This is a genomic window from Pseudokordiimonas caeni (genome assembly GCF_026719705.1).
Taxonomy (GTDB): domain Bacteria; phylum Pseudomonadota; class Alphaproteobacteria; order Sphingomonadales; family Kordiimonadaceae; genus Gimibacter; species Gimibacter caeni.
This window is the reverse complement of sequence record NZ_JAPPRR010000003.1, coordinates 285,303-342,973: the sequence shown is the minus strand read 5'-3', so window position 1 is coordinate 342,973 and position 57,671 is coordinate 285,303. Positions and strand designations below refer to the sequence as shown.

At 61.4% G+C, this 57,671-nt stretch carries 46 protein-coding genes and 1 tRNA gene (1 of these 47 only partly in view); 33 read left to right on the top strand and 14 right to left on the bottom strand.

What is annotated here, in order from left to right:
• The 9 genes from kduI to OU694_RS14755 all read left to right on the top strand — a co-directional run.
• On the top strand, positions 1–71 hold the 3' portion of the coding sequence (gene kduI, locus OU694_RS14795; protein WP_308911784.1) for a 5-dehydro-4-deoxy-D-glucuronate isomerase. The gene continues 763 nt to the left of window position 1, outside the view; only the last 71 of its 834 coding nucleotides appear in the window; its start codon lies beyond the left edge, outside the window; it ends in the stop codon at positions 69–71.
• Positions 72–75: 4 nt separating this feature from the next.
• Positions 76–831: a 2-dehydro-3-deoxy-D-gluconate 5-dehydrogenase KduD gene (kduD, locus tag OU694_RS14790; RefSeq protein ID WP_308911783.1), complete on the top strand. Its 756-nt coding sequence runs from the start codon at positions 76–78 to the stop codon at positions 829–831.
• Positions 832–843: 12 nt separating this feature from the next.
• A complete protein-coding gene (locus OU694_RS14785) occupies positions 844–1,854 on the top strand; it encodes a sugar kinase (protein ID WP_308911782.1) in 1,011 nt (336 codons plus the stop codon).
• Positions 1,841–3,427, top strand: coding sequence for a carboxylesterase/lipase family protein (locus OU694_RS14780; RefSeq protein WP_308911781.1), 1,587 nt, complete (start codon positions 1,841–1,843; stop codon positions 3,425–3,427). Before OU694_RS14785 ends, OU694_RS14780 begins: the two co-directional genes overlap by 14 nt.
• A 293-nt stretch (positions 3,428–3,720) precedes the next feature.
• Positions 3,721–6,447: a TonB-dependent receptor gene (locus OU694_RS14775; protein WP_308911780.1), complete on the top strand. Its 2,727-nt coding sequence runs from the start codon at positions 3,721–3,723 to the stop codon at positions 6,445–6,447.
• Between the two features lie 133 nt (positions 6,448–6,580).
• A complete protein-coding gene (locus OU694_RS14770; RefSeq protein ID WP_308911779.1) occupies positions 6,581–8,251 on the top strand; it encodes a family 43 glycosylhydrolase in 1,671 nt (556 codons plus the stop codon).
• The gene (locus OU694_RS14765) at positions 8,241–9,257 is read left to right on the top strand and encodes an alpha/beta hydrolase (RefSeq protein WP_308911778.1); all 1,017 of its coding nucleotides are present in this window, start codon (positions 8,241–8,243) and stop codon (positions 9,255–9,257) included. Before OU694_RS14770 ends, OU694_RS14765 begins: the two co-directional genes overlap by 11 nt.
• Before the next feature lie 107 nt (positions 9,258–9,364).
• Positions 9,365–12,202, top strand: coding sequence for a TonB-dependent receptor (locus OU694_RS14760; RefSeq protein ID WP_308911777.1), 2,838 nt, complete (start codon positions 9,365–9,367; stop codon positions 12,200–12,202).
• 79 nt (positions 12,203–12,281) lie between these two features.
• Positions 12,282–13,382: a phytase gene (locus OU694_RS14755; protein WP_308911776.1), complete on the top strand. Its 1,101-nt coding sequence runs from the start codon at positions 12,282–12,284 to the stop codon at positions 13,380–13,382.
• Between the two features lie 63 nt (positions 13,383–13,445).
• On the opposite strand, the gene OU694_RS14750 is transcribed toward OU694_RS14755, so the two are convergent.
• Genes OU694_RS14750 through OU694_RS14735 form a run of 4 tightly spaced genes read right to left on the bottom strand, consistent with a single transcriptional unit; the run spans position 13,446 to position 18,216 of the window.
• The gene (locus OU694_RS14750) at positions 13,446–14,528 is read right to left on the bottom strand and encodes an MBL fold metallo-hydrolase (RefSeq protein WP_308911775.1); all 1,083 of its coding nucleotides are present in this window, start codon (positions 14,526–14,528) and stop codon (positions 13,446–13,448) included.
• Positions 14,525–15,850 (bottom strand): DsbA family protein, encoded by a 1,326-nt coding sequence (locus tag OU694_RS14745; RefSeq protein ID WP_308911774.1) that lies wholly within the window; start codon positions 15,848–15,850, stop codon positions 14,525–14,527. Before OU694_RS14745 ends, OU694_RS14750 begins: the two co-directional genes overlap by 4 nt.
• 1 nt (position 15,851) lies before the next feature.
• Positions 15,852–17,498, bottom strand: coding sequence for a sulfatase-like hydrolase/transferase (locus OU694_RS14740; RefSeq protein ID WP_308911773.1), 1,647 nt, complete (start codon positions 17,496–17,498; stop codon positions 15,852–15,854).
• 4 nt (positions 17,499–17,502) lie between these two features.
• Positions 17,503–18,216 carry a glutathione S-transferase family protein gene (locus OU694_RS14735; RefSeq protein WP_289503501.1) on the bottom strand — a complete coding sequence of 238 codons (714 nt, stop codon included), beginning with the start codon at positions 18,214–18,216 and terminating at the stop codon, positions 17,503–17,505.
• A 151-nt stretch (positions 18,217–18,367) separates the two neighbouring features.
• Here OU694_RS14735 and OU694_RS14730 point away from each other — a divergent pair, with 151 nt between their 5' ends.
• Positions 18,368–19,006: a TetR/AcrR family transcriptional regulator gene (locus OU694_RS14730; protein WP_308911772.1), complete on the top strand. Its 639-nt coding sequence runs from the start codon at positions 18,368–18,370 to the stop codon at positions 19,004–19,006.
• Positions 19,007–19,018: 12 nt separating this feature from the next.
• Entirely contained in the window at positions 19,019–20,176 is a 1,158-nt protein-coding gene (locus OU694_RS14725) for a glutathione S-transferase N-terminal domain-containing protein (protein WP_308911771.1), read from the top strand.
• Between the two features lie 26 nt (positions 20,177–20,202).
• Here the strand turns inward: OU694_RS14725 and OU694_RS14720 are convergent, their stop codons facing one another.
• Complete coding sequence (locus OU694_RS14720; RefSeq protein ID WP_308911770.1) at positions 20,203–21,960, bottom strand: arylsulfatase; 1,758 nt, start codon at positions 21,958–21,960, stop codon at positions 20,203–20,205.
• Between the two features lie 188 nt (positions 21,961–22,148).
• On the opposite strand from OU694_RS14720, the gene OU694_RS14715 reads away from it, so the two are divergent.
• A complete protein-coding gene (locus OU694_RS14715) occupies positions 22,149–23,411 on the top strand; it encodes a spinster family MFS transporter (RefSeq protein ID WP_308911769.1) in 1,263 nt (420 codons plus the stop codon).
• 6 nt (positions 23,412–23,417) lie between these two features.
• Here the strand turns inward: OU694_RS14715 and OU694_RS14710 are convergent, their stop codons facing one another.
• A complete protein-coding gene (locus tag OU694_RS14710) occupies positions 23,418–24,032 on the bottom strand; it encodes a TetR/AcrR family transcriptional regulator (RefSeq protein ID WP_308911768.1) in 615 nt (204 codons plus the stop codon).
• 189 nt (positions 24,033–24,221) lie between these two features.
• On the opposite strand from OU694_RS14710, the gene OU694_RS14705 reads away from it, so the two are divergent.
• Positions 24,222–26,738 carry a TonB-dependent receptor gene (locus OU694_RS14705; RefSeq protein WP_373460416.1) on the top strand — a complete coding sequence of 839 codons (2,517 nt, stop codon included), beginning with the start codon at positions 24,222–24,224 and terminating at the stop codon, positions 26,736–26,738.
• Positions 26,739–26,828: 90 nt separating this feature from the next.
• On the opposite strand, the gene asnB is transcribed toward OU694_RS14705, so the two are convergent.
• The 4 genes from asnB to OU694_RS14685 all read right to left on the bottom strand — a co-directional run bounded on the left by asnB (position 26,829) and on the right by OU694_RS14685 (position 31,946).
• Positions 26,829–28,859: an asparagine synthase (glutamine-hydrolyzing) gene (asnB, locus tag OU694_RS14700; protein ID WP_308911766.1), complete on the bottom strand. Its 2,031-nt coding sequence runs from the start codon at positions 28,857–28,859 to the stop codon at positions 26,829–26,831.
• A 51-nt stretch (positions 28,860–28,910) separates the two neighbouring features.
• A complete protein-coding gene (locus OU694_RS14695; protein WP_308911765.1) occupies positions 28,911–30,002 on the bottom strand; it encodes an aspartate/ornithine carbamoyltransferase family protein in 1,092 nt (363 codons plus the stop codon).
• Between the two features lie 109 nt (positions 30,003–30,111).
• Positions 30,112–31,554: a sodium:solute symporter family protein gene (locus OU694_RS14690; protein ID WP_308911764.1), complete on the bottom strand. Its 1,443-nt coding sequence runs from the start codon at positions 31,552–31,554 to the stop codon at positions 30,112–30,114.
• On the bottom strand, positions 31,551–31,946 hold the full coding sequence (locus OU694_RS14685; protein WP_308911763.1) for a hypothetical protein: 396 nt from the start codon (positions 31,944–31,946) through the stop codon (positions 31,551–31,553). The genes OU694_RS14690 and OU694_RS14685 overlap by 4 nt, the downstream gene beginning before the upstream one ends.
• A gap of 217 nt (positions 31,947–32,163) precedes the next feature.
• On the opposite strand from OU694_RS14685, the gene OU694_RS14680 reads away from it, so the two are divergent.
• Both OU694_RS14680 and OU694_RS14675 read left to right on the top strand, forming a co-directional pair.
• Entirely contained in the window at positions 32,164–33,408 is a 1,245-nt protein-coding gene (locus OU694_RS14680) for a Zn-dependent hydrolase (RefSeq protein ID WP_308911762.1), read from the top strand.
• A gap of 43 nt (positions 33,409–33,451) precedes the next feature.
• Positions 33,452–33,931, top strand: a complete 480-nt coding sequence (locus OU694_RS14675; protein WP_308911761.1) for a MarR family winged helix-turn-helix transcriptional regulator — start codon at positions 33,452–33,454, stop codon at positions 33,929–33,931.
• Between the two features lie 86 nt (positions 33,932–34,017).
• Here the strand turns inward: OU694_RS14675 and OU694_RS14670 are convergent, their stop codons facing one another.
• Positions 34,018–38,562, bottom strand: a complete 4,545-nt coding sequence (locus tag OU694_RS14670) for a M10 family metallopeptidase C-terminal domain-containing protein (RefSeq protein ID WP_308911760.1) — start codon at positions 38,560–38,562, stop codon at positions 34,018–34,020.
• 280 nt (positions 38,563–38,842) lie between these two features.
• Positions 38,843–38,932: transfer RNA gene (locus OU694_RS14665), tRNA-Ser, on the bottom strand.
• A gap of 175 nt (positions 38,933–39,107) precedes the next feature.
• Here OU694_RS14665 and OU694_RS14660 point away from each other — a divergent pair.
• Positions 39,108–39,746, top strand: coding sequence for a LysE family translocator (locus OU694_RS14660; protein ID WP_308911759.1), 639 nt, complete (start codon positions 39,108–39,110; stop codon positions 39,744–39,746).
• 8 nt (positions 39,747–39,754) lie between these two features.
• Here OU694_RS14660 and OU694_RS14655 read toward each other — a convergent pair whose 3' ends face one another.
• Positions 39,755–40,225, bottom strand: coding sequence for an Lrp/AsnC family transcriptional regulator (locus OU694_RS14655; protein WP_308911758.1), 471 nt, complete (start codon positions 40,223–40,225; stop codon positions 39,755–39,757).
• 171 nt (positions 40,226–40,396) lie between these two features.
• Here OU694_RS14655 and OU694_RS14650 point away from each other — a divergent pair, with 171 nt between their 5' ends.
• From OU694_RS14650 to OU694_RS14570, 17 genes are all read left to right on the top strand, one after another.
• Positions 40,397–40,672, top strand: coding sequence for an ACT-like domain-containing protein (locus OU694_RS14650; protein ID WP_308911757.1), 276 nt, complete (start codon positions 40,397–40,399; stop codon positions 40,670–40,672).
• A 139-nt stretch (positions 40,673–40,811) separates the two neighbouring features.
• Complete coding sequence (locus OU694_RS14645; protein WP_308911756.1) at positions 40,812–41,774, top strand: NAD(P)H-dependent flavin oxidoreductase; 963 nt, start codon at positions 40,812–40,814, stop codon at positions 41,772–41,774.
• Between the two features lie 166 nt (positions 41,775–41,940).
• Entirely contained in the window at positions 41,941–43,467 is a 1,527-nt protein-coding gene (locus OU694_RS14640) for a calcium-binding protein (protein ID WP_308911755.1), read from the top strand.
• A 151-nt stretch (positions 43,468–43,618) separates the two neighbouring features.
• Complete coding sequence (locus tag OU694_RS14635) at positions 43,619–44,059, top strand: hypothetical protein (RefSeq protein WP_308911754.1); 441 nt, start codon at positions 43,619–43,621, stop codon at positions 44,057–44,059.
• A gap of 216 nt (positions 44,060–44,275) precedes the next feature.
• On the top strand, positions 44,276–44,635 hold the full coding sequence (rplU, locus tag OU694_RS14630; protein ID WP_308911753.1) for a 50S ribosomal protein L21: 360 nt from the start codon (positions 44,276–44,278) through the stop codon (positions 44,633–44,635).
• 26 nt (positions 44,636–44,661) lie between these two features.
• Positions 44,662–44,922: a 50S ribosomal protein L27 gene (rpmA, locus tag OU694_RS14625; protein ID WP_308911752.1), complete on the top strand. Its 261-nt coding sequence runs from the start codon at positions 44,662–44,664 to the stop codon at positions 44,920–44,922.
• Positions 44,923–45,034: 112 nt separating this feature from the next.
• Positions 45,035–46,123: a GTPase ObgE gene (obgE, locus tag OU694_RS14620; protein ID WP_308911751.1), complete on the top strand. Its 1,089-nt coding sequence runs from the start codon at positions 45,035–45,037 to the stop codon at positions 46,121–46,123.
• A gap of 39 nt (positions 46,124–46,162) precedes the next feature.
• A complete protein-coding gene (gene proB, locus OU694_RS14615; protein WP_308911750.1) occupies positions 46,163–47,290 on the top strand; it encodes a glutamate 5-kinase in 1,128 nt (375 codons plus the stop codon).
• Between the two features lie 22 nt (positions 47,291–47,312).
• On the top strand, positions 47,313–48,575 hold the full coding sequence (locus tag OU694_RS14610) for a glutamate-5-semialdehyde dehydrogenase (protein ID WP_308911749.1): 1,263 nt from the start codon (positions 47,313–47,315) through the stop codon (positions 48,573–48,575).
• A complete protein-coding gene (locus OU694_RS14605) occupies positions 48,572–49,201 on the top strand; it encodes a nicotinate-nucleotide adenylyltransferase (RefSeq protein ID WP_308911748.1) in 630 nt (209 codons plus the stop codon). Before OU694_RS14610 ends, OU694_RS14605 begins: the two co-directional genes overlap by 4 nt.
• 12 nt (positions 49,202–49,213) lie before the next feature.
• Positions 49,214–49,606 (top strand): ribosome silencing factor, encoded by a 393-nt coding sequence (gene rsfS, locus OU694_RS14600; protein WP_373460409.1) that lies wholly within the window; start codon positions 49,214–49,216, stop codon positions 49,604–49,606.
• Between the two features lie 82 nt (positions 49,607–49,688).
• Positions 49,689–50,150, top strand: a complete 462-nt coding sequence (gene rlmH / locus OU694_RS14595; RefSeq protein ID WP_308911747.1) for a 23S rRNA (pseudouridine(1915)-N(3))-methyltransferase RlmH — start codon at positions 49,689–49,691, stop codon at positions 50,148–50,150.
• Between the two features lie 53 nt (positions 50,151–50,203).
• Positions 50,204–51,754 (top strand): 2,3-bisphosphoglycerate-independent phosphoglycerate mutase, encoded by a 1,551-nt coding sequence (gpmI, locus tag OU694_RS14590; protein ID WP_373460407.1) that lies wholly within the window; start codon positions 50,204–50,206, stop codon positions 51,752–51,754.
• A gap of 2 nt (positions 51,755–51,756) precedes the next feature.
• Complete coding sequence (locus OU694_RS14585; RefSeq protein WP_308911745.1) at positions 51,757–52,995, top strand: murein hydrolase activator EnvC family protein; 1,239 nt, start codon at positions 51,757–51,759, stop codon at positions 52,993–52,995.
• Positions 52,996–53,042: 47 nt separating this feature from the next.
• Positions 53,043–54,428 carry a S41 family peptidase gene (locus OU694_RS14580; protein WP_308911744.1) on the top strand — a complete coding sequence of 462 codons (1,386 nt, stop codon included), beginning with the start codon at positions 53,043–53,045 and terminating at the stop codon, positions 54,426–54,428.
• Between the two features lie 42 nt (positions 54,429–54,470).
• Positions 54,471–55,535: a divergent polysaccharide deacetylase family protein gene (locus OU694_RS14575; RefSeq protein ID WP_308911743.1), complete on the top strand. Its 1,065-nt coding sequence runs from the start codon at positions 54,471–54,473 to the stop codon at positions 55,533–55,535.
• A gap of 10 nt (positions 55,536–55,545) precedes the next feature.
• A complete protein-coding gene (locus OU694_RS14570) occupies positions 55,546–56,013 on the top strand; it encodes an RNA pyrophosphohydrolase (protein WP_308911742.1) in 468 nt (155 codons plus the stop codon).
• A gap of 93 nt (positions 56,014–56,106) precedes the next feature.
• Here the strand turns inward: OU694_RS14570 and OU694_RS14565 are convergent, their stop codons facing one another.
• Positions 56,107–57,303: a type III PLP-dependent enzyme gene (locus OU694_RS14565; protein ID WP_308911741.1), complete on the bottom strand. Its 1,197-nt coding sequence runs from the start codon at positions 57,301–57,303 to the stop codon at positions 56,107–56,109.
• Positions 57,304–57,671 lie beyond the last annotated feature (368 nt).

The following is a 57,671-nucleotide window of genomic DNA, read 5'->3' as shown; positions in this document are numbered from 1 at the left end:
TCTGGGCGATGGGCGGGGAGAACCTCGACTATACCGACATGAATGTCCTCGATATCTGTCAGCTGAAGTGATCCGATGAGCCATCCGTTTGATCTGGCCGGCAAAGTTGCCGTCATCACGGGCGCCAACACCGGCATCGGTCAGGGCATCGCCCTGGCCCTTGCCGCAGCTGGCGCCGACATCGCCGCTGTCGGGCGCACGCCCGCCACCGAAACCGTCGAGAAAGCCCGTGCCCTTGGTCGCCGCGCCGAAGTCATCTCGGCCGATCTTTCAACCATCGACCCCGTGGGCCGCGTGGTGGACGAGACGATCGAAAAGCTCGGCGGGCTCGATATCCTTGTCAACAATGCCGGGATCATCCGCCGCAACGATTCGCTCGATTTCACGGAAGAAGACTGGGACGCGGTGATGGACACCAACCTGAAGTCCGTCTTCTTCCTAGCCCAAGCAGCGGCGCGCCATATGGTCGCGCATGGTGGCGGCAAGATCATCAACATCGCCTCGATGCTGACCTTCCAGGGCGGTATCCGGGTGCCGAGCTATACGGCCTCCAAATCCGGGATCGGCGGGTTGACGAAACTTCTGGCGAACGAGTGGGCATCGAAGGGCATCAATGTGAATGCCATCGCGCCCGGCTATATCGCCACCAACAACACGGCGGCCCTTCAGGCAGACGAAAGCCGCAACCGCCAGATCATGGAGCGCATCCCATCCGGCCGTTGGGGCAGTCCTGACGACATGGGCGGGGCCGCCGTGTTCCTGGCCTCCCGCGCGTCGGACTATGTGCAGGGCCATATCCTTGCCGTCGACGGCGGCTGGCTCGCACGCTAGGGTAAGGGCATCATGGCTGAAAAGACCGCCTTTTTCGGGGAGCTGCTGTTGCGGCTCACCACACCGGGAAACGAGCTTCTGCTGCAATCCCCTTCCCTTTCCGTCCATGTGGGCGGGGCGGAAGCGAATGTTGCCGTCGGGCTCGCCTCGCTCGGCCATGATACCCGCATGATAAGCCGCGTGGCGGATAACCCGCTCGGCCGCGCCGCCCGTGGCGAAATCCGCAAACATGGGGTGGATTGTTCCACCGTCAGTGCCGCTGACGGCCGCATGGGACTGTATTTTCTGACGGTCGGCGCTGGCTGGCGCGCCTCTGAAGTCGTTTACGACCGCGCGGGCTCCGCCTTCGCAGCCGCCGATCCCGCAAGCTGGAACTGGGACAGCCTTCTTGACGGCTGCGCCCGCCTGCATCTTTCGGGCATCACGCCGGCCCTCGGGCACGGCCCGGCAGCGGCGGCCATCGCGGCGGCAGAGGCGGCCACGGCAAAGGGCCTGACCGTTTCGTTCGATGGCAATTACCGCGCCCGCCTATGGGAAGCGTGGGACAGCAAACCGCGCGAGATCCTGACGAAGCTCGTCAGCCTCACCGACATCCTGTTCGGCAACCACCGGGATATTTCGCTGCTTCTGGACGAGCCCTTCTCGGGCGACGGCCCGGCGCGGCGGCGCGAAGCAGCCGAGGCTGCCTTCGGTGCCTTCCCGCGTCTCAAATATATCGCCTCCACCGCCCGGCAGGCGGACGGCGCCGACAGCAACCGGATTGCCGCCCGGATCGACACACCCGACACGTTCGAACAAACCGACGAGATCGAGATTTCGGGCATTGTCGACAGGATCGGCGCGGGCGATGCCTTCGCCGCCGGCGTGCTGCACGGGCTACTTGACGGCCAGCCGCTTGAACAGACAGTTCAGGCAGGCCTCGCACTCACCGCGCTGAAACACAGCCTGCCGGGCGATGCCAGCCTCTTCACCCGTGCCGACCTTGCCGCTTTCGAAGTGGGTGGACTCGATGTCCGGCGCTAGGTTCCCGATAAGCCGCCGTCACCTGCTGGCGGGCGCCGCTGCCCTGCCCTTTGTGGCCGCACGCGGCCGCGCGTTCGCCGCCGGCGACCCGGAAGTCGATACCGCCGAAGGGCGCGTCCGGGGCATCCGCGAAAATGGCGTGCTCGCCTTCAAGGGCATCCGCTACGGCGAAGACACAGCGCGCTATCGCTTCCGCGCACCCGTTGCGGCAAAGCCCTGGAATAGTGTCCAGAGTGCACAGGCCTTCGCACCGATCTGCCCACAGCGCCGGGCGGGCAGTGAGCCGACTAGCGAAGATTGCCTGTTCCTGAATGTGTGGACGCCAGAAGCCCACCCGCGCGCCAAGCGCCCTGTCTTGGTTTATTTCCACGGCGGAGCCTATTCGAACGGCACAGTGACCGATCCCCTGACCCACGGCCAGCATCTGGCAGCGGGCGGCGATGTGGTGGTGGTGACCATCAACCACCGGCTCAATGCACTGGGTTACCTTTATCTCGCCGAGTTCGACAAACGCTTTGCCGACAGCGGCAACCTCGGCCAGTTTGACCTGATCCTTGGCCTTCAGTGGGTCCGGCGTAATATCGCGGCCTTCGGGGGCGACCCCACGCGCGTTATGGTTTTCGGCCAGTCAGGCGGCGGCGCCAAGATCGCCACCCTGATGGGCATGCCCGCCGCGAAGGGGCTGTTCCACACAGCCGCGACCATGAGCGGCCAGCAGGTGACAGCTTCTGGCCCCGGCAATGCGGTAGCCCGCACGCGCGCCTATCTCTCGACCCTTGGCCTTTCGGACGAGCAGTTCGCGAGCCTTCTGGACATCCCGATCGAGAAACTGGTCGAGGGGCTGCAGGCCCATGACCCGATCCTTGGCGGCAGCCTCTATTTCGGACCGGTTCTCGATATGAAATGGCTGACCCGTCATCCTTTCTGGCCGGACGCGAACCCGCAATCGACCGATATCCCGATGATCCTTGGCAACACACGCGAGGAAACCCGCGCCTTCATCGACCCGCGCGGCGACAAGCTCAAAGGGCTCGATTGGGGTAATATCGCCGCACGGATGCGGCCCGAATTGAAGATCGATCTCGATCCCGACTGGATCGTCAAATCCTACCGCGGGGAATTCCCCGACTGGGGCCCGGTGGAGCTTTTCTACCGGGCGACGACCGCCGGGCGCAGCTGGCCGGGTCAGGTGATCGAGGCAGACGCCCGCGCCTCCGCTGGCGCCAAACGCACCTGGGTTTACCAGCTGGACCATGATTCGCCGGTCGATCCCTTGCGCAAGGCAGCCCACACCGACGATATTCCGTTCGTGTTCGGTACGCTGGCGGCCGAGGGATCCTATTCCGGCACCGGGGAAGCCCAGTGGAAACTGAGCGACCGGATGATGGGCGCCTTTGTGGCACTGGCCCGCTCCGGTGACCCCAATCACGCCGGACTGCCTGAGTGGCCTCATTACGAATTGCCCGAACGGGCGACCATGCGTTTCGGCCTCGACACCCGTGCCGAGAACGATCCACGCCGCTTCGAACGGGAGCTTTTCGCCCGTGCGCCCTATATCCAGCCGGGCAGTTGAGGCGGTTTCAAACGAGTTTGCGTTAGGGACTTGACAGATTGGTCTTATGGTAGCAAGCTAACAATGACACCGGTTACCATACGGGACAGACGGCTGAGGGGCCAGACATCCGCGATACCGGTTGTTGGGGAGAGTGGCCCGATTGGGCAATGTGTGAAATCTCGAGCGGCATAGAATCGGCCTGCCAGCCAAGCTGGAGGCCTCGTTTGAATGCCGCATTATTTTGCGCCACTAGGTAACCGGTGGCATAAACAGGGAGTACCGCCGGGGAGGCGGTTGGAAGGGGAGACACCATGGAAAAGATTTCCGGCAGTGCAGCCGTTCATTTGCGCATGACGAAGCTGCTTGCAGCAGCGTCCTTGATCAGCGTTGCCATCAGCGGCGCCGCAATGGCCCAGGACACGGCAGGCGCAGCAGAAGAAGAGCTTGATGTTCTCGACGAGATCGTCGTGACCGGTTTCCGCCAGTCGCTGACAGCTGCCATCAATGTGAAGAAAAACTCGACCTCGGCAGTGGATGCCATCGTGGCCGAGGATATCGCCAAATTCCCGGATCAGAACCTTGCCGAATCGCTGCAGCGCGTACCGGGCATCTCGATCCAGCGTGACGCAGGCGAAGGCCGTTCGATCACGGTTCGCGGCCTTGGCGCGCAGTTCACCCGCGTTCGCCTGAACGGGATGGAGACGATCACGACCTCCACCGATGGCGCATCGGCCAACCGCGATCGCGCCTTTGACTTCAACGTGTTCGCGTCTGAACTGTTCAACTCGATCGTCGTTCGCAAAACCGCTGAAGCCTCCCTTGATGAAGGCTCGCTCGGCGCTGTTGTCGATCTGAACACGGGCAATCCGCTTTCCTACAAGGAAGGCACGACGCTCGTGGCTTCGGCCAAGGCCCAATACAATGACCTCAGCGAAGACCTTTCGCCCCGCATCGCCGCTCTCGGCGCCTGGGTGAATGACGAGAAAACCTTCGGCATTTCCGCGTCGCTCGCCTTCTCGGACTATGAAACCCTTGAGATGGGCAACAACAGCGTACGCTGGCAGCAAGCCCGCTTCCGTTCGGTCGGCGGCGAATCCTGCGCAGAAGCAAGTGCGGCTTGCGACGAGGTTGCCGAGGCCTTCCACCCGCGTATTCCGCGCTATGGTGAAGTCGGCCATGACCGTCAGCGTCTCGGCGCCACCGCGTCGATCCAGTTCGCACCTTCGGAAGCCACCCAAATCTCGATCGATGGCCTTTACTCGAAGTTCAAAGAGACCCGGACCGAGAAATGGGGCGAAGTGCTGTTCCGTGGCAACGAAGGCACCATGGACATCCGCGACTATGTGATCGAAGGCACCAACATGATTGCCGCCACGGTCGACAACGCATGGGTGCGGATCGAAGATTACCGCCGCGACAGCTCGACCGAGTTTCATCAGCTTTCGGCCAAGCTGGAGCAGGACATTACCGATACGTTCCGCATCGAGCTTCTCGGCGGCTTCTCGCAGTCGGACGCCGATATCCCGCTTGAAACCACGATCATCTTCGATGACCGCGACACCACGGGTTACAGCTACGACTATTCGAACATGAAGACCCCGGTCCTCTCGTTCGGTCCTGGCATCGACGATCCGACCGCCTTCCAGTTCGCTGAATTCCGCGATCGTCCGTCCTTCTTGACGAACAAGTTCCGCAACCTCGCGCTCGATGCCGAATGGGACGTGAACGACAATATCCAGCTTGTCGGTGGCGCCATGTACCGCCGCTTCAGCTTCGATACCGTCGGCTATCGCCGCGATAGCACCTATTGCTCGGCCTTCACCTGCGCCGATGGCACCTACGGCGCTCCGGTCACCGCTGACCTCGCTGACACGTTCGAGCTTGGCGATGCTGGTCAGCCTTCGGGCAACACCAACAGCTGGGTTGTGCCGAACATGGCAGCGGCCGCTGACCTGATCGATCTTTACGGCCGCGAGGCAGTCCTGCGTCAGGCGGAAGATCGCGGTGTGATCGAAACTGTGAAGGGCGGCTTCCTGCAAGCCAACCTGACCGGCGAAATGGGCGAAATGGCCATTTCGGCAAATGCCGGCATGCGCTACGCCCACACCAAGCAGTCGTCGACCGGCTTCAATAACGGCACCGAAGTGACAGTGGAACGCACCTATGACGACTGGCTGCCCTCGGCAAACATCGCCATCTTCCCGACGCCGGAATTTGCGATCCGTGCCGCTGTAGCCAAGGTGATCACCCGCCCGACCCTCGGCAGCCTTACCCCTGGCGGTTCGGTTGACGGCTTCAACTACCGCGTCACCTCGGGCAACCCGTTCCTGACGCCTTACCGCGCCACGAACTATGACCTGGCGTTCGAATGGTACTTCATGGACGACGCGATCGCTTCGGTCGCCCTCTTCAAGAAGGACATCAAGAGCTTCCCGATCAGCACCACGACAACCGGCACCTATGCCTCGACCGGCCTGCCGCTGTCGCTGATCGATCCGGGCTCACCGGCTGCTGCCAACCCGGAAGGTCGTCCGTGGGAAATCCGTTCGACCGGCGATGGCCCCGGCGCCAACGTGAAAGGTGTCGAATTCTCGGTTCAGACCCCCTTCACCTTCCTGCCGGGTGTCTGGTCGAACTTCGGCACGATCCTCAACCTGACCCTCGTGGACAGCGACGTGGATTACGAGATCGGCGGCAACATCTATACCGAGCCGCTGCTCGGCCTGTCGAAGAAGGCAGCCAACGGTACGCTCTATTATGAAGACGACAAGTTCTCGGCCCGTGTCTCGGTCGCCTACCGTAGCGGCTATCTTGATGGCACCAGCGCCACGAATAACATCTTCGAGGGCTACAACAGCTCGATGAATGTCGACGCCTCGATCCGCTACGAGATCATGGACGGCCTCGAGGTCTCGCTTGAGGGTATCAACCTCACCGACGACTATCGCGACCGCTACACCGACCTCTATGAGCAGCGGAACTACGAATACAACCACTATGGTCGCGTGTTCATGCTTGGCGTCCGTTACAAACTGTAACCCAGATCCCTCCCCCCTCAGGTTTTTCCCTCCAGAGGGGCCACGGCCGGGGTGCAACGCACGGTGCACCCCGGCCTTCTTTTTTCTGGCCAACCGGCCATAGAATGGAACCGGAAAGGAGTGTTTCCCCGTCATGTCGATCGAACGCCGGACTTTGCTGAAATTCCTGATGGGCGGCACCGCCCTCGCACTGATGCCCGCCAGCCTGATGGGCGGCACTGCCTTCGCGCAGGGCTCGCGCGCCATATCGTCGCTGGACCCGTACGCGGACATGCGCTGGGGCAAAGGTTTCGAAGGGCAGCGCAAGGCCGACCTCGGCAACGGCACCTTCCTGAATCCCGTCTTTGCGGGCGACCATCCCGATCCCGCGATCCTGAAGGACGGCGAGGATTATTATCTGACCTTCTCCAGCTTCGACAGCTATCCCGGCATCCTGATCTGGCACAGCCGCGACCTTGTGAACTGGACGCCGCTGACGGCCGCGCTCACCAAGCCCATCGGATCTGTATGGGCGCCGGACCTGATCAAGCATGACGGCCGCTATTACTGCTATATCCCGGCGCGTTTCCCCGATTACCGTTCGATCTATGTGATCCATGCCGACAGTATCGAAGGCCCGTGGTCGGACCCCATCGACCTGAAACTGCACAAGCATATCGATCCCGGCCATGCGGTTGCCGAAGACGGCACACGCTACCTGTTCCTGTCCGGCGGCGACCGCGTGAAGCTCACCCCCGATGGCCTCGCCACCGTCGGCGAGGTTGAACATGTTTACGAGCCCTGGCGCTATCCGAGTGACTGGGTGGTCGAGACCTTCGCCCCCGAAGGCCCGAAGCTGATGAAACGCGGCGACTATTACTATGTCGTCACCGCCGTTGGCGGCACCGCCGGCCCGCCGACCGGGCATATGGTGATCATGGCGCGCTCCAAGTCACTCGACGGGCCGTGGGAAGACGCACCCAACAATCCGGTGATCCGTACCGAAAGCGCTGCCGAGAAATGGTGGTCGCGCGGGCATGCCACCATCTTCGAAGGGCCGGACGGCAACTGGTGGATGATCTATCACGGTTATGAGAACGGCTACTGGACACTCGGTCGCCAGACACTCCTCGAGCCCGTGGAATGGACAGCCGACGGCTGGATCAAACCGCTTGGCGACGACCTGTCATCGCCGATCAAAAAGCCGGTCGACCTTGGCCCCCAGCCGCACGGCATGCCGCTCAGCGATGATTTCTCGGAAAACCGCTTCGGCGTTCAGTGGGCCTTCTATGACCCGGCACCGGACGAGATGAGCCGCGTGCGTTATGGCGACCGCAGCCTTGCCCTCAAGGCCAAGGGTACCTCGCCTGCCGACTGCGCCCCCATCACTTGCATCTGCGGGGACCAGTCCTACCGGATCGAGATCGATCTGGAGATTGACAATGCGACCGAAGCGGGCTTGCTCCTTTTCTATAACCGGCGCCTTTATGCGGGGCTCGGGCTCGGGCCCGATGGTTTCATGATGCACCGCTATGGCCTCAGCCGCCCGCGCGGCGCCATCCCGGGCCAACGCGACCCCGGCAAACCAGCCAAGCCCGTCCGCGCCATGCGCCTACGCCTCACGAACCGCCAGAATATCCTGACGATCCACACGAGCCAGAATGGCGGCCGCACATGGGAAAAGTTCGACGTGCAGATGGAAGTCTCCGGCTATCATCATAATGTGGCCTATGATTTCCTGAGCCTCAGGCCCGCCTTCTATGCCGCCGGCAAGGGCGAGGCCCGGTTCCGCAACTTCACCTATGAGGCCCTCCATGACGATTGAGCAATATCTTCGCCCGCTCGCCCTTTGCCTCGCGTTGGTATTCACCCCGACTGTGAGTGCACAGACCGCTGCGCCCACGACATCGGACGCGATGCCGACCGCCACGCCTGACCCCATAGAGACAATCGACCTGTGGCCGGTGGGCGCCCTGGGCATCCCCGCCGGCCTCACCGAAGCGGTGGACGAGCGCAGCGTGGAAGCCGGGATCAGCGACCGGGCCGTGAAGGGCATCAGCGTGCCGCGCATGGTGGTCTTCCGTCCCAAGGTGCCGAACGGCGATGCGCTCCTGATCACGCCCGGCGGCGGCTACAAGCATGTGGTTGTCGACAAGGAAGGCTATGAGGTCGCCCGCGAGCTTTCCAAGGAAGGCGTCACCGTCTTCGTGCTGTTCTACCGCCTGCCCGGCGAAGGCTGGGAAAATCGTTCGGATGTGCCGCTTGCCGATGCGCAGCGCGCCATGCGGCTGATCCGCGCGCGGGCAGCAAGCTACGGGATCGATCCTGAGCGGGTCGCCGCCATGGGCTTCTCGGCTGGCGGGCATCTTTGCGCTGATCTCGCCACGCGCTTCGACGCACAAGTCTATGCCCCGGTTGATGCGGCTGACGAGCAGTCGGCGAGGCCGCTGTTCGCGGCCCCCATCTATCCGGTTGTTTCGATGAGCGCCCCGGACGCCCACATGGGCTCGCGCCATTTCCTGATCGGGGACGATGCGACGAAGGCACAGGAAGAAGCACATTCACCGCAGTTTCATGTAACTGCAAAGGTTCCGCCAGTCTTCCTCTTGCATGCGGAAAATGACGAGGCCGTGCCGGTGGAAAACAGCCTGATGTTGCGCGCCGCACTTGTGGCGCAGGGCGTGCCGGTTGAAACCCATCTTTTCGAAAAGGGCGGCCACGGTTTTGGCCTGCGCAAGGCGGCCGGCCTGCCGGTTGCGGGCTGGCTCGATCTCTTCCGGGCCTTCGCCCGCGACCATGGCTGGCAAACGCCTGATAGCGTTCACAAATAATTCACAGGACTGAAATCTGACCGCAACCTGACGCGGTGACGGTCGCTCCCGAAGGCGGAGGATCAATCGATCCTCCGCCCAACTATATATCAGGGAGCCCATCCATCATGTCGAAGATTATGTCGCGTCGTCGCGCCTGGCTTGCCGCCACGGCTTTGACCACCGCCATCGTTGCCACCCCCGCCGTCCTTGCCGGTACGGTCACCGGGAAAGTCATCGATGCCTCAGGCACCAGCGCCCTGCAGGCAGCACAAGTCACCATCGTTGAACTGCGCCGTGTGACGAACACCGCAAGCGATGGCACCTTCCGCTTCGTGGACGTTCCGGCCGGCACTTACACCGTGCGCGTACGCTACGCCGGCGCAGGTGAAGAAACGCAGCAGATCACCGTCAGCGAAAGCGGCGACGTTTCGGTGCAGGTGACGCTTGCCGCCGCCAGCAACGGCGATGTGCGTGAAGAGATCCTCGTTGTTGGCCAGCGCGCCAACCTCCTGTCCTCGCTCGCCCGCCAACGCGCCTCCGACACGGTCGACAGCGTGCTGACCCGCGACGCCATGGGCCAGTTCCCCGACCAGAACGTAGCGGAATCGCTGCGCCGTGCGCCGGGCCTCAACATCCTCAACGATCAGGGCGAGGGCCGCTTCGTTTCAGTTCGCGGCCTTGACCCGAACCTCAACGCCGCCTCGATCAACGGCAGCCGCGTACCGGCGCCCGAATCCGATGTGCGCTCGGTCGCCCTTGATGTGATCCCGTCGGAACTGATTGAATCGATCGAAGTGAAGAAATCGCTGACCCCCGACATGGACGGCGACACGATCGGCGCCTCGATCGAGATCAATACGACAAGTGCGTTCGACCGTGAAAAGCCCTTCGTGACCGTAAAGGCCGAAGGTTCCTACAACGACCTGCGCGACACCGCGACCCCCAAGGGCAGCGTTGATTTCGCGACCCGTGTTGGCGAACGTTTCGGCATCGCGGGCGGTATCAGCTATTACAAGCGCAAGTTTTCCACCGATAACGTCGAGATGGACGACTGGGAAGAAACCGACGACGGCGCGGCCTATGCCGAAACGCTTGAATACCGCGACTATGACGTCAACCGCGAACGCATCGGCGCCACCCTCTCGCTCGATTTCAAGGCAAGCGACGACACCACCCTTTTCGCCCGTGGCCTTTACAGCCGCTTCGCTGACCAGGAATTCCGCCGCCGCCTGACCATTCAGGTGAATGAGGAACCATCGGCCGTCAGCGGCAACACCGCAACCTTCCTGTCGGATGACGGCGAGATCGAAGTCGAGCGTGACCTGAAGGATCGCTTCGAGGTCCAGAAGATCGCCTCCTTCACCGCAGGCGGGAAAACGGTCAGCGGCCCGTGGGAATTCAAATATGAAGGCAGCTATTCGGAAGCTTCCGAGAAGGAAAACGGCTCGGTTGACCCTGTTGTCTTCAAATCCAGCTGGGAAGATCCAGGCCAGCTTGGCGTGATGTTCGATTATTCGAACCTGCAACGCCCGACCTATTCGATCCTGAATGGCGGCGACCTCTTCACCGACGCCTCGTCCTACGAGTTCGACGAACTGGAACGCACCACGCTCTCGGATTCGAAAGACCGCGAATATGGCTTCAAGATCGACATGAAGCGCACCTTCGTGCTGGATAGCGGCGAGTTCGACCTGCAAGCCGGTGTCAAGCCGCGCTTCCGCAAGAAGCGCTATGACGCAAATATCGATGTGTTCGACGGTTACGACGGCGACCTGACGCTCGCCGATGTTGCTGGCCAGCAGAGCTACAGCCTTGCCGATATCGAGCCGACCATCGGCACCGATGCATGGCGCTCGTTCCTTGACGCCAGCGGCTATGGCGCCTTTGAGCTCAACCAGTTCGACACCGACGCCGCCTCGGCCGAAGCCGATTATTCGGCCAAGGAAAACATTCTCGCCGGTTACCTGATGGGCCGCTTCGACAATGAAACGATCCGCGTGATCGGTGGCGTGCGCGTCGAACGCACCAAGACGACGCTGACCGGCAATGTCCTCGAAATGATCGAGGAAGGCGCTGTCGTAGACGGCGTGCCGCTTGAGGAAGATACCGTCTTCGTCACGCCCGTCTCCTTCAAGAATGAATATACCGACTGGCTGCCGAGCCTGAACATCCGCGCCAATGCATCGGAAGACGTCGTCCTGCGCCTTGGTGCCTACAAGTCGGTTGTTCGCCCGAACTTCGGCCAGATGGCGCCGCGTTTCCTTGTCGAAGAAAACGACGAGAACGAGCGTGAAGGCGAGTTCGGCAACCCCGACCTGAAGCCCTACAAAGCCTGGAATTTCGACGCCAGCGCCGAATATTATTTCGACAAGAACGCAGGCATCACCGCCGGCATCTTCTACAAGTCGATCAAGGACTTCATCGTGGATGCCGAGTTTGAGGAAGTCACCTTCAACGGCGTTTATGCCGACGAAGCGCTGATCCGCATCAACGGCGACAAGGCGAAGGTCAAGGGCTTCGAATTCTCGTACCAGCAGGCCTTCACCATGCTGCCGGCGCCGTTCGACGGGCTGTTGACCAACATCAACTATACCTATACGGACGCCGAGGGTGACGTGCTGGACCGCACGATCTCGCTGCCGGCCGCTTCGAAGCACACCTTCAACATGGTGCTCGGTTACGAGAAGGACCGCCTGAGCCTGCGTGTGGCCGGTACCTACCGTGACGAATATCTCGATGAACTGGGCGGAGATCCGGAAGAAGACCGGTATGTGAAGGATCACTTCCAGATCGACGTCAGTGCCAAGTATGAGATCATGGATGATGTCCAGCTCTTTGCCGAGCTCGTGAACCTCAACAATGCGAAATACACGGCCTACCGCAAGGGGCCGGGAGCTGACCGCCTGCTGCAGTTCGAAGAATATAAATGGACGGCCAAGTTCGGCGTGCGCGCCACCTTCTAAGCTGTTTATGATCTGAAGAGTTACGCCACCCCCTGCAACGCTCGGGGGGTGGCGCAGCCTTATCCTCAAGGGGAAGATAATGTTTTCGAAACAGACGATGATCGATCTGGCAACCGCAGCCCTCCTTGCCGGGCTCGCCAGTGCTTGCATGCCGGAAGACGAGCATAACCATTTTGCCGTCGACCCCGGTGTCGGCGTGCCGGCGGTGGTTGAGACCGCGCCCGTGGAAGCGGGCGACGACGCGGCTGACGATCCGGCCATCTGGGTGAACCCGGCTGATGCCTCGGCGAGCCTTGTGCTTGGCACCAACAAGAAGGGCGGGCTCTATAGCTACCGTCTGGATGGCTCGGTGCACCAGTTCCTGCCGCTCGGCCGCCTGAACAATGTGGACCTGCGCCCGGGTGTGACGGTCGGCGATGCCATCATCACGCTCGTCGCTGCCACCAACCGCACGGACCAGAGCATCACGCTCCTCTCGCTTGACCCTGCAACCGGCATGATGGCGGACGCCGCCGACGGCGTACAGGCCACCGGCTTTGCCGACCCCTATGGCCTCTGCCTCTACACCAGCCGCACGTCGGGCAAATCCTATGTCATCGCGAACGACAAGGACGGCAGCTACAAACAGTGGGAAGTGACCGCAGGCAGCGCAGGCAAGGTGAAGCTGCAAGAAGTGCGCACCTTCGCTGTGGGCAGCACCGCCGAAGGCTGTGTGGCGGACGATGAAACCGGCATGCTTTACGTCAACGAGGAAGATGTCGCGCTTTATGCCTACAAGGCCGAACCGGACGCCGGTAACGAGCGCAGCGTGATCGCAGCGGTTGCGGGCATGGCTGTCCTCAAGGACGACCTTGAAGGTGTGGCACTTTATGACGCTGGCAACGGCGAGGGCTATATCGTGGTCTCGAGCCAGGGCAACAACAGCTACGCGCTTTTCGACCGCAAGGCCCCGCACGCCTATGTGGGTTCGTTCCACGTAACGGCAAGCGCTGACGGCAAGGTGGATGGCACCTCGGAAACCGACGGGCTGGAAGTCACGTCAGCGGCCCTCGGTGATGCCTTCCCCGCAGGCCTGTTCGTGGCGCAGGACGGCCTGAATACCGACCCCGATGCCCGCCAGAATTTCAAACTGGTATCGTGGGCCGGGATCGCCGCGGCGCTTGCAAACGCCGGGCAATAATTCCGGGCTCAGAAATTCAGAAACGGCGCCCGCGATTGATCCGGGCGCCGTTTCTGTTGGTGGTCAGAACCAGTCCTTGAAGGTCACCTCAGTGCTTCCAGCGGGCAGCGAGACCGCCATGCCATCTTCGGCCACGCGGATCGTGCCACCGAAGTGCGCACCCGCCTCCCCTACAAATGCCGGATACAGGATTTTGGAGGGCAGCGCAGGCACCACATGGCTCAGGACCAGCGCCCTCGCCCCTGCCACTGTTGCCGCGTCTGCGGCCTCTTCAGGGGTTGTGTGATAGTCAAGGATATCGCGGGTGATCTTGGCGAGCCGTGTGTTGCCAGCCGCCTCCGCGCCCTCGGTCAGATGCGCCACCAGCTTCGGCTGCAGCGCCTCGACAATCAGGAGGTCCGCCCCTGCCGCTACGGCCTTGAAGCCCGCAGAGTTTTTGGCGTCAAGATCACCGCTGATAACCAGCGACCGGCCGCCATAATCGAAGCGGTAGGCGACAGCAGGCTTTATCGGATCATGGTCCACGAGCACGGCATGAACGGTGAGGCCACCGGCATCATACACGATGGCCGGCGCCGTGCCCTGCAAGGTGAAAGACCGCGCCACCATCCCCGCGCCCGATGGCGGCACGATATCTTCGCCGTGATGAGCCGGACGGTAGATATCGTCCAGCGCATAGGCCTTGTTGAAGCCTTCGACTACGCCTTCTACCCCCTCCGGGCCGTAAACGGGCAAGGGTGCCGTGTTGCCCGTGCCGACCCAGCGCTGCATGGCAAGGTCACCAAGGCCGCCGATATGATCGGAGTGATAATGGGTCAGGAACGCCGCCTCGATCCGTCCGGCAGGAAGTCCCATCATCAGTATGTTGGCCGTGCTGCCCGCCCCTGAATCCACCACAAAAAGATGCGTTCCGGCGATCACGAGGGTGCAGGCCGGGGCGCGTGTGGGATCGGGGAGCGGCGATCCCGTCCCGCAGAAGGCCGCATGCAGGCCGTCCTTAAGGCCCGCCAGATGGTCACGCCCCATGCGTTCCTTCACCTGTTTCGCATAAAGCCGGTCAGCGATCGGCGCGCGGTAGTGATGGAACACCGCGCCCGCCACCACGGCCACGGCAACGATACCGATGATCAGCCTGCCCATCTTCATGCCTTGCCCTCCCCTTTCGCCGCGATCCGGGCGAGTTCTTCTTCCACGAGCCACAGCCGGTCCTGCCCCCAGACGGCGAGATCGCCGACATGGAAGGACGGCACGCCCCAAAGACCGAGCGACAGAAGCCGCGCCCGGTTTGCTTCCGCTACCTTGCGCCAGCTATCGTCGGCGAGGGCGGCTTCCACCGCGGGCCAGCTGATCCCGGCGCGAGCGGCAATCCGCTTGAGGCCGGTGTCCGATCCCGCGTCGATGCCTTCGGCCCAAACCCCTTTCAGGAAGCTGATCAGGAAGGCCTGCCCCCTGCCTGCCGGGATGGCATGATGCAGCACGGCAAGGCCACGCTCGGTCGGGCGGCCCACCGGATCACAGATATTCCCGAACGGCAGGCCGAGCCTTTCGGCTTCCCGTTTGGTGTCCACGAGGAAATAACGGCCCTTGCGCGGCGGCACCGGCAGGTTGCGCATCACCATTGGCAGCACGAAACGGATTTCGGGCGTCGCACCCCATCGCTCGGCAAGTGCGAAGGCACGCTCCATCGCGATCCATGTGTAAGGGCTGCGCAGCGACGGATAGATTTCGAGCACCACCCCGCGCGCATCCCCCTGCGCCTGCGTTTCCAGAAGGGCGGGGGCGAACGGTGCCGCGGCTTCCCGACCCTGCCGCCGTACCTTCAAGCTGTCCAGCCGGGCTTCCAGATAATGCAGCCGGTCCGCACCCCAATACCATTCGCCGCCATAATGGATGCTGCCCGCCTGAAAATGGCCGAGCCCGTTGCGGCGTTCGGTCCCTTCAGCCACGGCCATTGCCGCTGCCTCCGGGCTCGCTTCGCCGTGACGGTGCGCGAGTTCGTCAAGGGCTGCCGTGTCGTCGGCCCATACCGCCCTATCAAGGGCGGCAGCGGCGGCGAGCGGATCAGGCCCGGACAGGGCGGCCACCAGAATGGCCGTCGCGCGGGCCATCAGGGCCGCATCGGGCGCGTGGCCCGGATCGGTGAAATCGAGCCCGAACTTGCGGGCAAGCCTTGCGGCATCCAGCCGGGCATAGGCGGTCAACCTTTCAGGCTCCGGTGCCACGGCTAGCTCGGGTGCGTCCACCGGCATCAGGTCGACTTCGATATCGTACCGTTCCCTGAGCGCCGCCACGAGGCCAACCATCAGGGCGCTGGTCGGGTCCCCGAACCGGTGGAAATAAGCGATGCGGTGGGCTGCACCTTCCCGCCGACGGCGCCTTTCGGCTGACCAGTGCCGGAACGCGCGACGCCTGCTGCTGGTCAGCAAGCGATATACCTGACGGCGGAGCCATACTTTCGGTCGTTGCATGTCAGTTCGCCCAGTTCACATAGTCATCCTCGGGCGTTTTTTTCTCGAGGATATTCTTGTCGATATAGACGGGCGGGGCGACAAGGCTCGGCCAGATCGGCGCGGCCTGCTCGGCGTTCAGGGCATCAAGGGCCGCCCGCATTGCGGTGAGCCGTTCGGGCTCGCGATCCGCCAGATTGACCTGTTCGGTCGGGTCTTCATTCAGGTTGAAAAGCCAGGTCTTTTTCGGCAGCTCCGATACCTGCAGTTTCCAGCCCTTGTGCAGCAGCACACGGTAATGATCAGACCGCCAGAAAAGAGCGCGGTCGGCGGGCGGGGCATCGGGATTGGCGATCCGCGCCAGCATGTCCTGCCCGTCGATCTGCCGGTCAGTCGGGAGCGGTGCTCCGGCCGCGGCGGCAGCCGTCGCGAAGATATCGACATGGGCGGCGGGCTCATCAATCACAACGCCCGCGGGGATGCGATCCGGCCACGAAACCAGCATCGGCACCCGGATACCGCCTTCAAAGAAGCTGGCCTTCCAGCCCCTGTAGGGCTTGTTGATATCGGGGAAGCCGATATAGCTCGCCCCGCCATTATCGCTCGTGAAGATCACCATCGTGTTGTCGGCAATGCCTGCCTTATCGAGTGCCGCCTCGACCTTGCCGACGGCACGGTCCACGGCGCGGATCATGGCGCCGTAAACGCGCAGGCGGTGATCAGCGATGCCGGACAGGGCGTCATAATCCGACTTCAGCGCCTGCAGCGGCGTGTGCGGGGCATTCAGCGCCAGATACATGAAGAAGGGGCGCCCGGCATTGGCCTCGATCGCTGCCGCGGCCTGATCGGCCAGATAGTCGGTCATGTAGCTGTCCGGATGGAAGCGTTGCCCGCCATTGTGGCTGACCGCGTAGGTCAGGTTCGCCCAGAGGAATCGGTCGATGGGGTCAAAATCATGCACCGAATTGACCACATCGGGGTCATCTTTCGGCAGGAACATCGCAGCACCGGGCATGAAGCCCAGCCATTCGTCAAAGCCCTGATTGTGCGGCCGGAACTTCTCGGCCCCACCCAGATGCCATTTGCCAAGGAACAGGGTGCGATAGCCCTTCTGCTGCAACAGCTCGGCGACGGTGATTTCCTCGCTCGGCAGTCCCTGATCATCCAGCGGGATCGTGTCGGCCTCGCGGTCAGCGTGGTAAACGGCCTGCTGTGGGCCATAGTCGAAGGAGCCGAGCAGCCGGTGGAATGGCACGGGCGCGGGCGTGAACTCAAATCCGAAGCGGGTTGCAAACCGCCCTGTCATGATCGCCGCACGTGACGGGGCGCAGGTAGCGTTCCCGGCATAGCCCGACGTGAAGGTCGCGCCTTCGGCCGCGATGGCATCGATACTCGGTGTCTGCACGGCACCGTCCGCAACGCCGCCGCCAAAGGTCGAGATATCGTTGATGCCCAGATCATCCACCAGAACGACAATGATGTTGGGCGGGCCTTTCTCGCCGGTCGGCGTCGGGCCTTTTTCCCAAACCACCGGCTGGTTATCAGCAATCGGGTCGCTGATCCTGTCAAGGATACCGGGGATGTAGATGCGATACTGGTAAAGCGCGCCAAGCCCGGCGGCGACGACAAGCGCCGCCCCGGCCAGCCACGCGGTGCGGTTACGGGTCATGGGGCTATTCCTTGGCGTCGCCGGTATTCACAAGGGTGCGGGCCTGTTTGACGAAGGCATCCGTCTTTTCCTCTTTGCTGGAACCCGCCGAGGACAGGAGCGCCGACATGTCGTAAGGCACCTTGATACCGGCCTGAGCTGCCGGGCGTTCTGCAATCTCGGCGATCCAGCGTTTCATGTTCGGGAAAGGATCGGTATCGACCCCCGACCACGCTGCCGTGCGCGCCCAGCACCAGTTGGCGATGTCGGCAATCGAATAATCACCGGCCAGATACTGGTGATCGGCGAGCCGGGCATCCAGAACGCCGAAAAGCCGGGCGACCTCGCCCTGATACCGCTTGATGGCAAGGTCTATCTTTTCCGGCAAATAGCGGTAAAAGACATTCGCCTGCCCCATCATCGGCCCCACACCGCCCATCTGGAACATCAGCCATTGGATGACGGTCGAGCGGCCCTTCGCGTCCGCGGGCATCAGCTTGCCTGTCTTCTCGGCCAGATAAATCAGGATGGCACCGGACTCGAAGACCGCAAAATTGCCTTCTTCTCTGTCCACAATGGCAGGAATGCGTCCATTGGGATTGATTTTCAGATAGTCGGGAGCCCGTTGCTGACCTTTCATCAGATCGATGGCATGCACCTCATAGGGCAAGCCGGTTTCTTCAAGCATTACCGAGGCTTTCCAGCCGTTCGGCGTTGGTGCCGTGTAAAGATCAATCATCGCTTCTTCCCTCCCGATCCGGTCAGACGGGACCCCTCCCCATACCGGTCATGGGAAGAACGATAAATTATGTCATAGCATGTGTCAATTGTTTGACGTGTGCAAGCGAGCGCGTTAAAAGTAACCTGTCGCGCCACAAGAAGGAATGAGTATGACCGACCTGCAACAAGCCCGCGTGAACACCGTAGATCTCGCCGATATAGAAGACGGGCGCAACCGCCGCCGCGCCGCCAACCGCGACAAGATCGTAACAGCTTTCCTGACGCTGGTGCGCGAAGGCAATCCGACGCCGAGCGCGCAGGCCGTGGCCGAGCATGCCGACGTCAGCCCGCGCACCGTTTTCCGTTGCTTCCAGGATATGGAAACGCTGTACCGGGAAATCTCGGTCCTTCTGCGCGAGGAATTCCTGCCCCGCGCCACGCTCAACCTGAACACGCCCGACCGGCGGGAACGGCTTTCCCGGCTGGTGACGAACCGTGCCAAGCTCTTTGAGGACATGCGTCCCTTCCGGCAGGCAGCAGAAGCGCAAAGCCACCTGTCCACCACCCTCGCCACCGACAAGGCCTTCGTGACGGCGATCGAGAAGGAACGCCTGCGGCAGGCTGTCAATCCCGATGGCAAGATGGACAAGACCCTGATGGACGCGCTGACCGCCGCCACCAGCTTCAATTACTGGCTGCGCCTTAGGGCCGAGCAGGGACTTTCGCCCGAAGAGGCCGCCAAAGCCATGTCCTTCGCGGCCTTCGCAATTTTCGATGCGGGTGGGGACGCCGGCCCCATCGCGCTATAGAAAGACACCCGGATGACTGATCCCTATATCCTCTACGGCGTGCCCGCTTCCTATTATACCGGCAAGGCCCGCGCCTATATGCGCAAGCAGCGTATCGATTTCGAGGAACGGTCATCCGCCCACCCGGCCTTCGCAAAGGACATCCTGCCAAAAACAGGGCGCATCCTGATCCCGGTGCTGCAAACACCTGAAGGTGATGTCATCCAGGATTCGGACGATATCATCGGCTGGTTCGAGGATCGCGGCCTGTATCGCGCGAGTGCGCATCCGGCGGGGCCGGTGCAGCGCATGCTGTCGCATGCTTTCAATCTTTTCGGCTCCGAGGGGATGACGCGCCTTGCCATGCATTATCGCTGGAGCGTGCTAGGCCAGCAGGAAGCTTTCATCGCGGCCGGTTTCGCCCATGGCGTCGCCCCGGAACTGAGCCCCGAAGCCGCCCTGCAGATGGCGCGGCCGGTGATGGACAAGCTGGCCGGATACCTGCCCTTGCTTGGCGTGACCCCCGAAACCATCCCGCTGGTGGAAGCCGCTTACGATGAAATGCTTGGCATCCTGCAGAAGCATTTCGAGAAACATCCCTGCCTCTTCGGTGCGTGGCCATCACTTGGCGACTATGGCCTTTACGGCCCGATGTTTGCCCACCTCGGGCGCGACCCGGTGCCGGCTTTCGAGATGAAGACCAAGGCAAGTGCGGTGTTCCGCTGGACCGAACGGCTGAGTGCGCCGAACCTCGATATCCCGGAATTCCCGAGCTACCCGGTGACCGGCTTTTTGCCGGACGACGAAGTGCCCGCCACCATCGATGCCTTCTGCTGCTTCATGGCGGATGAAATGCTGACCGAACTGGCCGATCAGGTCGCAGCCCTCGCACGCTGGCTGGAAGCGAACGAGGCGACGGAAGGCGCGCCGGTTGTCGACAAACCCCACAAGCGCTCCATCGGCCGCGTCGAGACGCACTATCGCGGCAAGCCCATCACCACGGGCCTGTCGCCTTACCGGATGCTGCTGTTGCAGAAGCTGCAGGATGCCTTCGACGCCCTGACGGCCGATGAACAGGCGAAGGTGCGGGACTATTTCGAGAAGGTGGGGCTTACCCCCGTACTGACCCTGCGCCCGGCCCGCCGGGTGGAGCGGCGCGGCAATATCGAGATTTGGGGGAAGGCGGCCTGAGCCGCCCTCCCGTTCGCTCCCTTGAACTAGTGCCGGCGGATCAGCCGGACGATCCCCCAGACCAACAGGCCCAGAAGCCCTAAAGCGCCGGCCAGGACCAGCGCGAAAAACCAGCCATAATATTTCAGCTGCTTCAGCATCGCATTCTTGGCGATCTGCTTGTGGATATTGTAGCCGGGCGGCAGTTCCTGCACGCCGTTGGCTTCGGCATAGGCCGCATAGTCGGCATGCATGGCAGCCACCACATCCGGGTGACTGTCGCTCAGGTCCGTTGTCTCGCCGGGGTCGGTCGCCATGTCGAAGAGATGCCACTGGCCATCCCCCCATGGCGGCATGTTACGGACGAGCTTCCAGTTGCCCTTATAGAGCGCTGCGTTGCCTGAAACTTCCATCCCGACTGCGTCGTCAGGGCCGTAGGCATGGCCGCCATCGGTGACGACCGGGCGCAGGCTGCGGCCTGTCATGTCGCCCGCCTGTTCGCCAGCCCCTGCGTAATCAAGAAGCGTCGGCGCGATATCGGTGACAAAACCGAGCGCCCCCGTACGCGCGCCGGGCGCCACGCCGGGCCCCGCCATCACGAAGGGCACCCGCATGCCGCCTTCGGATGCATAGAATTTGAACAGGCTGAAAGGCGCTGCGGCCGCCGTCGCCCATTCCGGCCCGATGAAGGCGTAGCTGCCCTCTTCGCCGAGATTATCGAGCCTGCGGTCGTAATCGTTGAAATACATCCAAGTGGTGAAGCCCGTCTGTGCCACAGGGTTGCTGGGCTCGGGCCCATTGTCCGACGTGACGATCACGACCGTGTTTTCCAACTGGCCGGTGGCGCGCAGGTGATCGATCAGGCGGCCGAGATGATGGTCCATCGCCTCGATCATGCCGGCGTTCACCGCCATCGAGCGGGCATAGAGGGCACGGTCTTCCTCGCTCAGATCCTCCCACTTGCGCAGGCGCTCGGGCATCGGCTTCAGGGTTGCACCTTCGGGTGCCAGCCCCAGTTCGCGGGCGCGATTGAAGCGCGCCTCGCGGAGGCTTTCCCACCCCGCTTCATAAACGCCTGCGTACCGGTCCGTATATTCCTTCGGTGCCTGCACGGGGATATGGACAGCCTGAAAGGCAAGATAGGCGAAGAAAGGTTTGTCCTTGTCGGCGCCCGCTTCATCCAGATAATCGATCATCTTGTCGACAAGAAATTCGGACGAATAGAAATCATCCGGCAGGGTGGCGCGCTCGCTGCCCTCAAACCAGTCGGCCGTCTTGTAATAGGGCATGTAGGACTTCTGTTCCCAGTTGTCCGCCCCCGAAGCATCAAGGATGAAGGACCTGTCGAAGCCATGGTCCACCGGCAGGTCACCCTTGTCGTGGCCGAGATGCCATTTGCCGGTCATAAGGGTGCGGTAGCCGGCCCCTTTGAGCCGCGTAGCGATTGTCGTCACGCCGGGCTCCAGCCGCATGGCATAGCCGGGCTTGCCGACATGCTCGGGCGGCAACACCTCCGGGATCGTGGCAAGCCCCGTGCGGTGGTTATCAAGCCCGGTCAGCAGCATGGCGCGCGACGGGGCGCACAGCGGCGACGTATGATAGTTGGTGAACAGGGTGCCGTGTTCGGCAATCTCGTCGATCGTCGGCGTGCGTGCCTCGCCGCCATAAGTGCCAAGATCCATATAGGCAGCGTCATCGATCAGCACGACCAGAAAGTTGGGGCGCTCGGGCTTCCCTTCCTCCGCCACCACACTTCCGGCGAAAAGAAGCGCCATCATCAGCCACGCCAGCCAGCCACGTGTCATCCCTCATCTCCTCCTTGTTCTCCCGGCGTCAATGTTATGTCATATAGTGTGACAATTCAATCCCGCATGTCCGCCTGACAGCTTCGTGACACAAGGGGGCTGGATTTGACGGCCAAGGTCCGCCATGCTCGCGCCGGGAACCCGGATAGCCGGGAGTGGAAACGCGACGACACGCGAGGGAGATCTATATGGTTCAGGAAAAAGCCCGGAGCCCGCATCTGGTGCTGGCGATGCTGCTCCTTGTTTATATTTTCAATTTCCTGGACCGGCAGATCCTCGGCATCCTCGCCCAGCCCATCAAAACCGATCTCGGCCTCACGGATACCGAACTTGGCGCACTCGGCGGCATTGCCTTCGCGCTCCTTTATTCCGTGCTGGGTGTGCCCTTCGCCGTGATTGCCGATAAAACGAGCCGCAGCGGCGTGATCGCCATTTCGCTCGCGGTCTGGAGCGGCTTCACCGCGCTTTGCGGCATTGCAACCGGCTTCTGGCAGCTTTTCCTGTTCCGCCTTGGCGTCGGCATCGGCGAGGCTGGCGGCGTTGCGCCTTCCTATGCGCTGATTGCTGACTATTTCCCGCCGCACCAGCGGGCGCGGGCATTGTCGATCTATTCGCTCGGCATTCCTCTGGGGCTCGCGGGCGGTGCCTTCTTTGGCGGGTGGATCGCCGAAACAGTGGAATGGCGGGTCGCCTTCATCGTCGTCGGCATCGCCGGGGTGCTGATCGCACCTGTCTTTAAATATCTGGTGAAGGACTTGCCCCGGCCGGCACCTGCGGCCGCTGCCGCGCGCGTGCCGGTTTCCACCGTGTTCAAGATCGTCGCCAAGAAGCCGAGCTTCTGGCTGCTGGCCTTTGCCGCATCGTGCAGTTCGCTTGTCGGCTATGGCCTCGCCTTCTGGGTACCGTCGGTGATGATCCGCTCCTTCGGTTTCAGCCTTCTTGAGGCCTCGCAATATATGGGGTCGCTGCTGCTCGTGGGTGGTACGGCCGGTGTGTTTGCAGGTGGCTGGCTTGCCGACAAACTGGGCGGCAAGGACCGCGGCGTTTATGCCCGCCTGCCGGCCATCGCGTGGCTCATCTGCGCGCCGCTTTTCGCGACCGCACTTCTTTCGGATTCGCCCCTCGTCGCCTGGTTCCTGCTGGTGATCCCGAACGGGCTCAACCTTCTGTGGCTTGGCCCCGTGACCACGGCGATCCAGCATCTGGTGCCACAGGCGATGCGCGCCACTGCCTCGGCAAGCTTCCTGTTCATCAACAATCTGATCGGCCTCGGCCTCGGGTCGCTGGTGATGGGCAAGATGTCGGACATGATGACGGTGCGTTTCGGCAATGATGCGCTGCGCTACAGCGTCGTGGCTGCAACCACCTTCTATCTCCTCGCCGCCATCCTGATCCTCTTTGCGGTCAAGACCCTGCGCAAGGACTGGGAAGACGAGCCGCAGCAGGCCTGACGCAGGTTATCCGGCAGCGGCCCGGGCAGCTGCCGGATTGGCTTCGAGCCCACCAAGCATCATGGTGACGATGGTGCCTTCAAGGCTTTCGACCGTCAGCCCCTCGACCGCCGGAATCCATTTCGCGAGCCAGATGACCATGCCGATAATCAGCTGCGCGGCGATCCGCGTGTCGCAAGGCACGATGGAACCGTCCCTGATGCCATCCTTCAGGATATGTTCAAGCATGCCTTTCAACCGGTCGGCCCATTGGGTGATCTTCCGGCGCTGCTCGTCGCCAAGATAGGAATAGTCCCCGAAATAGAGCTGCGGGCCGTTTTCGAACTGGTCTTCGAGGACGCGCCTGATCAGACAGCGCATGCGGGCCGCGCCCGTTCCTTCGGCGTCTTCCGCATGCTTCAGAAGTTTCTCGAACCGCTCGAACGACCGGCAGTGACAGGCATAGGCCAGCGCCACCTTGTTCGGGTAATAATAGTAAAGCGTGGCATCGCGCAGATTAAGCGACGCTGCAATTTCCGACATGGTCGCCCGTGCGAAACCCTTGGCGTTGATCACGCCAGTGGCCGCATGAACGATTGAGTCGCGCTTGCCGTCAGACTTCCGGCTTCGCGAAACGGCCATGGGCATTCCCCTCCCCGACAGCCCTCCCCGGCCGTCAATTGCCCTCTCTCGACGCCGACTTTCCCTGATTTCACGGGTGATTGGCAAGCCAAAGTGTGGGGCAAACGAAAATTCTTCTAGTCAACATTAGAATTTAAGGCTCTAATCAGGGCATCGCGTCGTGGGGACGACGCAAGGGAGGAATTCATGATCAGGAACCAGTATTTCGGGGCCTCCATGCTCGCGCTTGCCGCCAGCATGCCGGCTTTCGCTCAAGACACTGCCGGTCAGGCCGGCGATAATTTTGCCATCGACGAAATCGTCGTAACCGCCCAGAAGCGCGAACAGACCCTTCAGGATGTTCCGATTTCGGTGGCCGTGACCAGCCAGGCGACGATCGAAAAAGCGCAAGTGCGCGACATGATCGACCTGCAGACGGTCGTACCCTCGCTGAGCGTTTCGCAGCTCAATGCCACGGGCCAGACCAACTTCAGCATTCGCGGCTTCGGCAACGGTAACGGCAACGACGGTATCGAAGCATCGGTCGGCGTCTTCATCGACGGCGTTTACCGGTCGCGCACCTCGTCCGCCCTTGATGACCTGCCGGAAATCGAGCGCGTCGAAGTGCTGCGCGGCCCGCAGTCGACCCTTTTCGGCAAGAACGTGTCGGCCGGCGCCATCAGCATCGTAACCGCCAAGCCGCAGTTTGAATTCGGCGGCAAAGCCGAAGTCAGCGTCGGCAACCTTGACCAGCGCCTCGTCAAGGCCTCGATCACCGGCCCGCTCAGCGACACCGTGGCTGTCCGCGTTTCGGGCAACGTCAACAAGCGCGATGGCTATTTCGACAACGTGACCACCGGCACGGATGTTAACAACCGTGACCGCTGGTCGGTTCGCGGCGACCTTCTGTGGAACCCGAACGAAGATTTCACCCTGCGTGTCATCGGCGACTATAACAAGATGACCGAACGCTGCTGCGGCGTGGTGACGATCCTGAACGGCCCCGCCACCCAGTTCATCGGTGCACCCGCACCCTTCGGGCTCGGCAAGCCGATTGGCGACCCGGACGCGATTTTCGACCGCGACGTGATCTTCAACGCCGATCCGGCCAACCGTCTCAGCGGCAAGGGCATCTCGGCCCAGGCTGACTGGCAGTTTGACGGCATGGCGCTGACCTCGATCACCGCCTGGCGGAACCAGAAGAACGCCTCGAACCAGGATATCGACTTCACCGGCGCCTCGATTTCCGAGAACGCCACCCAGAACGATATCAAGACCTTCACCCAGGAACTGCGCCTGACCTCCACGGGCGACGGCCCGCTGACCTGGCTGCTTGGTGCCTTCTATCAGGATGAGAAGATCAACACCGGCCGCGACATCACCTATGGCTCGGACATCCGTGCCTTCGCTGATGGCCTCTCGGGTCAGGTTCCGGCAACGCTGCTCGGCGCCCTGCCGCCGCCGCTTGCGGCTGCGCTCAATGGTCGTTCGAACATCTTCGCACTCGAATTCCTGCAAAGCCTCGTGAATCCGGGTGTTGTGCCGGGTGCGACATACTTCCAGGAAGGCGACGGCATCCACGATTTCTACGACATGGACCAGCGTTCCTATTCGCTGTTCGGCCAGTTCGATTATGAAATCACCGAGCGCCTGACCTTCACCGGCGGCCTTGCCTACCTCAACGACCGCAAGGAAGTCGTGTCGGATGTGGTGCTGAACGACCCGTTCTCGTCGGTCAACCTGCAAGCCGTGCCTGAATTCCCGTTCCTCGGCCTGCCGGGTAACATCTATGGCGGACTTGGCGCGCTGCAGTTCTTCTATGGCAACACGCAGAACCACGCGCCCGTCAACTTCCCGAACTCGGATGAAGACGGCATCCTCAAGGGCGACAAGGTCACCTATGCGGCCCGCGTTTCCTACGACATCGGCGATGTGAACACCTACGTCAGCTACGCCAAGGGCTGGAAAGCCGGCGCCTACAACCTGTCGTCCGACAGCCGTCCGGCCGATGCGAACGGCGTTGGCCGCTCGGCTGGCCCAGAAGATGTGACTGTGATCGAAATCGGCGCGAAAGCCCGGTTCGAACGCGGCTTCATCAACGTTGCCCTCTTCGACCAGCAGATCAAGGGCTTCCAGTCGAACGCCTTCACCGGCCTCGGCTACAGCCTTGTGAACGCCGGCAAGCAGTCGACGAAGGGTGTCGAGGTTGATGCCTCGTACTTCCCGGTTGACTGGATCGCTCTGACGGGTGCTGTCACCTACCTTGATCCTACCTACGACAGCTTCCCCGGTGCCGCCTGCGTATCCTACGACACCGTCCGCTGTCCGGTTGACCCGGCGACCGGTCGCCGTCCGAACTTCCGTGACCTGACCGGCGACACGCCGGCCGGTATCCCGGAATGGACCTTCTCGACTTCGGCCACCATCACCCGTCCGATCACGGACACGATGGAAGGCTTCATGCGCGTCGAATACTATTATGTCAGCGACACGCACCTGACCGAGACGACCCCGCCGGAAGTTGCCACCTACGGCACCAACCAGATCAACGCCAGCATCGGCGTGACCAACGAGGAACTTGGCCTCGAGGTCATGTTGTGGGCGCGTAACCTGACGAATGACGAAGCGCTGATTTCGTCCTTCCCGACGGTTGCCCAGGATGGCAGCTACAGCGGCTATCCGAATGCACCGCGCACCTGGGGCGTGAATGTGAAGAAAACCTTCTAAGCGGTTTCAGCCTCCGCTGGAGAAGAACCGGCCGCCCTGAGACACTCAGGGCGGCCGGTTTGCATTTCAGGGGATGATCCAGAAGAGAGATCAGGCCACGGCGGGTTCCTTGACGATCCAGCCGAGCGAGCGGGCACGTTCCGCGGCCAGCGCCGGTATGTCGGTCGCGATCAGCTTCTTGTAGAGGATCTGGACGCCCATCATGTGATTGAGCATGGCATCAAGCTGCACAAGCCGCGCCCGGCTTGTGTCTTCGGATTGGGCCTCATTGAGGAGGCGGCGCACGCCAGCCGCGTCCAGAAGGCCGCTATCGAGGATCGCCTGATCATTCAGGTGATCCTGCGCGAGTTCCATCATCGCGGACCACTTGTCCTTGTTGGTGGTGGCGGGCGGCGCCATGAAGGCGAACTTCTCGCGCTCATAGAGCGTTTTCGGCAAGAGGCCCTTCATCGCTTCCTTCAGCACATATTTCTCGCGCCGGTCCTTGATCCGGTGGAGCGGCGGAATGCGCGTTGCGGCCTCGGCCAGATGATGATCGAGGAAGGCGGGGCGCGCCTCCATCGAGTTCGCCATGTCGACCCGGTCGCCACCCCAGGTGAGGATCTGGCCTTCAAGCATCGTCTTCGACCAGACATATTGCGCCCGGTCGAGCGGGTGACGGCCATCGAGCTTGGCGCGGTCCAGCCGTTCGGCAATCGCGAGGCCGGGCTTATAGTCGGCAAGAAGGCCGACCCGGTCGCGGTTGAGCACGCCCCGCGCCGTCTCCTCGCAGGCGAGCCACGGCTGCAGGCAAGAAGGCGTGAAGCCGATCCTGTCAGTAAGGAACGGATCATCGAGCGCATCATCCGCCAGCATCGCGCCCTTGAAGAGCTTGTTGCTCTCCCCGAGCATGGCCTGCCAGCGCTGGCGCTCGGCTTCCGGCAGGTCGTCGAGCCCATGCAGGAACAGATCACGCCGGAACGAGGGGTAGCCCGCAAACAGCTCGTCCGAGCCCTCGCCGGTGACCACCACCTTGTAGCCGGCGTTGCGCACGTGGCGGCTCATCAGGAACTTGGCGACGGCGAGCGTGTTATAGACCGTGCGCTCGGTGTGCCAGATCGTTTCCTCAAAATGGCCGTAAAGCGCGCTGCCATCCAGCCGCAGGATATCGTGATCGGCACCCGTGGCCGCCGCCATTTCCTTGGCAATCGGCGTTTCATCGTAAGCTGCGTCCATGAAGCCGATGGTGAAGGCCTTCACCGGCTGCTGGCGCATCGCGGCGGATAGCCCGAGGATCGAACAACTGTCGACCCCGCCCGACAGATAGCAACCGACCGGCACATCGGCCTCAAGCCGCAGGCGAACCGCTTCGGTCAGCCCCTCGCGGACGGTTTCGATGCTTTCCTCTTCGCTTTTCAGGCCCTGATGGAAGCTCGCGTCGGGGAATTCAAAATCCCAGTAGGGCCGGTCGACAATCTCGTACCCCAGCCCCTGCCGGCGGAAGGTCACCACATGGCCCGGCTTCACCTGCGTAATGCCTTCATAGGCCGTGGTGCCCGGCACCATCACCTGCATCAGCTGGTGCAGGAGGCCTTCATTATTGAACATGCGCGGCACCGCCGGGTGCGCCATCACCACCTTGATCTCAGACCCGAAGACAACGCCCTCGTCACTTGCATGATAATAAAGCGGTTTGATACCGAACCGGTCGCGCACCAGATGCAATGCATCTTCCTTGGCGTCATAAAGCGCGAAGGCAAATTCGCCGCGAAGGCGGCGCAAGGTTTCATCAAGCCCGAAGCGCGGGAACAGGTGCAGGATGATCTCGCTGTCCGATTTGGTGCGGAAGCGGGCACCCCGGCTCGTCAGGTCGGTACGAATGCGCTGATAATCGTAAAACTCGCCATTATGGGCAAGGAGAAGCGATCCGTCGGCACTCTTGAAAGGCTGCCGGCCCCGGTTCTGGTTCAGGTCAATGATCGAAAGCCGGGCATGGGAAAAGCCCACACCCTTGCCATTCATCGTTTCAACACCGAAACCATCAGGGCCGCGGTGATACTGGATCGCTGCCATATTGGCAAGCAACTGGGGATCGACAGGTTTTTCAGGCTCTCGGTGGAAAATACCGGCAATGCCGCACATGGGAGACCTTTCTTGTTGTTATTCCGTGTGATTCAGGGGTTGGACAGGCGCTCAGACAATGTCCATGACCATTTCGGTGCGCTGCACCATGCATGTGAGCAGCGCCATGCGGATGAACACGGCGCCGCGCGCCTGCGCGAAGTACCAATTGTGGGCCGTGTTATCGAGCGAGGTGCAAAGCTCCGGCCCGCGCGCCAGTGGATGCAGCACAATCGCGCTGGACTTGAGCGGCGAATTGGCATCAAGCCTCAATTCCTCGCCCATCACCTCGAAGCTGTCCTTCACCCACGCGATGGCATTGATATAAACGACATCAAGGGTCGGAAGGATCTCGTTGAGATCCGTCGTTTCGCTGATTTTCAGCCCGTCCCGCATCAGGTTTTCGCGCTGTTCAGGCGCAAAAAGCGGGTCCAGCTTGCCGTCGTGGATCACGACCACTTCCTCGATCGCATCGGAGAAGCGGCTGAGGAGCGTCAGCAGGCTGCGGACCGTGCGCATCCGGTCCGGCACACCGATGATACCGATGCGGATCGGGTTTTCCGGCTTGTCAGCCAAGAGGTCCGGACGCCATTTCATGATGGCATAAAGATCGGCCAGCGCCTGTGTCGGATGCTCGTCGCAGCCATTGCCCGCATTGATAATCGGGATGCGCAGCGAGTTCATCATTTCCATCACGGATTCAGCCCGGCTGTCACGCAGGACAACGCAGTCGCCGTAATTGTTGAACATCTCGGCCACATCGGAAAGGCTTTCACCCTTGGCGATGCCGGTCGTCGAGCGGTCGGTGATCGACATGATGTCACCGCCAAGCCTGTGCCACGCGCTTTCAAACGAAAGCCGTGTGCGCGTAGAGGGCTCGTAGAAAGCGCTGATCAGCAGCTTGCCCGCCAGTGGTTTCAGGGGCGTGCCGTAGCGTTCCGGGTTGGCCTCGTATTTCGCGGCGAGGCGGAACAGCTGCATCAGGAGCGGGCGTTCGAACTGCGCAGCAGACGCGATATGGCTGTGCGCCAGTGCACGCAGATAATCATGCTCCTCATGGATCGCCCGCAGCAGGTCGCGCGGGTGGGCATCACCATATACGTCCGGCCGCGTCGGCTCGAACGAGGCGGCACCTTCGAAGATTGCTGCTTCTGCCCTTACCATAGCTTGTTCTCCTTCACGTCGCGCCAGACAAGGGTGACAAGCACCGCGGGCGCAATTGCCGTCATCACAAGGGCAGGCATCACGAGGGATGCGAGGGTCGAAGCGGAAATCATGACATGTCTCCTGTGGAGCTTTGGCGGGCAGCCGTCAGGTTTGCCCAGTCGAAGGAAGGCCGCTGGAGGAAGGCAAGTGCCATCACGGCCATCGAAATGCCGGCGGACACAAGCGCCGCGACATAGAAACCAATGGTGAAATAGGCGGCAAGGCCACCGGCGGACCCGAGCACCATGGCAGCAGTGGCATGCACGCCGTTGCCGCGCTTGTAGAGAAGGCCGACAGCGATCGGCCAGATCGTGCTCGCCACAAAGGCACCTGTGAAATGCAGGAGCGACCCGAGTGTCGCCAGCCGCATCAGGCTGAGCGCCCATGTCATCGCCCCAAGCCCGAGGATGATCCAGACCGCTGCTGTCCTGAGTTCCCTGTCAGAAGCGGCCGGACGGATATGGCCCTTGTAGATATCCTTGACGATCAGGTCACTGGTGGCCGCAAGAACGCTATCGAGGCTCGAGGCAAGCGCTGCGAACACCACAACAAACACAAGGATACCGCCGAACAGGCCGAACAGTTTGCCGGCGACAAGCGGCGCCACCATGTCGGGCGACGGCACATTGATGCCAAGCGCCGGAGCCGCAAGGGCGATGAGCCCGGCCACAATCGGGATCGGCAGCCAGAAGACACCGGCAGTGAGGTAAGCCCGGAAGCCCACGCCCGGCGCAAACGCAAAGGCGCGCGACCACCAGACGTTCGAATGGAAAATCTCCCCCACCCCGAAGAACAGGTTATTGAACAGGAACATGATCGATGCCGGCAGCAGCATGTTCAGAAGCTCCGGCCGCTCTTCGGAAAGGGTGGCGTGGATCGTATCGAACCCGACCTTGTCGACCACCAGCACACCAAGGGCGACGACGCCCACAAGGATCAGGATTGTCTGGATGAAGTCGGTGCCGATCACCGCCTTCAGGCCGCCGAACACGGTATAAAGCGTGCAGATCGCCACGATCACCGTCATCCCGTAAGCATAGGGAATGCCGGACAGCGCGTTGATCAAGAGCCCGCCCGCCATGCCAAGACTGATCAGCCAGCCAAGGCTGTAGAAGAAGGAAATCGCCAGAAACACGCGCCATGCGGTACGGCCATAACGCAAGCGGATGAAATCGCCGCTCGTATAGCCTTGCGGCATCAGCGTGCGGATGCGCCGGGCGAGCGGCGCGAACAACAGCAGTCCGACAGCGCCGAGCGAATAGCCGACCATGCCCCATATCCCGAGCTGATAGGTCAACTGCGGCGCGGTCATGGTGGTGTTCGATGTCACCCACGTGGCCATCGCGGTTGCGACGGCAAAGCCCATCCCGACCTTGCGGCCGGCGAGCATGTAATCTTCAAGCGAATTGTTGTTCCGCCCGAGCCACCAGCCGATCAGCACCCATAGCACCGAAAAGGCACCGATGATGATCCAGGCGTCGTGGGCGGGGAGCACCGCATTGGCATTCATGAGGGCTCTCCTTCGTCGCCTTCATGCCGCCGCGCACCGACAACAAGCAGCACAATGAGCACAGCCAGCATCACGGCACCTGCCCCGAAGAAGCCGAAGGCCCGCGAAAGCGGGTGGTGGGCCACCGTCAGGTCAAATTCCGGCCCCGGCGCACCACCATCGGCACTGAGCCGGAAACGGTAGGAGCCATCCACGAGGCCGCTCAGGGTCGTCGCCCGGTCACCGCCTTCATAGATAGTGTGCCATTCATCCCCTTCATATTCTTCGAGAAGGAAGGAGTTACCATCGACCGCCGCCCACGCGAGAGTCGCATAGCCAGCGCTCCTGCCGTCATCCGCCAGCGTCAACGTCTGACCAAAGGCCAGCGGCGCCGATGCCGTGAAAACGGTCATTAGCATAAGAATTCTAAACAACATTGGACTTTGAAAGCTCGCTTTCCATTTCCCTGCTATCAGGCGAAAACAGCGCCATAAGTCCTCCCCATGGCGCTGCGTGCGAGCCAGCATCATACACAAATATACTTCGTTTTCAAAATATTTGTTCTGGAAATAGGCCGCCTGCTCCGGCAGAGTCCGGCACGAGGGGCCTGAACAGAAAGGACGGACAGCCATGCCAGCCGTTTCAATCGACCGCATCGAAAATGACCTGATGACCCTTGCAAAGATCGGCTTCAACGAACAGGACCGGGGGGTATACCGTCAGGGCTTCTCGGATGCCGACATGGAAGCCCGTCGCTGGCTGATGACGCGCATGGAAGATGCCGGCATGATCGCCCGGCTGGACGGCGCCGGCAACGTGGTCGGTCGCATCGGCCCCGAGGATGCGCCCGCCGTGATGATTGGCTCGCACCTCGATTCCGTGCCCGCCGGCGGCATCTTCGATGGCACGCTCGGCGTCATCGCCGGACTCGAATGCATCCGTGTGGTGCAGGAAGAAGGCATCCCCCTCAATTGCGCCATCGAGCTTGTCGCAACAAGCGAGGAAGAAGGTCGCTTCGGCGGCATGCTCGGCGCGCAGGCCCTGGCCGGCTGCGTCACGCTCGACTGGCTGGAATCGGCGAAGGATTCGAAAGGCAACAGCCTCAAGGACGCCATGGCCGCCCAGGGCCTCGATCACCGCGCCGCCCTTCATGCGCGACGTGACCCCGAAAGCCTGAAAGCCTATCTCGAGCTTCATGTCGAACAGGGGCCGGTGCTGGAAGCTGAAGGCAAAACGATCGGCGTCGTCGAGGGGATATCGGGCGTGTTCAAATGGATGGTCCGGCTGATTGGCAAGGCGGACCATGCAGGTACGGCCCCCATGAAACTCCGCAGCGACGCCTTCCAGGGCCTTGCCGACTTCGCGCACGAGATCAACCGCATCATCGAAGAGGACGGCACCGACAAGTCGCGCATTACCATCGGCTATGTGCAGCTCAAACCCGGTTTTGCACACACGGTGCCGGGTGAGGTGGATTTCACCATCGTCGGCCGGGACCTCGACCCCGAGGTGATGAAGGCGCTCGCCGCCGCCTGCCGCCGCGTCCTTTCCGCCATCGCACGCCGCCACCGGCTGATGTTTGAATATGAACAGATGAGCTGGCTGGAGCCGCAAGCCTGCACCCCCGCCATCGTCGACCTTATCGACAGGAAGACCAAGGCCCGTGGGTACAGCCACATCAAGATGCCCTCAGGCGCCGGACATGATGTGCAGTTCCTCGCCCGTGTCACCGATGCCGGACTCATCTTTGTGCCGAGTGTCGGTGGGGTCAGCCATGCCCCCGACGAATGGACCCATTGGGGCGATGTGGAAAAAGGCGCCAATGTCCTGCTTGATTGCCTGATCGATCTCATTGCCGATGACAAGGCAACGTGACGCCGCCATTGCCTCCGGCCCGCCCTTTCGGCTAGATGGGGCAATGAGCGATTATGACGACATCCTGATCTCAATCCGCCGCATCATGCGCGCGGTGGACCTGCAATCGAAGCAGCTGATGAAAGCCACGGGCCTTACCGCGCCGCAGCTTGTCGTGATGCAGGCCATCCGCAAGATCGGCAAGGCAGCGCCGTCCAATGTCGCCCGTGAAGTGGCGCTCAGCCAGCCGACGGTGACGACAATCCTCGAACGTCTGGAAAAGGGCGACCTCATCCGCCGCGAACGCAGCGAGGATGACCGCCGCGTTGTCTATGCCTGCCTAACTGCCGAAGGCCAGAAACGGCTGGAAGAAGCGCCGGAGCTTTTACAAGCCGGCTTCCTGCGCCGCTACCGCCGCCTTGACGAATGGGAACGCACCATGCTCGTCAGCGCCCTGCAGCGCATCGCCGCCATGATGGACGCCGAAGACCTCGACGCCTCGCCTATCCTTGATACCGGCGAGATCATCGAGAAACAGGACTGAAGAAGGCGCCCGGAAGTACCGCCGGGGTGTGTTCGGGCACGCTCTGCGCGTGGTCACGATGCTTCAAAGGCAAGGCAAAGCAGGCCTTACGTTTCAAGCGTGACCAGACCGATTTTGGTCAGATCGCCTCCCTCGATAAAGAGGCGATCACCACCTGCGAGGTCGATACGAATCCCGTCGCCCGTAGCATGGCTGGCAGCCTCAAGGGTCGCTGTGGTTATAATGCCGAAAGCAGCGAGATCCAGACTATCGACACCGAATTCAAAATCTTTAATGGTGTCCGCGCCAGACCCCTTCACGAAGCCAAAGTAATCGATTCCAGCCCCGCCGGTCAGCTGGTCGTCTCCCGGGCCGCCCCACAGTGTGTCATTGCCAGCCCCGCCAATGAGGGTATCGTCCCCCGCCCCATTGAAGAGCACATCGTGCCCGTCATTGCCATCCAGATGGTCGTTGCCGTCGCCTCCATAGACTTTGTCGTCTCCGGCACCAGCAGTTATCCTGTCGCCCCCCAGACCGCCGCCAAGTGTGTCTGCTCCGTCCGAGCCATAAAGTGTATCGCGACCACCCCCTGCCCAAAGAATGTCGGGTGCAGCATCGTTGCCCCCCTCGATAGCGCCCCAGATCTTGTCATCGCCCGCACCGCCATAAACAACATCCGCACCGGCGCCGCCCTGCAACCGGTCATCACCTGCACCGCCGCCTAACGTATCATTGCCCGCTCCCCCGAAAATCACGTCTTGGCCGCGGTCATCCGCACCTGCCCAGACGGTGTCGTTTCCCGGCCCGGCCGAAACACGGTCCTTGCCTGCGCCACCTACAATCTGATCGTTGCCCTCCCCCCCATTGAGAAGGTCGTCACCCGCCAGCCCGTACAACTGGTCATCCCCAGCATTTCCCTCAAGGGAGTTTGCCCCGCGAGTGCCCGACAGCCTGTCAGAAAAACGGGAACCAATCAGGCTGTTGACGAACAAAAGATAGTCCCCTGCAGCATCGCCGCCTGCTGCAGCCCCAGTGGAGAGATTGATGGAAACCCCGGCAGGTGAGGTCGAATAACTGGCGGTGTCTTTACCGCCCAACCCAGCCCCATGCACACTATTCTGTCCACCGATAATCTGATCAGCGCCAGCCCCGCCCTCTATGAAGTCATCACCGCCACCGCCGTAAATGGTATCGTTGCCAGCCCCGCCGTAATAATATTGTATCGCACCCTGAGAACCGGCCAGCAGGTCATCGCCGCCGTTTCCATTGAGTACAAATGTGCCAATTTGCTCAAGGGCGATAAATTGATCCGCACCGTTCCCGCCACGGAAGGTTCGAATGTTCAGCCCCAGATTGCTGTTGAACTCCACGTCCAGATCATATTGATAGCCGAGATAGGACGGGCTGCCGCGCAGATCGGGCGGGATATAGGCATCGGGCTGGTCAAATAACCGGAACATGAAGTATCCGGCGTTCGACTGCTGATAGTCGTGCCACCCGTGCTTGTCATAGACCACATCTCGCGTAAAAGGTTGATCCACTTTAAACGGGTCAGGATTATAAGGCGCGCCCCTGACGTCGATATCTTCGTTTGCGGCGCTCGCATATCCGAACCCTTCATGCTCAAACAGGCTGATACTCGGGCTCTCGGTGCTGAAAAGATAGTACTTGCCCTCAGACCGTCCCAAATAAGCCGTGCCTTCGGCGAACCCTCCCTGCCCATCCGATACGATGTAACTAAAGGCACCATAGCCATTGCCACCAGGCGCGAAGGTGAACTCTACGGCATTTCCGAGAACCTTTGCCGATCCTGCTTTTTCGCCCGAAACCGACAAAATCGACAGGGATGCCCCATCGGGATCGCCATCATTCTTTAACAACTCACTGAACGGAATCGAAACCGCCCCCCCTTTGTGGTTCGGGAAGTAATCGTCACGCGTGTAAGGCGTTTCGTTGCCGCTCAGGAAAGGGTTGGCGGAAAGATAGGGCGTTTCAGCATCCGCACTATACCGCTGTTGTGAGGTCTCGATTTCCCAGCTCAGGACATGAGAGCCATCGGCCGACATGATCGCACCATTGCCAATCGAAACCCTTTCCCCGGTGGCGAGATCAATCAGCGTCCCGCCCCATACATCCTCGAACGCCGGGGTTTGGACATAGGTCAGGAAGCTGCCGTCACCGGACAGGATCGGCATGGCCCCCACGGGATTGTTTCGCTCAACACCTGAAGAAACGAGGGCGAAGTCACCTGACGCAACATCATACAGATAGATATCATCGACATTGTTGACATCTGAAGGGTCAATCTTTGTGGCAGTCTGAATAGCAATTGTTGCGCCATCGTCGCTGATCGACACATTTTTATATGCGAAGCCGAATCTCGCCGTTGCAAGGCTCTGTCCGTCAAATTGCAGCGGTTCTATCGTTTGACTACCGAGGTCGACCAGATAGATGTCCGCCTGACCATTTTTGTCCCCGCCAGCCAAGTCCCTGGCAACCTCAATCACAGCAAATCGGTGATCCGGCGTGACCGCCAGCAATTCCTGGACGTCTCCCTGGTCAACCACTCCTTGCAGAAGGTACGACTTGGCGCCGGTTTCGACATTGATCGCCGTCCCCCTGTTGTTGATCAGATGTACACCATCGGGTGAAAAGCGAAGAGTGTCGCTACTCGATTGAATGCGATAATCAAGCTCCTTGTACGTACCTGCCTGCGTATCGAAAACGATCACGTTTTCAGATTTGTACTCAAAAGCCGCGCTGTAATACAGGGCGACATAAGCACCGTCTTGCGACATGACGGCCCAATTGTAGAAGCTGGAATGCTGGCCGGTTTCCTGCGGTGTTGGCAAGAGGATCTCTGTCCCGGCAATTGTATCGACAAGGACAAAGCCGTTGCCAAGAAGGTCGGCTTTGAGCTTCATGAGGACATACTGCCCCCCGTTTGATACCGCGACGGATTCAAGGCTGCCCTCTGGAAACACGGGCACAAAGGACGAAAAATCGCGATAGTCCCCATCCGGAAGGGAGACGCTCGCCTTGCCATCCGACAGATATACAGTCGCGGTTGTACTGGACGTTTGCCCGCTCGCGGCCTTGAACGTGTAGGTCAAGTCCAGCTTGTCAAGTTGTAGACCAGGCAAGCTGACGACGATGTCATCACCGTCGATCATTGCTGCAACACCGCTTGTCGCCGAACCGACGCCAGTGATCTTGCCACCTGATGTGCCTGGCAGCACGTCGTTCTTCAGGAAATCCGCGATTGGAATACGCAGCGTTTCCGACGAATGATAGATGAAATGATCGTGAGCCGCTTTGGATGCTGACCCACCCTGACTGCCCTGATCCGTTAACGCTTGCTCGAACGTTTTGGCACCTCCGTTGCCAAACTGGATCTTTTCGTTATCGCCGTGAATCAGATCCTGGTCGCCATAGGCTTTGTGGGTAACGAGATAATCATTGTGTATCTGCTGGATCAGATAGTCGGCAGCGCTCCCCTTGTAATAAACTGTGTCGACGCCAGCCCCGCCCTTGAGCGTATCGTCGCCCCAATTGCCATACAGAAAATTGCCGGAATCATTGCCAATGATGAAATCGTGAGCGATGCTGCCGTAGGCATTCTCAATAACGGCACCATGGGCGATCGCAAGGCTCGGACCGGCGTTGTAATCTGGAGCGTGCACAAACGACCACTGCCCCTGCGCATCAGCCGCATAGCTGCCCGTGATAAATTCGCCGAGCGAATAGCTCACACCGCCTTCCCGCAAGTCGATTACAACGGACGCGGGATTGGTCGTGAAGTCAATCGTGTCATTCCCGCCCCCATCCCATATGGCAAAAATGCCTGGAGAGTCGTCAAAATCGGGAATGAACCCATGGAGCCTGCCATTGAAGGACTGCAGCGAATAGATGTCGTCGCCGGTTCGGGTCTCGTGGTTCGCACCATATAGCTCCTGGGCTACCAGGATATCCAGCGTGAGAGGCGTTGCAGCGTCAGCCAAGCCATCGCCGGAAAACATCCTCGAGGTACTAACCGGCGTGATCAAGTCATTAGGAAAATGATCAAGGCCAAGCAAGGCATGGCCTAATTCGTGAATTATTGTATTCCACCCATATTGCCCGGGCTGCATCGAGCTCAACGTATCCGAATGAAGCCAGATATCTCCCGCCTCGGGTGAGGTTCCTGGATAATTGGCATAAGCCCCTATCGAGTCAGGCAGTGCGCGGGAGGCCGAGAAACGGATGATTGCATCTGCAACCTCATCTCCCCTGAGCTCGACGAAAGTGATATTCGCAACATCAGAATACAGCTTGAGGATCGCGCGCACCACTTCCTGTTCGCTATAGTCCAGCGCAACAAACCCCGCGAACAGGGCCTCCGCCCCCACCCAGCCTCCACCGGGCCGCGCGTCGCCATCATATGCCTCCGATGACTGGGGGAAGGAGAAAGTGATCGTCAGGGGCTGCCCCGGCGTACCCCAAACAGCGTTTGTCGAAAACGCGTCAATATACAAAAAGTCGGGGTCTGAATGCTGCGGTCGCGTGGAGACGATTGCCATGAAACACCCATAACCTGTTGTTAAAGCCGAAGCAGAATAGCCCAAAATGTCATCCGGAAGTTTTACAAAGCAACCTGGAATATGCAATATCATTGCACCTTTGGGCCGGCGCTGAAGAATTCAGTATACATGTTCCCGAATTCGTAGAATCCGCAATTCGTCGGGTAGCCTGCCGAACAATCAAAAGGCCCTGACATTCTGTTGCAGCCAACTGAGCAAATGACCGATGAGTCCTCGCAGGTGTTAGGCTATCGCCGCATCCGACCATGCGCCCTCAGCCGGCCCCAACTGCATATTGTCATGCATAATGGCCGCTAAGACAGACCAGCATCTGTCATCCAAAAAGACTATCCTTATAGGGGATGGGTCAAGCTGGCGGAGAGAGAGGGATTCGAACCCTCGAAACCCTTGCGGGTTTAACGGTTTTCGAGACCGCCCCATTCAACCACTCTGGCACCTCTCCGCGCCTCGCTTGAGCTGTCGCCCATGGGGTTGGCGACGGGGGCGGAACCTATAGCAACAAAGGGGGTGCCGCAAGAGGAAAAATGCGCTTTTTTGACGCCATGCTTTTCCTTGCTTGAAGCGCCCTTCAGGCTCTGCGAGGCTCGCCCCACCAAAGCCCCCGAGGAGCCCCCGCCATGTTGCCCGAAACGAGTATCCTGATCCCTTTCATGCTGGCCGTTTTCGCGCTGTCGGTCACGCCGGGCCCGGACATGACCTTCGTGGCGACAACCTCCGGCCGCAGCGGCATGAAAGCGGGGCTGATGGCCGCCTTCGGCGTCGCCACCGGCTGTCTGGTGCACGCAGGGCTCGCGACCTTCGGGATCACGGCGCTTCTCGCCACCCTGCCGGGCGCGCTCACCGTCCTCAAGATCGCCGGGGCGCTTTATCTTGGCTTCATGGCCTTTCAGATGCTGAGGCCGGCGAAGAAAACGGAAACGGCAGAGGCCGCCAAGGAAGCCGCCCCCGTACGCAAGGGCAATCCGTTCCTGCAAGGGCTGATGGTCAATCTCCTCAATCCAAAGGTCGGGCTTTTCTTCCTCGCCTTCATCCCGCAGTTCGTGCCGCATGAGGCTGCACACCCGGCGCTGATGACCATGACGCTCGGCCTGCTGTTCAATCTTTCCGGCACCGCGGTGAACGCCACCGTCGCCATCGTCGTCGCACGTTCCGCCGCCAAAATCGCCGCAACCCGTCGCGTGAAGGCGGCGCTGCGCTATATCACCGGCACCATCCTTGGCGCCTTCGCGGTGCGGCTGGCGGCGAGCGACCTTTAGGATGAACGTCAGCCAGCAGGCGTCAGCGCCAGCATTGTCGTGTTCTTCACCGCCGTCAGCGCGATCGAGGAGCTGATCTCGCGCACGCCGTCAATCTGGCTGAGCTTGGTCCAGAAAAAGGTTTCATAGGCCGTCACATCCTTCACCCGGATCTTGATGAGGAAATCAATGTCGCCCATCAGGGTGTGGCATTCGATCACTTCCGGAAACTCGCGAACCTTCTCGAGAAAGTGCGGCAGGCTATCGCGACTATGCGCCTGCATCTTGACGCTCGCGAATACCATGACGCCGAGCCCCACCTTCTCGGGGTCGAGGATCACTGTATAGTTCTTGATCACCCCGTCGGCCTCCAGCTTCTGGATGCGCCGCCACACGGCCGAGCGCGAGGAAGCCACCTTTTCGGCCAGATCATTCAGGGGGATCCGCGAATCTTCCTGCAGGGCTGTCAGGATGCGGGTATCGAGGGCATCAAGCGTCATGACACATATTTCTCATATATGAATACTTACCGAGACAATTTCTCACAAGACGGCCGATTATCGCCTCATTCAGGGACCTTTTCCACCACAAATGTGCTTATGATCCCGGCCATGACGAGAAGCGCCCCGGGAGAGCCCGAGGGCGGCAGCGAGCCAGAGAAGGAGATAGTCATGGTTTTCACGAGCAACACCCGCGCCCGGTTTTCGGTGCAGGCCGAATATGAGCCCTCGACGCTGGCGCGCATTCTCGAGATTTTCAACGTCAAGGGCGTGCCCTGCGACAGCCTGATGGCGCGCATGAGCGAGGACGGCCAGCAATATATCCAGCTGGATACCCATGATGTTGCCGACGATACCGCCACCAATCTCGCCAACAAGATGCGGCAGATTGTATCGGTCCGGAGCGTCCGCTCCGAAATCCTGGTTTGCCTGCCGAAAGCAAGCTGACCGCTTTCCTTTCTATTAAAAACCCCAACCTTGAGGGCGGTTTCGGCGCACGGCCGGCACCGCCCCTCTTTTTTGGACTTGCCGCCTGCCCCGCCCCAAACTAGCCTCGTGGCAATTACTGGTCAGGGGAGTTTGATAAATGTCGATTGCCGAGAAACTGAAAAGCCGGATGCGGCTGCCTGTCATTGCCTCGCCCATGTTCATCGTGTCGGGGCCCGAACTGGTGATCGCCCAATGCAAGGCCGGTGTGATCGGCTCCTTCCCTGCCCTCAACGCGCGCCCGCAGCCGGTGCTCGAGGACTGGCTGAAACGGATCGAGGATGAGCTTGGCGAATGGGACGAGAAAAACCCCGACCGTCCCTCGGCACCCTTCGCGGTCAACCAGATCGTCCACAAGACGAACGACCGGCTGATGGAAGACGTGGAACTATGCGTGAAATACAAGGTGCCCGTTATCATCACCTCGCTCGGCGCCCGTGAAGATGTGAATGAAGCGATCCACAGCTATGGCGGCATCGTGCTGCATGACATCATCAACAACCGCTTCGCCAAAAAAGCCATCGAGAAAGGCGCTGATGGCCTGATCGCCGTGGCATCGGGTGCAGGCGGCCACGCAGGCACCCTGTCGCCCTTCGCACTCATTCAGGAAATCCGCGAATGGTTCGACGGCCCCCTTGCCCTTTCTGGCTCCATCGCCACGGGTGGTGCCGTGCTTGCCGCCGAGGCCATGGGCGCCGATTTCGGCTATATCGGCTCAGCCTTCATCGCAACCGATGAAGCCAACGCCGACCCGGCCTACAAGCAGATGATCGTCGACAGCATGGCGGACGATATCGTCTATACCAACCTCTTCACCGGCGTGCATGGCAACTATCTGAAGCCCTCGATCGTGAAAGCCGGCATGGACCCCGAAAACCTGCCCGAAAGCGACCCTTCGGCGATGGCCTTCGGCTCCGGCGGCGGCTCGAAATCGAAAGCATGGCGCGATATCTGGGGCTGCGGCCAAGGGATCGGCGCGGTGAAGGCCACCGTCCCGGCGGCCGCACTTGTCGACCGACTCGCCGACGAATATGCCGCCGCCAAGGCGCGCCTCTGCAAATAAATTCTGCAGCCCGGTCAAAAATTGGTACTTGAGCCTAATTTCTGCCGAATTGACTCCTTAACCTTTCATTAACTGCCGCCGCCGGATCGTCATCCCCACACGGGACACTTCCGACGAATGGCAGTTTCGCATGGAGGCGTCAGTATCAATTTATCGGAGACAGATGATGGCAGACATCGAAGGCACGAGCGGCGACGACACCCTTGCCGGCACGGCCGCGAACGAAAAGATTGAAGGTGGTGATGGCCACGACGTGATTTCGGCGCTCGGCAGCAACGACACACTCGAGGGCCAGAGTGGCGACGATACGCTGACTGGTGGTGACGGTGCCGACAAATTCGAGTTCGGTGCTGGCCATGATGTGATCACCGATTTCAATATCGCAGCGGGCGACATCATCGACTTTGATGGCCTTGCCGGTATCACCAGCTTCGAAGCGCTCATGGCAACCGGCGCCGACACCGATGGCGGTGTCGTTTTCACCTTCTCGGACACGCGCAGCCTGCGCCTTGAAGGGCTGACGCTTGCAGACCTCACCGCAGCAGCATTCGACTTCGATGATGAAGACGAAGATGAAGACGACGGAGACGAGCTTCATTTTCAAGGCACCAGGGGCGATGACGAGTTTACTGGCACCGATCTTGACGAGATCGCCCTCGGCAACGGCGGTGACGATTACATGGACGGCCAAGGCGGCGATGACAAACTTTGGGGTGGCGCCGGCGACGATACCGTCCTCGGCGGCGCCGGCGATGACCGGATCGCCTCCGGTTCCGGTGCCAAAACATCGAACGACATCTATGCCGGTGGGGAAGGCGACGACATCCTGAACGGAGGTCACAGCAACGACATTTTGGTTGGTGACGATTTCGGCAGCAATGCCGGCTCCGGCTTCGACCAGATATATGCCGGACTTGGTGATGATTTTCTGGTTGCGGGTAACTGGACCGATACCAATGGCGACAAAAAGGTCGACATGGATGAAATTGACTTCAGTGAGACCGCCGAAAACAAAATGTTTGGCGGCAAGGGTGACGACACCCTCGTCGGTAGCGATGGCGACGACGTCCTCGGCGGCGGCCTCGGGAATGATATCTTCATCGGCAATGGGGGAAATGATGCTGTCTTCGGCTCGCTTGGCGACGATCTGCTGATTGGTGGCAGCTGGGCAGATACGAACGGCAACGACCAGGTCGATCTGGACGAGATCATAGCGGGCGATACGGTCGGCAACCAAATGTACGGTGGACAGGGCGATGACACGTTGGTCGGCAGCGACGGCGACGATCAACTCGGCGGCAGCTGGGGCGAAGACATTCTGTTGGGAAATGATGGCAACGACGGCCTTTATGGATCCGATGGCAATGATTCAGTCGACGGCGGTGCGGGCGACGACACGCTCTATGGCGGCAAGGACGACGACACACTTGTAGGCGGCGAAGGCGCCGACCTGTTCGTCGTCACCCGCGCACCGGGTGACGACTTGATCCTTGACTTCGAAATCGGCGTTGACACACTCGATCTCTCGAACAGCACGCGCGACTTCGAAACCCTTGAAGACCTGCTCGCCAATGCCGAGGAGATCGATGTGGACGGGGCGACTGCCCTTTCTGTCGACACTGGCGGCAATACGAGCATCGTCCTGATGGGGCTGACACTCGAAACCGTGGTCGACGCGGACATCATCTACTGATCCGCAACAGGCATATCTGAAAAGACAGGGGCGGCAGGAACATATGAATAGTTCCGCCGCCCTTTTCACAGGCTCTTGCCCGATCAATCCGCCATGCCTAAAACTGGTGGCTTGAACCATATGATCCAGAATTCATTGATCGGACTTTTCCATGAACACCAAGCTTGATTCCCTGACATTCGCCGGCGCGTTCCTGCTCGTGCTTGGCTGCTTCGTACCCATGTTTGATTTCCGCATGGTCGGCACCGTCAGCTATTATGACATCAACAATCCCGATGTTTATGTGCTGCTGGTGGCTGCGGCCCTGGCGCCCGCACTTATCCGCCTGCGCAAGCGGTCGCTCGCGATCCTCGGCCCCGCGCTTGCGTGGGGTGTGCTTCTGTGGCCGATGCTGAGAGACATGGGCAAGGAAGACAATGCCCTGATGGACAAGCTGAAGGACGCGGTTTCCGATCCGCTGCGCCAGTATGCCGGCAACATTTTCGAGCATATCGATGCCGATGTGCTGGCATGGGGTGGCTATGTCTTTCTGGCGGGACTCCTGCTCTACACGCTCGCCGGTGTGCTTGTCAGCGCCACAGCGCGCAAATAAGCACCAAATAATCCCCGCTCTCGCTTGACTTTGGGGGCGTTATCCGTATAGTCCCGCCGGTTAGCGACGGGGCACTTGTGTACCCGCCGCTGCTTTTGCTTTGAAAAAGGCCTGCGGAAACCGCCCAAAGTGCGGGGGCGCCCGGGAGAAATCCCGGCAACCATCAGGGTCCGAGACCCGCCCGGTTTGCTGCGGCGATATATGGAAGGAACAGACATGTTCGCAGTCGTAAAGACGGGCGGTAAGCAATACCGCGTTGCCGAGGGCGATGTGATCAAGGTTGAGAAACTGGCAGGCGACGCTGGTGCAACCATCACCCTCGATGAAGTTCTGATGGTCGGTGACGACAAAGGCGTGAAGGTTGGCGAACCCACCCTCAAAGGCGCTAACGTGACCGCTACCGTTCTTGAGCAGAAGAAAGACAAGAAGATCATCGTCTTCAAAAAGAAGCGCCGCCAGAACTACCGCCGCAAGCGTGGTCATCGTCAAGAGATCACCGTTCTGCGCATCACTGGTATCGCTGGCGCTGCCGCCAAGAAGACCGCAAAGAAAACCGAAGAAGCTGCAGCTGAATAAGCGGCTGGGATTGAAGGAGTAACCAAATGGCTCACAAAAAAGCTGGTGGTAGTTCCCGTAACGGCCGCGACTCTATCGGTCGCCGTCTGGGCGTGAAAAAATTCGGCGGTGAAAATGTTCTCGCCGGCAACATCCTCGTTCGTCAGCGCGGTACCAAATGGTATCCGGGCGACAACGTCGGCATGGGCAAGGACCACACCCTGTTCGCGCTGATCGAAGGTCAGGTGAAGTTCTCGAAATCGACGGGCGGCAAGTCCTACGTTTCGGTTTACGGCACCGACGCCTGAGGCGCGCGCTGCTTCGGCAGCACCTGAAGTTTCGGAAGGGGTGGGCAAACGTCCACCCCTTTCCTTATGATACGGGAGCGATGCGCCCCGAGTACCGGATGGAACCCACGCCATGAAATTTGTCGATCAAGCGCGAATCTTTGTGAAAAGCGGCGATGGCGGCAACGGCTGCGTTGCCTTCCGGCGCGAGAAATTCATCGAATATGGCGGCCCCAATGGCGGCGATGGCGGCAAGGGCGGCAATATCATCGTCGAGGCCGTGGACGGCCTGAATACGCTTGTCGACTATCGCTACGCCCGCCATTTCAAGGCCCGCAAGGGCGAGAACGGCTCGGGCCGCGACCGTACCGGTGCCTCGTCCCCTGATGTGATCCTTCAGGTACCCGTCGGCACCCAGATTTTCGACGAGGACGAAGACTTCCTGATTGCCGACCTCGACAATCTTGGCGACCGCATCGTGCTTTGCAAAGGCGGCGACGGCGGCCTTGGCAACACCCATTTTAAAACATCGACAAACCGCGCACCGCGCAAGGCGACCCCCGGCCACCCGGGAGAGGAACGCTGGGTTACGCTGCGCCTGAAGCTGATCGCGGACGCCGGTCTTGTGGGCCTGCCGAACGCCGGCAAGTCGACCTTCCTGTCGGTCGTATCTGCCGCCAAGCCGAAGATCGCCGATTACCCCTTCACCACGCTTGCCCCGCAGCTTGGCGTTGTCGGCTTCAAGAGCCACGAGTTCGTGCTCGCCGATATCCCAGGCCTGATCGAAGGCGCCAGCGAAGGCGTGGGCCTTGGCCACCGTTTCCTCGGCCACGTGGAGCGCTGCGGCGTTCTCCTGCATCTGATCGACGCCACGCAGGATGATATCCAGGGTGCGTACGAGACGATCATGGAAGAACTGGACCTTTATGACGCCGGCCTTCTGGACAAGCCGATGATCATCGGCCTCAACAAGTGCGACGCCATCCCGGAAGAGTTTATCGAGGAAAAGATGAACGAGCTGGCCGAGGTCACCGACTGCGAAGTTATCCCGCTTTCGGGTGCCACCGGCTTTGGCGTGCAGAAGGTGCTCGCGGCCCTTTGGGAAGTTGTTGCGGATGACCGCGCCCGCCGGATCGCCGAACGTGCGGCCAAGGAAGGCGAAAAGGCAGTAAAAACAGTCGGTGAGGACGAAGATTCCTCTGGCGGCTGGTCGCCCCTCTGATTAGGCTGTGCCCCCGTAATTTCGAGGGGCCACGGCCAAATGACCACATTCAGCGACAGACTAAAGGACACCCGCCGGATCGTCCTGAAAATCGGCTCGGCTTTGCTGATCGATGGCAACCGCAGCGTCGTGCGCGAAGCGTGGCTGAACTCGCTGGCCGATGACGTGGCTGCCCTCAAGGCGCGCGGCATCCAGGTGATCCTCGTATCCTCCGGCGCCATCGCAATGGGGCGTGAAGCCATCGGCTATTCCACGCGTCCCGACCGGCTGGAAGACGCGCAGGCCGCCGCCGCTGTCGGCCAGATCCGCCTCGCCGGTGCCTATCAGGACGTGTTCGCCAAGCGCGATATTGTGGTGGGGCAAATCCTCCTCACCCTTGATGACCTTGAAGAACGGCCGAGTTACCTGAACGCCCGCAACACGCTTGAGACGCTCCTCGATCGTGGCATTGTCCCTGTCATCAACGAAAACGACACGGTAGCGACGACCGAAATCCGCTTTGGTGATAACGACCGCCTTTCAGCGCGTGTTGCGCACCTCACAGGTGCCGATCTCCTGATCCTGTTTTCGGATATCGACGGCCTCTATGAAACCGACCCGCGGAAGAGCCCCGATGCGCCTTTCGTTTCGGTCGTTGAAAAGATCACGCCTGCAATCGACGCGATGGCGGGCCCGCCGGGGGCGACAACCGCCGGCACCGGCGGCATGATCACCAAGCTTGCCGCCGCCAAGATTGCCATGGCGGGCGGCTGTTCGATGATCATCGCCAAGGGCGAGGCCGAACGCCCGGTCGGGCGCCTGATTGACGGTGAACGCCACACGATCTTCATCGCCAGCGAAGACCCGCTGACCATCCGCAAGCGCTGGATCCGGGGCCTGATGGCGCCGCAGGGCTTCGCGCATCTGGATGACGGCGCCGTTGCCGCCATCCGGGGTGGCGCCAGCCTGTTGCCGGCCGGCGTGACCGGCGTTGACGGCAATTTCAATCGCGGCTCGTTGATTGCCCTTCTGGACCGCCACCAGCATCTGGTGGGGCAAGGGCTCGCAGCCTATGGTTCCGTCGAGGCGGACAAGATCAAGGGCTGCCAGATCAAGGAAATCAGCAGTATCCTTGGCTACTCGGGGCGTTCTGCCCTCGTCCACCGCGACGATATGGTGATATTCTAGTCCGGATTTTGAGGAGGCGACCATGACTGACGCTGCAACCACCGTGGATATGGAGGCCATGGGCAAACGTGCCCGTGCCGCCGCACGCGTGCTTGCAGACGCGCCAACGGAAGCCAAGAACCTTGCCCTCATCGCCGCCGCCAAACTGATCCGGCAAGGCAAGGCAGACCTTTTAGCTGCCAACGCCCGCGACTGCGCCGCCGCTGAAGCCAAGGGCCTGACACCTGCGATGATCGACCGGCTGAAGCTGGATGATGCACGCATCGAAGGCATCGCCAAGGGGCTGGAGGCCATCGCCCACCTGCCTGATCCGGTTGGTCAGGTTACCTCGAGCTGGACACGCCCTAACGGCCTGAATATCGCACGCGTGCGCACCCCGCTCGGCGTGATTGGTGTGATCTATGAAAGCCGCCCGAATGTGACTGCTGATGCCGGCGCCCTATGCCTGAAGGCCGGGAATGCCGTGATCCTGCGTGGTGGCAGCGAAAGCTTTGAAAGCTCCAAAGCCATTCACGCCAAGCTCGTGGAAGGTCTTGGCCACGCCGGCCTGCCTGAAGATGCCATCCAGCTGGTGATGACGCGCGACCGGGCCGCCGTCGGCGCCATGCTTGGCATGTCCGATTATATCGACGTGATCGTGCCGCGCGGCGGACGCTCGCTTGTCGACCGTGTGCAGAAGGAAAGCCGGGTGCCCGTCTTCGCGCACCTTGAAGGCATCTGCCACGTTTATGTGGATGGTGCCGCCAACCCCGACATGGCGGAGAGAATCCTTTTGAACGCCAAGATGCGCCGCACCGGCATTTGCGGCGCCGCTGAAACACTGCTGATCGACCGCCGCGCCCGCGATTTCGCACCGCGCCTTGTGAAGGCGCTGCTGGATGCAGGCTGCGAAGTGCGCGGCGACGAGGAAGTCGTTACGCTTGACCCCCGCGTGAAACCGGCAACGGATGAAGACTGGCGCACAGAATATCTGGACGCTATCATCTCGGCCAAGTTTGTGGGCGGGGTGCCGGGTGCTGTGGAGCATATCGGCGCCTGGTCGTCGGGCCATACCGAAAGCATCCTCACCGAGGATATCGCCGCCGCCGAACAATTCCTGAAGCAGGTGGACAGTGCCATCGTGATGCACAATGCCTCTACGCAGTTTGCCGATGGCGGCGAGTTCGGCATGGGCGCCGAGATTGGCATCGCCACCGGCCGCATCCATGCACGCGGTCCGGTGGGACTGGAACAGCTGACGAGCTTCAAATACCAGGTGCGCGGCACCGGGCAGGTCCGTCCTTGAAAGGCGGCTTATCCCTTTACCGTGATGCGGCCCGGTCGCGCGGTCGCACCATCGGGCTTTATGGCGGCAGCTTCAACCCGGCGCACGACGGTCACGCCCATATCGCGAAGGCAGCACTCACACGCCTCGGCGTTGACGAAGTGTGGCTGATGGTCAGCCCCGGCAACCCGCTGAAGGATGCGGCGAGCGACATGGCCCCATTCCCGGCACGGCTGAAATCTGCGGGCAGGATTGCCCGCCCGCCCCGCATGCGCGCCACCGATATCGAGAAACGCCTCGGCACCCGTTTCACGGCGGATACGATCGAGGCATTAAAGGCCCGCATGCCGCTGACCCGCTTCGTGTGGCTGATGGGTGCCGACAATATGGCAAGCTTCGACCGCTGGCAGCGCTGGAGCGAGATTCCCCACGCTGTCACCATTGCGATTTTCGACCGTCCGGGCTATGCTCGACACAGGCACGGAGGCGGGATTGCCCGCCGTTTTGGCCGGTTTCTTGTGAAGCCCCAAAGACTTGTCCGTGCCCGGCCGCCCGCATGGTGTTTTGTAACACTTCCAAGGCATCCTGCATCGGCCAGTGCCATCCGCCGCCAGTCGGGTCCAAAATGGTATGCGGAGGCTTTATGAAAGGAGAACTCATTGCTCGCCAACATGGAGACGCTTAGCGTCAACAACGGCCCGGTCCTTTCCACGAAGGACATCCTCAGCACCGTCATCGACTGCCTTGATAAAAACAAGGCGACCGAAATCAACGCAATCGACCTCAAGGGAAAAACCTCCATCGCCGACCATATGGTCATCGCGAACGGGGGCTCGCAGCGCCATGTCGCCGCACTTGCCGATTATGTCGTCAAGGGCCTGAAGGCGATTGGCCACAAGGACCTTGCCGTCGAAGGTCTCGAGCAGGCCGATTGGGTCCTGATCGATGCCGGCGATGTGATCGTGCATATCTTCCGCCCTGAAGTTCGCCACTTCTACAATCTCGACAAGATGTGGGCGACCGATCTTGAGGGCAGCGACGCGATCAACTGACGCGGTCGCCAGTGGCAGGAAGGAAACGGATGCCGCAGCAGGCGGCACCGAGGAAGACCCGATTGCCACGGAGAGATGAGACGTGTTCATTACCCTGATAGCCGTCGGCCGCATGCAACGCGGGCCGGAGCAGGACTTGGTTTCGACCTATCAGAAACGCCTGCCGTGGCGGCTCGATATCCATGAAATTGATATCAAGAAGCCCGCGCAATCCGCCGACGAGCGGAAAGCGCGCGAGGCCGAACGCATCCTCGCCGCCGTGCCGGACGGCGCGGTGGTGATAGCCCTTGACGAGCGCGGCAAGCACCTTTCCTCCCGCGATCTCGCGAAAAAGTTTGACGGCTGGTCGGGTCAGGGCTTTAACAGTCTTGCTGTCATTATCGGCGGTGCCGACGGCCTTGATGAAAGCGTGCGGCAGCGGGCGGATCTCACCCTCGCGCTTGGCACGCTCACCTGGCCTCACATGCTGGTGCGCGCGATGATTGCCGAGCAGCTTTACAGGGTGTGGTCGATCACGGCCGGGCACCCGTATCACCGGGACTGAAGCCCGGGAACGAACAGGGGACGGCCCCTCCCCGCCGTCCCGAACGAGGAGAAATGACCGTGGCTTACAAAACGGTGGTTCTGTGTATTCTGGATGGCTGGGGCTACCGCGAGGAAAGCGCCAACAACGCAATCAAGCTTGCCAAGACCCCGACCTACACCCGCCTTTGGAACAGCGTGCCACGCGCATGGCTTGCCACCTCCGGCCTCGCCGTCGGCCTGCCGGAAGGGCAGATGGGCAACTCGGAGGTTGGCCACATGAACCTCGGCTCCGGCCGCGTGGTGATGCAGGACCTGCCCCGCATCGATGCCGCGATCGCCGATGGCAGCCTCGCCAAAATGCCGGTGCTTGATGATTATGTCGCCAAGCTCAAGGCCTCGGGTGGTGCGGCCCATGTGATGGGGCTGCTGTCACCCGGCGGCGTGCACAGCCATCAGGACCATATGGTGGCGCTCGCCAAGGTACTGTCCGCTGCCGGTATCCCGGTGCGCATTCATGCCTTCCTTGACGGCCGCGACACACCACCGCGCTCGGCCGAAGCCTTCCTCGCGGATTTCGAAGCCAAGATCGCTGGCTGTGCCGACACCGCAATCGCCACCGTCACCGGCCGTTATTTCGCGATGGACCGCGACAAGCGCTGGGACCGCGTTTCGCAAGCTTACAATGCCATGGTGAAGGGCCAGGGTATCCACACGACACCAAGCGCGCTTAGCGCCCTGTCGGCTGCTTACGCGCGGCAGGAAAATGACGAGTTCGTCAAGGCAACCGTGATCGGCGATTATTCCGGCATGAAGGACGGCGACGGCCTCCTGATGGCCAATTTCCGCGCCGACCGTGCCCGCCAGATCCTCACCGCCCTTGTCGATCCGGCGTTTGACGGCTTTGATCGTGGCCCTATCGTCAAGTTCGCCGCTGTTGCCGGCATGGTCGAATATTCGGTGGCGCTGAACGAATTTGTGCCTGCCATTTTCGCGTCCGAGGAACTGACAAACAGCTTCGGCGAAATTCTGGCGCGCAACCATATCCCGCAGCTCCGCATCGCGGAGACCGAGAAATATGCCCATGTCACCTTCTTCTTCAACGGCGGCTCGGAAGCCGTGTTCGAGGGCGAAGACCGTATCCTGATCCCGTCGCCGGACGTGGCGACCTACGACCTGAAGCCCGAAATGTCGGCTCCCGAAGTGACCGACCGGCTGGTGGAAGCGATCGAAAGCGGCAAATACGGGGCCATCATCGTCAATTACGCGAACGGCGACATGGTCGGCCACACGGGCGACCTTTCGGCCGCCATCAAGGCTGTTGAAGCCGTGGATGCCTGCCTCGCACGGCTGGAGACTGCAATCAAGAAGGTGGACGGCGCGATGATCGTCACCGCCGACCATGGCAACTGCGAGGAAATGCTGGATGAAGCAACGGGCCAGGCCCACACCCAGCATACGACAACCGATGTCCCTGCCCTTCTGGTGAACCGTGACGTGGCGATCCATGACGGGGCCCTGTCGGACGTCGCCCCCACCATGCTCGCGCTCATGGGGCTCGACCAGCCTGCCGAAATGACAGGCAAAAGCCTGATCGGCGCCAAGGCCGCGAGGGCCAGCGCCTGACCATGCTGCAGCGCCGCCTCGCCCTTCTGTTCCTCAGTACCGGCCTCGCGGCGCTTGGCAGCCTTTCGCTGCCTGCCACGGCGCAGGAAAGCGGCGACCCGGCAAGCAAACTGAAAAGCATCGAAGGCGAGATAAAAACCGCCGAAGAACGCAAGGCGGCGCTTGAGAAAGCAGCCGCCAAGGCGGAGCGCGAGGCCGCGGAACTGGCCGCCCGGATGGTGACCGTTGCCAAGCGTATCCAGACGACCGAGTCGTCGGCGACCGACCTTGAAGACAAGATCGCGCTTCTGGAGGTCGAGGAAAAGAACAAGCGGGAAGCCCTTGGCAAACGGCGGGACGAGCTGGTGGGCCTGCTCGCCGCCCTTGAACGCCTCGCCCTGAAGCCTCCCGCCACCGCCCTTCTCCAGCCCAACGAGGCAATCACAACAGCGCGCAGTGCCGCCGTCATGGGTACACTGGTGCCCGAGATCGACCGGCTGGCCGGTGCCCTGAAGGCCGAGCTTGAAGCCCTGAATGCCGTGCAGGCCGATCTCTCGGCCGACCGGCTGGCGCTCAAGGGTACAGTGGAGAAACTGGCGGGTGAGCGCGCCGAGCTTGCCACGCTCCATGAGGAACGCGCCGCTGTGGCCGCCGAGGCTAGTGCGGCCGCCAAAAGCGAGGCTGCCAAGCTCGCCAAGCTGGCGCGCGAAGCCACGTCGCTGCGCGACCTGATCGAAAAACTTGAAGCCAAGGCGGCGGAGGAACGCGCAGAGGCCGAGCGCCTCGCGCGCCTGCAGGACGCCCCGGTGCCGGTGCCGCGCCCCACCGCCCCGCTGGATGGCAAGGAGTTTGCGTCGGCCCAAGGCACCCTTCCCTACCCCGTCACCGGACGGATCAAGGTCCGCTTCGGCGAGGTCGAGGGCGTGGGTCATGCACGGGGTATCCGCATCGATGGCCGGGCGGGCGGACAGGTGGTTGCCCCCCATGACGGCCAGATTGTGTTCGCCGGACCCTTCCGGGGCTATGGGCAGCTCTTGATTATCGCCCACGGCGGCGGCTACCATAGCCTGATTGCCGGGATGCAGGTCCTGACGGCCGAGGTTGGCCAGAAGGTGCTGAGCGGTGAACCGGTCGGAACCCTTGGTGACGGGACCAGCGGACCGACGGAATTGTATCTGGAACTGAGGCAGGGCGGGAAGCCGGTGGACCCCGAACCCTGGCTCGCCAAGCGAACGGCTGCGGCCGGGCGGGGCAGACGCTGATCCTCCAGGGATCAGGGCGCCCTCAAGAAGAAAGAAGGTAGTAGGCAATGAGGACTTCATTCAAACGGGCAGCAATCGCGCTGATGATGGCGCCCATGGCCCTTGGCGCTTTCCCGGCGATGGCCGAGGAAACAGCCACCGCCAAATCCTCCGAAGATGTCTATGAACAGCTTGACCTTCTGATGCGCGTGTTCCAGCGCGTCCGCAGCGAATATGTGGATGAAGTCGACGACAAGGAAGTGATCGAGGCCGCGATCCAGGGCATGCTGCGCTCGCTCGACCCCCACTCCACTTACCTGAACCCCGAAGTTTTCCAGCAGGTCCGTGTGCAGACCGAGGGCGAATATGGCGGCCTCGGCCTTGAAGTCCAGATGGACAACGGCCTTGTGAAGGTTGTCTCACCCATCGACGATACCCCGGCCCAGAAAGCCGGCATCAAGGGCGGCGACTATATCACCCATATCGACGGCACATCGGTGATCGGCAAGACACTCACCGAATCAGTGAAAGAGATGCGCGGCCCCATCGGCTCGATGATCAAGATCACCGTGGTACGCGAAGGCGAGGAAGGCAGCCATGATTATGAAATCATGCGCGACAAGATCCTCGTCCGCTCCGTGCGGCACCGCGTGGAAGATGAGACCATCGGCTATCTGCGCATCACTACCTTCAACATGCAAACCGGCGACGGCGTTGAAAACTCGATCAAGGAACTGAAAGCCCAGCTTGGCGACAAGATGGACGGCCTGATCATTGACCTTCGGAACAACCCGGGCGGCCTCCTGAATGAAGCGATCCGCGTGTCGGACGATTTCCTTGATCGCGGCGAGATCGTCTCCACCCGCGGACGTCGCCGCCAGAACAATAACCGCTGGTACGCCACCGCCGGGGACATGCTGGACGGCATGCCCATCGTGGTGCTGGTGAATGCCTATTCGGCGTCCGCGTCCGAGATCGTGGCCGGCGCGCTGCAGGATCACCGCCGCGCCGTGCTCGTTGGCGACCAGACCTTCGGCAAGGGCACGGTGCAAAGCGAAATTCGCCTTGGCCGTAACGGCGATCAGGCCCTGCGCCTGACCACGGCGCGCTATTACACCCCGTCCGGCCGGTCGATCCAGGAGCGCGGGATCGAGCCCGACCTTTATGTGTTCAATGATGGCCACCGCCCCAACCTGCGGCGCGAAGGCGACCTGAACAACTCGATCCATAACGAGCAATCGACGGTGGACCGTGCGGGTGAAGAGGAAGAAGAAGATCCGAAGCTGAACCCGATTGCCGCGACCGAACCCGCTGAGGGCGACGCAGCAGAGGGGGAGGCCGCCACCCCGCCGGTGGACCGCCAGCTCAAATATGCCATCAAGCTCCTGAAGGATATGTCGGCGCTACCCACCCCTCAGGTGGCGGACGCCGGCCCCCATGACGAACAGGGCTGACAAGCCTAGCCCGAAGCTGCCAGCCAGAAGGAAGCCTGCCGCGTGCCGTCCAGCCTCAACGCCATCCTGATCGCGTGGGCGCTCAGCCTGATCCTCGTCGTTGGCGGGTTCATGGGGATCGAGTTCCTCGCGACCCCGCCCGCCGCGCACGAAGAACCGACACACGAACCGACATCCAAGCCTGAAGCATCTGCCCCGGCAGACGAGGCAGACGACCATGCCGCACAGCCGGAAGAAACACCTGCCGGACACGAGACAGCGGACACAAGCCATACCGAACCCGCATCCACACCCGAGCCCGCAGGGGTAACGCTTGTTGATGACGCGCTGATCGAGCAGAGCCCGCTCGGCCCGCTGCCCAAACGCGGCAGCGACGGCATGACCCCGATGGAACGGTATGCCAGCCCGCACCCGGCGGATGAGACAACGCCGCGGATCGCCATCATCGTCAGTGAAATGGGCCTGCGCGCCAAAACAACCGAAGCGGCAATCACCGGCCTGCCCGGCGCCGTCTCCTTCGCCTTCTCACCTTATGGCAGCGACCTTGACCGCTGGACCAAGGCGGCGCGCGAGCACGGCCATGAAACCCTGCTGCTGCTGCCGATGGAGCCCATCGAATATCCGCAGATGGACCCCGGCGCGCTCGCGCTCCTCACCGGGAACAACCTGCGCCAGAATACCCGCCTTCTCGAGACCAGTATGGCCAAGTTCACCGGCTATGTGGGGGTCCTCAACCAGATGGGCTCGCGCTTCACGGCAGCGGCCGACTCGCTGAAACCGATCCTCGAGGCTGTCGAGCGGCGGGGCCTCCTGTTCGTGGACGCCCGCACCACGCGCTATTCCCGTGCAGCCAGCATGGCCCGCGGCATGAGCCTGCCGGTTGCCATCAACAACGGCTTTGTGGACGAAACGCTCGAGGCCGCTGCCATGCGGCAGGAACTGCTGCTGCTGGAGAACCGCGCCCGCACCGTAGGCGCAGCCCTTGGCATCGCGCGGCCCTATCCGATCACCGTCGGTGTCTTGAAGGAGTGGGCGGACGGTCTTGCCGAGCGCGGGTTCATCCTCGTGCCGGTCACCGCGATTGCCGACCGCCAGCCGGTCAATTGAGGATCTTCCCATGAGTGACCTGCCCTATCGCCCCTGCGTGGGGATCATGCTGATCAATGACGAGGGCAGGATTTTCGTCGGTGAACGGATAGACACGCCGGGCGCGTGGCAGATGCCACAAGGCGGGATCGACAAAGGCGAGGAAGCGGATACAGCTGCCCTGCGCGAGCTTGAGGAAGAGATCGGACTTTCCGCGGCCGCCGTCGAAATCATCGCCCGCACGCCAGCCCCGCTCGCCTACGACCTGCCCCCGCATCTTCTGGGCAAAGCCTGGGGCGGCAAATACAAAGGCCAGATCCAGCACTGGTACCTGATGCGGCTCACCGGCAATGAAGCCGACATCAACATTGATGCCGAGCATCCCGAATTCAGCCGCTGGCGCTGGACGGACGCGAAAGCACTCGTCGACGAGATTGTTCCGTTCAAACGCCCCATCTATGAGGCGCTTGTGGACGAGTTCGGGGCTTTCCTGAAATAAACCTGCCCGTCATGCCGGGCCTGACCCGGCATCCGGTTGCAGTGACAGAGAGGCTGGACCCCGGATCATGTCCGGGGTGGCCATTTTCAATGATCAGAGATTATCGATCAGCGCGACAATCGGCCCCTGGTGGAAGCCGTTGAACTGCGTGGTCATGGTGAGGCCGTAGGCTCCAAGCCCGATCACCTCGACCCAGTCGCCTTCCTGCGCGTCGGCGGGCAGCATGAAAGGGCCTTCCATACGGTCGATGCTGTCGCAGGTGGGGCCGAAGAAACCGAAGGCTTCCTCATCGCCCTCCACCAGCTTGCCGTCGCGCCACAGACGGGTCGAGAAACGCCACCGCGGCGTACCGGCATCGAAAAGACTGCCATAGACACCATCGTTCAGATACAGCATCTGGTCGCGCCGCATCTCGATCCGGGCGAGCGTGGCACCGCCGTCCGCGACAAGCGCCCGGCCGGGCTCCAGCGCCAGCGACAGGTGCGTGAGGCCTTCCTTCTTCACCGCTGCCTCAATGGCATCGAAATAGTCCTGCAGGGGCGGTGGGGTCATACCCGGATAGGTGACGGGATAACCGCCGCCCACATCCAGCATGTCGACCTTCACACCGGTCACCCGGATCAGCTCGGCCGCAATGGCGATGGCGGAGGCATAATCCTCGGGGATCATGCACTGGCTGCCGACATGGAAGGTCAGCCCCAGCCGCGCAGCAAGCGGACGGGCCTTTTCCAGCAGCAACTGGGATTCCATCACGGTCGCGCCGAACTTGCCGGCAAGCGCATAGGCCGCGCCCGACGAGCGGGGTGACAGGCGGAGAAGCAAGCCGAGGTCCTTGGCCCCACCCGTTTCTTCCACGATCTTTGTCAGCTCGTCGATATGGTCGAAGGCAAAGTCGCGCACACCAAGCGCATAGGCCCGGCGGATCGATTGCCGGGATTTGATCGGGTGCATGAAGCACATGCGGGCTGTGGGGAACAGGCTGTATACCAGCTCGATCTCGCCCATCGAAGCAACATCGAAGCCGCGCACGCCGGCTTCCCAGATGGTTTGCAGCACGGCCGGGTGCGGGTTGGCCTTCACGGCAAACAGCACCTCTCCCGGCGAACCGGCCACAAAGGCACGGGCGCGTTCGGCGATCACATTCGGGCGGATCACATGCACCGAATCATCATCGGCCACATCGCCGATTATTTCGGCTACGGAATGATAAAGCGGCGCACCGTGATAAAGGGCGCGGCGATAGGCATTCACTCGGCGGCGGCTGCGTTCGGACTGAAGGGCATAAGCCATGGCATTCTTTTCCTGGACCGGAGTTATCTTTTGTGGGGTCTCATGCCCCTTTCGAATGGTCGGCAGCTCACGCCGCCTGGGTGCCCGCCGCCTGACAGCAGGCGGTGGCACTATAGAGCGCATGCATGAGACCAGTATAACGCGCAAATCCGTGCGCGGTACCGCCCATGGCAGATTCCTGACCTGAAAAGATGACGGGATCAGGGCAAGCAAGCCCTTTGGCAAGGATCGGGGACACTACGGGGCCTCCAAAAATCAGACCGGCCAAGTGGCGACCGGAACCAACTCGCGAAAGCTCGCCGTGTCGTTGCCCGTACTGACCTTGCGGAAACTAAGCGCCGTGGCACGTGCACTTTGAGATACCCCGC

What these genes read in the sequence shown, in the direction of transcription:
- OU694_RS14645 (WP_308911756.1), top strand. Translation starts at nt 40,812, where the DNA reads ATGTCGATTGCCGAGAAACTGAAAAGCCGGATGCGGCTGCCTGTCATT.
- OU694_RS14715 (WP_308911769.1), top strand. Translation starts at nt 22,149, where the DNA reads ATGGTTCAGGAAAAAGCCCGGAGCCCGCATCTGGTGCTGGCGATGCTG.
- OU694_RS14775 (WP_308911780.1), top strand. Translation starts at nt 3,721, where the DNA reads ATGGAAAAGATTTCCGGCAGTGCAGCCGTTCATTTGCGCATGACGAAG.
- OU694_RS14690 (WP_308911764.1), bottom strand. Translation starts at nt 31,554, where the DNA reads ATGAATGCCAATGCGGTGCTCCCCGCCCACGACGCCTGGATCATCATC.
- OU694_RS14640 (WP_308911755.1), top strand. Translation starts at nt 41,941, where the DNA reads ATGGCAGACATCGAAGGCACGAGCGGCGACGACACCCTTGCCGGCACG.
- OU694_RS14745 (WP_308911774.1), bottom strand. Translation starts at nt 15,850, where the DNA reads ATGCAACGACCGAAAGTATGGCTCCGCCGTCAGGTATATCGCTTGCTG.
- OU694_RS14685 (WP_308911763.1), bottom strand. Translation starts at nt 31,946, where the DNA reads ATGACCGTTTTCACGGCATCGGCGCCGCTGGCCTTTGGTCAGACGTTG.
- OU694_RS14660 (WP_308911759.1), top strand. Translation starts at nt 39,108, where the DNA reads ATGTTGCCCGAAACGAGTATCCTGATCCCTTTCATGCTGGCCGTTTTC.
- OU694_RS14785 (WP_308911782.1), top strand. Translation starts at nt 844, where the DNA reads ATGGCTGAAAAGACCGCCTTTTTCGGGGAGCTGCTGTTGCGGCTCACC.
- OU694_RS14570 (WP_308911742.1), top strand. Translation starts at nt 55,546, where the DNA reads ATGAGTGACCTGCCCTATCGCCCCTGCGTGGGGATCATGCTGATCAAT.
- OU694_RS14695 (WP_308911765.1), bottom strand. Translation starts at nt 30,002, where the DNA reads ATGGTAAGGGCAGAAGCAGCAATCTTCGAAGGTGCCGCCTCGTTCGAG.
- OU694_RS14610 (WP_308911749.1), top strand. Translation starts at nt 47,313, where the DNA reads ATGACTGACGCTGCAACCACCGTGGATATGGAGGCCATGGGCAAACGT.
- OU694_RS14740 (WP_308911773.1), bottom strand. Translation starts at nt 17,498, where the DNA reads ATGACCCGTAACCGCACCGCGTGGCTGGCCGGGGCGGCGCTTGTCGTC.
- OU694_RS14680 (WP_308911762.1), top strand. Translation starts at nt 32,164, where the DNA reads ATGCCAGCCGTTTCAATCGACCGCATCGAAAATGACCTGATGACCCTT.
- OU694_RS14770 (WP_308911779.1), top strand. Translation starts at nt 6,581, where the DNA reads ATGTCGATCGAACGCCGGACTTTGCTGAAATTCCTGATGGGCGGCACC.
- obgE (WP_308911751.1), top strand. Translation starts at nt 45,035, where the DNA reads ATGAAATTTGTCGATCAAGCGCGAATCTTTGTGAAAAGCGGCGATGGC.
- rpmA (WP_308911752.1), top strand. Translation starts at nt 44,662, where the DNA reads ATGGCTCACAAAAAAGCTGGTGGTAGTTCCCGTAACGGCCGCGACTCT.
- OU694_RS14750 (WP_308911775.1), bottom strand. Translation starts at nt 14,528, where the DNA reads ATGAAGATGGGCAGGCTGATCATCGGTATCGTTGCCGTGGCCGTGGTG.
- OU694_RS14635 (WP_308911754.1), top strand. Translation starts at nt 43,619, where the DNA reads ATGAACACCAAGCTTGATTCCCTGACATTCGCCGGCGCGTTCCTGCTC.
- kduD (WP_308911783.1), top strand. Translation starts at nt 76, where the DNA reads ATGAGCCATCCGTTTGATCTGGCCGGCAAAGTTGCCGTCATCACGGGC.
- OU694_RS14765 (WP_308911778.1), top strand. Translation starts at nt 8,241, where the DNA reads ATGACGATTGAGCAATATCTTCGCCCGCTCGCCCTTTGCCTCGCGTTG.
- OU694_RS14565 (WP_308911741.1), bottom strand. Translation starts at nt 57,303, where the DNA reads ATGGCTTATGCCCTTCAGTCCGAACGCAGCCGCCGCCGAGTGAATGCC.
- OU694_RS14730 (WP_308911772.1), top strand. Translation starts at nt 18,368, where the DNA reads ATGACCGACCTGCAACAAGCCCGCGTGAACACCGTAGATCTCGCCGAT.
- OU694_RS14650 (WP_308911757.1), top strand. Translation starts at nt 40,397, where the DNA reads ATGGTTTTCACGAGCAACACCCGCGCCCGGTTTTCGGTGCAGGCCGAA.
- OU694_RS14580 (WP_308911744.1), top strand. Translation starts at nt 53,043, where the DNA reads ATGAGGACTTCATTCAAACGGGCAGCAATCGCGCTGATGATGGCGCCC.
- OU694_RS14755 (WP_308911776.1), top strand. Translation starts at nt 12,282, where the DNA reads ATGTTTTCGAAACAGACGATGATCGATCTGGCAACCGCAGCCCTCCTT.
- OU694_RS14710 (WP_308911768.1), bottom strand. Translation starts at nt 24,032, where the DNA reads ATGGCCGTTTCGCGAAGCCGGAAGTCTGACGGCAAGCGCGACTCAATC.
- OU694_RS14655 (WP_308911758.1), bottom strand. Translation starts at nt 40,225, where the DNA reads ATGACGCTTGATGCCCTCGATACCCGCATCCTGACAGCCCTGCAGGAA.
- rplU (WP_308911753.1), top strand. Translation starts at nt 44,276, where the DNA reads ATGTTCGCAGTCGTAAAGACGGGCGGTAAGCAATACCGCGTTGCCGAG.
- OU694_RS14670 (WP_308911760.1), bottom strand. Translation starts at nt 38,562, where the DNA reads ATGATATTGCATATTCCAGGTTGCTTTGTAAAACTTCCGGATGACATT.
- OU694_RS14760 (WP_308911777.1), top strand. Translation starts at nt 9,365, where the DNA reads ATGTCGAAGATTATGTCGCGTCGTCGCGCCTGGCTTGCCGCCACGGCT.
- OU694_RS14780 (WP_308911781.1), top strand. Translation starts at nt 1,841, where the DNA reads ATGTCCGGCGCTAGGTTCCCGATAAGCCGCCGTCACCTGCTGGCGGGC.
- OU694_RS14735 (WP_289503501.1), bottom strand. Translation starts at nt 18,216, where the DNA reads ATGATTGATCTTTACACGGCACCAACGCCGAACGGCTGGAAAGCCTCG.
- OU694_RS14725 (WP_308911771.1), top strand. Translation starts at nt 19,019, where the DNA reads ATGACTGATCCCTATATCCTCTACGGCGTGCCCGCTTCCTATTATACC.
- asnB (WP_308911766.1), bottom strand. Translation starts at nt 28,859, where the DNA reads ATGTGCGGCATTGCCGGTATTTTCCACCGAGAGCCTGAAAAACCTGTC.
- gpmI (WP_373460407.1), top strand. Translation starts at nt 50,204, where the DNA reads ATGACCGTGGCTTACAAAACGGTGGTTCTGTGTATTCTGGATGGCTGG.
- proB (WP_308911750.1), top strand. Translation starts at nt 46,163, where the DNA reads ATGACCACATTCAGCGACAGACTAAAGGACACCCGCCGGATCGTCCTG.
- OU694_RS14720 (WP_308911770.1), bottom strand. Translation starts at nt 21,960, where the DNA reads ATGACACGTGGCTGGCTGGCGTGGCTGATGATGGCGCTTCTTTTCGCC.
- OU694_RS14585 (WP_308911745.1), top strand. Translation starts at nt 51,757, where the DNA reads ATGCTGCAGCGCCGCCTCGCCCTTCTGTTCCTCAGTACCGGCCTCGCG.
- OU694_RS14675 (WP_308911761.1), top strand. Translation starts at nt 33,452, where the DNA reads ATGAGCGATTATGACGACATCCTGATCTCAATCCGCCGCATCATGCGC.